This is a genomic window from Duganella phyllosphaerae, assembly GCF_001758785.1.
GTDB lineage: Bacteria > Pseudomonadota > Gammaproteobacteria > Burkholderiales > Burkholderiaceae_D > Rugamonas > Rugamonas phyllosphaerae.
Genome location: NZ_LROM01000092.1, coordinates 1 through 56,615, shown reverse-complemented (window position 1 = coordinate 56,615; position 56,615 = coordinate 1). Strand labels below are relative to the sequence as shown.

52 protein-coding genes (1 of these 52 running past the window's edge) are annotated in these 56,615 nt (G+C 62.5%); 20 read left to right on the top strand and 32 right to left on the bottom strand.

Annotated elements, in window-relative coordinates:
- A protein-coding gene (locus DUPY_RS16085) for a DUF1656 domain-containing protein (protein ID WP_070249409.1) crosses the window boundary here: on the top strand, positions 1-22 show its 3' portion. Its footprint begins 179 nt before the window's first position; 22 of the gene's 201 nt are visible here — the last part of the coding sequence; the start codon falls outside the window, past its left edge; it ends in the stop codon at positions 20-22.
- Positions 23-49: 27 nt separating this feature from the next.
- On the top strand, positions 50-913 hold the full coding sequence (locus DUPY_RS16080) for an efflux RND transporter periplasmic adaptor subunit (RefSeq protein WP_070249408.1): 864 nt from the start codon (positions 50-52) through the stop codon (positions 911-913).
- 32 nt (positions 914-945) lie between these two features.
- On the opposite strand, the gene DUPY_RS16075 is transcribed toward DUPY_RS16080, so the two are convergent.
- Both DUPY_RS16075 and DUPY_RS16070 read right to left on the bottom strand, forming a co-directional pair.
- Positions 946-1,278 (bottom strand): hypothetical protein, encoded by a 333-nt coding sequence (locus DUPY_RS16075; protein WP_070249407.1) that lies wholly within the window; start codon positions 1,276-1,278, stop codon positions 946-948.
- Positions 1,279-1,362: 84 nt separating this feature from the next.
- Positions 1,363-3,333: a TonB-dependent receptor gene (locus DUPY_RS16070; protein ID WP_071651655.1), complete on the bottom strand. Its 1,971-nt coding sequence runs from the start codon at positions 3,331-3,333 to the stop codon at positions 1,363-1,365.
- A gap of 139 nt (positions 3,334-3,472) precedes the next feature.
- Between DUPY_RS16070 and DUPY_RS16065 the strand changes: the two genes are divergently transcribed.
- Complete coding sequence (locus DUPY_RS16065; protein ID WP_070249405.1) at positions 3,473-4,285, top strand: DODA-type extradiol aromatic ring-opening family dioxygenase; 813 nt, start codon at positions 3,473-3,475, stop codon at positions 4,283-4,285.
- Positions 4,286-4,446: 161 nt separating this feature from the next.
- On the opposite strand, the gene ylqF is transcribed toward DUPY_RS16065, so the two are convergent.
- The gene (ylqF, locus tag DUPY_RS16060) at positions 4,447-5,370 is read right to left on the bottom strand and encodes a ribosome biogenesis GTPase YlqF (RefSeq protein WP_070249404.1); all 924 of its coding nucleotides are present in this window, start codon (positions 5,368-5,370) and stop codon (positions 4,447-4,449) included.
- A gap of 155 nt (positions 5,371-5,525) precedes the next feature.
- Between ylqF and DUPY_RS16055 the strand changes: the two genes are divergently transcribed.
- From DUPY_RS16055 to DUPY_RS16045, 3 genes are all read left to right on the top strand, one after another.
- Positions 5,526-7,514, top strand: a complete 1,989-nt coding sequence (locus DUPY_RS16055) for an OPT family oligopeptide transporter (protein ID WP_070249403.1) — start codon at positions 5,526-5,528, stop codon at positions 7,512-7,514.
- 141 nt (positions 7,515-7,655) lie between these two features.
- Positions 7,656-9,665 (top strand): alpha/beta hydrolase family protein, encoded by a 2,010-nt coding sequence (locus DUPY_RS16050; RefSeq protein ID WP_070249402.1) that lies wholly within the window; start codon positions 7,656-7,658, stop codon positions 9,663-9,665.
- Between the two features lie 11 nt (positions 9,666-9,676).
- The gene (locus DUPY_RS16045) at positions 9,677-11,722 is read left to right on the top strand and encodes an alpha/beta hydrolase family protein (protein WP_229255393.1); all 2,046 of its coding nucleotides are present in this window, start codon (positions 9,677-9,679) and stop codon (positions 11,720-11,722) included.
- An 8-nt stretch (positions 11,723-11,730) separates the two neighbouring features.
- On the opposite strand, the gene DUPY_RS16040 is transcribed toward DUPY_RS16045, so the two are convergent.
- Positions 11,731-12,657: a histone deacetylase family protein gene (locus tag DUPY_RS16040; protein WP_070249401.1), complete on the bottom strand. Its 927-nt coding sequence runs from the start codon at positions 12,655-12,657 to the stop codon at positions 11,731-11,733.
- A 99-nt stretch (positions 12,658-12,756) separates the two neighbouring features.
- Between DUPY_RS16040 and DUPY_RS16035 the strand changes: the two genes are divergently transcribed.
- From DUPY_RS16035 to DUPY_RS16015, 5 genes are all read left to right on the top strand, one after another.
- On the top strand, positions 12,757-13,677 hold the full coding sequence (locus DUPY_RS16035; RefSeq protein ID WP_070249400.1) for an AAA family ATPase: 921 nt from the start codon (positions 12,757-12,759) through the stop codon (positions 13,675-13,677).
- Between the two features lie 6 nt (positions 13,678-13,683).
- Positions 13,684-14,715 carry a DUF58 domain-containing protein gene (locus DUPY_RS16030; protein ID WP_070249399.1) on the top strand — a complete coding sequence of 344 codons (1,032 nt, stop codon included), beginning with the start codon at positions 13,684-13,686 and terminating at the stop codon, positions 14,713-14,715.
- Complete coding sequence (locus tag DUPY_RS16025) at positions 14,712-16,721, top strand: transglutaminase TgpA family protein (RefSeq protein ID WP_070249398.1); 2,010 nt, start codon at positions 14,712-14,714, stop codon at positions 16,719-16,721. The genes DUPY_RS16030 and DUPY_RS16025 overlap by 4 nt, the downstream gene beginning before the upstream one ends.
- Entirely contained in the window at positions 16,712-17,887 is a 1,176-nt protein-coding gene (mltB, locus tag DUPY_RS16020) for a lytic murein transglycosylase B (RefSeq protein WP_070249397.1), read from the top strand. The genes DUPY_RS16025 and mltB overlap by 10 nt, the downstream gene beginning before the upstream one ends.
- 435 nt (positions 17,888-18,322) lie before the next feature.
- A complete protein-coding gene (locus DUPY_RS16015) occupies positions 18,323-18,667 on the top strand; it encodes a hypothetical protein (protein ID WP_026637273.1) in 345 nt (114 codons plus the stop codon).
- 59 nt (positions 18,668-18,726) lie between these two features.
- On the opposite strand, the gene cysM is transcribed toward DUPY_RS16015, so the two are convergent.
- Positions 18,727-19,629 carry a cysteine synthase CysM gene (cysM, locus tag DUPY_RS16010; protein WP_070249396.1) on the bottom strand — a complete coding sequence of 301 codons (903 nt, stop codon included), beginning with the start codon at positions 19,627-19,629 and terminating at the stop codon, positions 18,727-18,729.
- A 175-nt stretch (positions 19,630-19,804) separates the two neighbouring features.
- Here cysM and DUPY_RS16005 point away from each other — a divergent pair, with 175 nt between their 5' ends.
- On the top strand, positions 19,805-21,604 hold the full coding sequence (locus DUPY_RS16005; protein WP_084640742.1) for an FAD-dependent oxidoreductase: 1,800 nt from the start codon (positions 19,805-19,807) through the stop codon (positions 21,602-21,604).
- Between the two features lie 43 nt (positions 21,605-21,647).
- Here the strand turns inward: DUPY_RS16005 and DUPY_RS16000 are convergent, their stop codons facing one another.
- The 17 genes from DUPY_RS16000 to gyrA form a co-directional block, all read right to left on the bottom strand.
- On the bottom strand, positions 21,648-22,985 hold the full coding sequence (locus DUPY_RS16000) for a HEAT repeat domain-containing protein (RefSeq protein WP_229255392.1): 1,338 nt from the start codon (positions 22,983-22,985) through the stop codon (positions 21,648-21,650).
- 4 nt (positions 22,986-22,989) lie between these two features.
- Positions 22,990-23,919, bottom strand: coding sequence for a polysaccharide deacetylase family protein (locus DUPY_RS15995; protein WP_070249394.1), 930 nt, complete (start codon positions 23,917-23,919; stop codon positions 22,990-22,992).
- A complete protein-coding gene (locus tag DUPY_RS15990; protein ID WP_070249393.1) occupies positions 23,916-25,319 on the bottom strand; it encodes an MBL fold metallo-hydrolase in 1,404 nt (467 codons plus the stop codon). Before DUPY_RS15990 ends, DUPY_RS15995 begins: the two co-directional genes overlap by 4 nt.
- A gap of 173 nt (positions 25,320-25,492) precedes the next feature.
- On the bottom strand, positions 25,493-25,816 hold the full coding sequence (locus DUPY_RS15985; RefSeq protein WP_070249392.1) for a ComEA family DNA-binding protein: 324 nt from the start codon (positions 25,814-25,816) through the stop codon (positions 25,493-25,495).
- A 140-nt stretch (positions 25,817-25,956) separates the two neighbouring features.
- Positions 25,957-26,901 (bottom strand): D-glycero-beta-D-manno-heptose-7-phosphate kinase, encoded by a 945-nt coding sequence (gene rfaE1, locus DUPY_RS15980; protein WP_070249391.1) that lies wholly within the window; start codon positions 26,899-26,901, stop codon positions 25,957-25,959.
- Between the two features lie 3 nt (positions 26,902-26,904).
- On the bottom strand, positions 26,905-28,080 hold the full coding sequence (gene lapB / locus DUPY_RS15975) for a lipopolysaccharide assembly protein LapB (RefSeq protein WP_070249390.1): 1,176 nt from the start codon (positions 28,078-28,080) through the stop codon (positions 26,905-26,907).
- Positions 28,081-28,110: 30 nt separating this feature from the next.
- A complete protein-coding gene (locus tag DUPY_RS15970) occupies positions 28,111-28,413 on the bottom strand; it encodes a LapA family protein (RefSeq protein ID WP_019921782.1) in 303 nt (100 codons plus the stop codon).
- Between the two features lie 108 nt (positions 28,414-28,521).
- Positions 28,522-28,827 (bottom strand): integration host factor subunit beta, encoded by a 306-nt coding sequence (locus tag DUPY_RS15965; protein WP_008446215.1) that lies wholly within the window; start codon positions 28,825-28,827, stop codon positions 28,522-28,524.
- Between the two features lie 19 nt (positions 28,828-28,846).
- Positions 28,847-30,523: a 30S ribosomal protein S1 gene (rpsA, locus tag DUPY_RS15960; RefSeq protein ID WP_070249389.1), complete on the bottom strand. Its 1,677-nt coding sequence runs from the start codon at positions 30,521-30,523 to the stop codon at positions 28,847-28,849.
- A 120-nt stretch (positions 30,524-30,643) separates the two neighbouring features.
- Positions 30,644-31,318 carry a (d)CMP kinase gene (gene cmk, locus DUPY_RS15955; RefSeq protein ID WP_070249388.1) on the bottom strand — a complete coding sequence of 225 codons (675 nt, stop codon included), beginning with the start codon at positions 31,316-31,318 and terminating at the stop codon, positions 30,644-30,646.
- 7 nt (positions 31,319-31,325) lie between these two features.
- The gene (aroA, locus tag DUPY_RS15950) at positions 31,326-32,639 is read right to left on the bottom strand and encodes a 3-phosphoshikimate 1-carboxyvinyltransferase (protein WP_070249387.1); all 1,314 of its coding nucleotides are present in this window, start codon (positions 32,637-32,639) and stop codon (positions 31,326-31,328) included.
- 179 nt (positions 32,640-32,818) lie between these two features.
- Entirely contained in the window at positions 32,819-33,718 is a 900-nt protein-coding gene (locus tag DUPY_RS15945; protein WP_070249386.1) for a prephenate dehydrogenase, read from the bottom strand.
- Positions 33,719-33,720: 2 nt separating this feature from the next.
- Positions 33,721-34,833 (bottom strand): histidinol-phosphate transaminase, encoded by a 1,113-nt coding sequence (gene hisC / locus DUPY_RS15940; RefSeq protein ID WP_070249385.1) that lies wholly within the window; start codon positions 34,831-34,833, stop codon positions 33,721-33,723.
- Positions 34,834-34,856: 23 nt separating this feature from the next.
- The gene (pheA, locus tag DUPY_RS15935; RefSeq protein ID WP_070249384.1) at positions 34,857-35,930 is read right to left on the bottom strand and encodes a prephenate dehydratase; all 1,074 of its coding nucleotides are present in this window, start codon (positions 35,928-35,930) and stop codon (positions 34,857-34,859) included.
- A gap of 127 nt (positions 35,931-36,057) precedes the next feature.
- Positions 36,058-37,146, bottom strand: coding sequence for a 3-phosphoserine/phosphohydroxythreonine transaminase (gene serC, locus DUPY_RS15930; protein ID WP_070249434.1), 1,089 nt, complete (start codon positions 37,144-37,146; stop codon positions 36,058-36,060).
- 27 nt (positions 37,147-37,173) lie between these two features.
- The gene (locus DUPY_RS15925) at positions 37,174-37,758 is read right to left on the bottom strand and encodes a DUF2059 domain-containing protein (RefSeq protein WP_070249383.1); all 585 of its coding nucleotides are present in this window, start codon (positions 37,756-37,758) and stop codon (positions 37,174-37,176) included.
- 97 nt (positions 37,759-37,855) lie between these two features.
- Complete coding sequence (gene gyrA / locus DUPY_RS15920) at positions 37,856-40,543, bottom strand: DNA gyrase subunit A (RefSeq protein ID WP_070249382.1); 2,688 nt, start codon at positions 40,541-40,543, stop codon at positions 37,856-37,858.
- A 458-nt stretch (positions 40,544-41,001) separates the two neighbouring features.
- On the opposite strand from gyrA, the gene ompA reads away from it, so the two are divergent.
- The 8 genes from ompA (at position 41,002) to DUPY_RS15880 (ending at position 47,982) form a co-directional block, all read left to right on the top strand.
- Positions 41,002-41,712, top strand: coding sequence for an outer membrane protein OmpA (gene ompA, locus DUPY_RS15915; RefSeq protein ID WP_070249381.1), 711 nt, complete (start codon positions 41,002-41,004; stop codon positions 41,710-41,712).
- A gap of 163 nt (positions 41,713-41,875) precedes the next feature.
- Positions 41,876-42,574, top strand: a complete 699-nt coding sequence (gene ubiG, locus DUPY_RS15910) for a bifunctional 2-polyprenyl-6-hydroxyphenol methylase/3-demethylubiquinol 3-O-methyltransferase UbiG (RefSeq protein ID WP_070249380.1) — start codon at positions 41,876-41,878, stop codon at positions 42,572-42,574.
- Between the two features lie 5 nt (positions 42,575-42,579).
- Positions 42,580-43,260, top strand: a complete 681-nt coding sequence (locus tag DUPY_RS15905; protein WP_070249379.1) for an HAD family hydrolase — start codon at positions 42,580-42,582, stop codon at positions 43,258-43,260.
- A 144-nt stretch (positions 43,261-43,404) separates the two neighbouring features.
- Positions 43,405-44,454 (top strand): hypothetical protein, encoded by a 1,050-nt coding sequence (locus tag DUPY_RS15900; RefSeq protein WP_229255391.1) that lies wholly within the window; start codon positions 43,405-43,407, stop codon positions 44,452-44,454.
- Between the two features lie 80 nt (positions 44,455-44,534).
- Positions 44,535-45,653: a hypothetical protein gene (locus DUPY_RS15895; RefSeq protein ID WP_070249378.1), complete on the top strand. Its 1,119-nt coding sequence runs from the start codon at positions 44,535-44,537 to the stop codon at positions 45,651-45,653.
- Positions 45,654-45,883: 230 nt separating this feature from the next.
- Positions 45,884-46,786, top strand: a complete 903-nt coding sequence (locus DUPY_RS15890; RefSeq protein ID WP_070249377.1) for an RNA polymerase sigma-70 factor — start codon at positions 45,884-45,886, stop codon at positions 46,784-46,786.
- Positions 46,787-46,873: 87 nt separating this feature from the next.
- Complete coding sequence (locus DUPY_RS15885; protein WP_070249376.1) at positions 46,874-47,347, top strand: carboxymuconolactone decarboxylase family protein; 474 nt, start codon at positions 46,874-46,876, stop codon at positions 47,345-47,347.
- A 134-nt stretch (positions 47,348-47,481) separates the two neighbouring features.
- Complete coding sequence (locus tag DUPY_RS15880) at positions 47,482-47,982, top strand: PEP-CTERM sorting domain-containing protein (protein ID WP_070249375.1); 501 nt, start codon at positions 47,482-47,484, stop codon at positions 47,980-47,982.
- Between the two features lie 79 nt (positions 47,983-48,061).
- Here DUPY_RS15880 and DUPY_RS15875 read toward each other — a convergent pair whose 3' ends face one another.
- The 10 genes from DUPY_RS15875 to DUPY_RS15835 all read right to left on the bottom strand — a co-directional run bounded on the left by DUPY_RS15875 (position 48,062) and on the right by DUPY_RS15835 (position 56,421).
- The gene (locus tag DUPY_RS15875; RefSeq protein ID WP_070249374.1) at positions 48,062-48,466 is read right to left on the bottom strand and encodes a hypothetical protein; all 405 of its coding nucleotides are present in this window, start codon (positions 48,464-48,466) and stop codon (positions 48,062-48,064) included.
- A complete protein-coding gene (locus DUPY_RS15870) occupies positions 48,453-48,866 on the bottom strand; it encodes a hypothetical protein (RefSeq protein ID WP_229255390.1) in 414 nt (137 codons plus the stop codon). The genes DUPY_RS15875 and DUPY_RS15870 overlap by 14 nt, the downstream gene beginning before the upstream one ends.
- A gap of 80 nt (positions 48,867-48,946) precedes the next feature.
- Entirely contained in the window at positions 48,947-51,256 is a 2,310-nt protein-coding gene (locus tag DUPY_RS15865) for a TonB-dependent siderophore receptor (protein ID WP_070249373.1), read from the bottom strand.
- A 261-nt stretch (positions 51,257-51,517) separates the two neighbouring features.
- Complete coding sequence (locus DUPY_RS15860) at positions 51,518-52,369, bottom strand: AraC family transcriptional regulator (RefSeq protein ID WP_070249431.1); 852 nt, start codon at positions 52,367-52,369, stop codon at positions 51,518-51,520.
- Positions 52,370-53,109: 740 nt separating this feature from the next.
- Positions 53,110-53,622: a hypothetical protein gene (locus DUPY_RS27945; RefSeq protein WP_141749562.1), complete on the bottom strand. Its 513-nt coding sequence runs from the start codon at positions 53,620-53,622 to the stop codon at positions 53,110-53,112.
- A 69-nt stretch (positions 53,623-53,691) separates the two neighbouring features.
- The gene (locus DUPY_RS15855; protein ID WP_070249372.1) at positions 53,692-54,000 is read right to left on the bottom strand and encodes a DUF8220 family protein; all 309 of its coding nucleotides are present in this window, start codon (positions 53,998-54,000) and stop codon (positions 53,692-53,694) included.
- A gap of 52 nt (positions 54,001-54,052) precedes the next feature.
- Positions 54,053-54,544, bottom strand: coding sequence for a hypothetical protein (locus tag DUPY_RS27940; protein ID WP_141749561.1), 492 nt, complete (start codon positions 54,542-54,544; stop codon positions 54,053-54,055).
- 403 nt (positions 54,545-54,947) lie between these two features.
- Positions 54,948-55,208: a hypothetical protein gene (locus DUPY_RS27935; protein ID WP_141749560.1), complete on the bottom strand. Its 261-nt coding sequence runs from the start codon at positions 55,206-55,208 to the stop codon at positions 54,948-54,950.
- Between the two features lie 475 nt (positions 55,209-55,683).
- Entirely contained in the window at positions 55,684-56,040 is a 357-nt protein-coding gene (locus tag DUPY_RS15840) for a hypothetical protein (protein WP_070249369.1), read from the bottom strand.
- A gap of 72 nt (positions 56,041-56,112) precedes the next feature.
- Entirely contained in the window at positions 56,113-56,421 is a 309-nt protein-coding gene (locus tag DUPY_RS15835) for a DUF8220 family protein (protein WP_070249368.1), read from the bottom strand.
- Between the last annotated feature and the right edge of the window lie 194 nt (positions 56,422-56,615).

Genomic DNA, 56,615 nt, shown 5'->3' with positions numbered 1-56,615 from the left:
GCTGATCACCCTTTATCAATAAGTTCAATAACCTCTGCGAGATCAAAACGTGAGCGCATCCAAAATCTTCCGCTTCTTCCTTACCCTGCTGTTGCTGGGCGCCGCCCTGTTCCTGGGCCGCATGGCCTGGGACCGCTACATGGATTCCGCCTGGACCCGCGACGGTCGCGTCAAGGCCGACGTGGTCACCATCAGCGCCGACGTGGCGGGTACCGTCACCGAGGTGCTGGTGCGCGATAACCAGTTCGTCCACAAGGGCGACGTGCTGTTCGTGGTGGACAAGGCGCGCTATGAAAACACGCTGGCGCAGGCCAGCGCCGCGCTGCGCGCGCAGCAGGTGGAAAAAGGCCGTCGCACCAAGGAGGCCAACCGCCGCGCCGCGCTCGACGCGTCGATCATCTCGGCCGAAAACCGCGAGACAGCGCAGTTTGCAGTCGGCACCGCGTCGGCGCAGTACCAGGCAGCACTGGCCGCACGCGACATGGCCGCGCTCAACGTCGAGCGCACCACCGTGCGCGCGCCGGTCACCGGCTACGTGACCAACCTCAATGTGCACGCCGGCGACTTCGCCGCCGTGGGCGCGTCGAAGCTGGCGGTGATCGACAGCGCCTCGTTCTACGTGGTGGGGTATTTTGAAGAGACCAAGCTGCCGCTGTTGAAACTGAACGACGAGGTCGAGATGCACCTGATGAGCGGCGACACCGCGCTGCACGGCCACATCGAAAGCATCGCGCGCGGCATCACCGACCGCGACGCCAACCTGGGCCGCGAACTGCTGGCCGACGTCAACCCCACCTTCAGCTGGGTAAGGCTGGCGCAGCGGGTGCCGGTGCGCATCCATATCGACCAGCAGCCGAAAGACCTGACACTGGTGGCAGGCACCACCTGCACGGTGGTGATCCACCACACGTAGAAAAGCCCGCTGGCGCGGGCTCGGGCAACTGATTACACCTCGGGAGAGGTATGCGTGAGCGCGTAGTGCAGGTGCTGCCACCAGTGCTCGCGCGAGTCGACCATGCGCAGGCACTTCTTGTCGAGCTCGGTGGTAAACACCTTGTCCTGGCACTGCTTGGTCATCAGCGCATGGCGCTGGTTTTCGGCATTGACCAGCGCCACCGACAACCACACCACCAACCCGAGCAGCACGACTGCTGCGGTCCAGGCGATATGGTTGATATAGGAAAACTCGTACAGGTTTTCGACGGCCGGTGACGATTCTTTATAGATATGCATCACCTTGCCTTCGGCAGCCTTGCGTTCCTTGCTGATTTCTTTCATCACTGATCCCATCGTATCGATCTGCACCCGCGCGTCGCGGACTTGCCACGACGCGAGGTTACCACTGTTTGGCTTATCGGCTGCTTAAAAGTCGTAGCGCGCCGAGAGTTTCAGCTGGCGGCCATCGGCGGTGTAAATGCCGCCGTTGCCGAACACGCAGTTGAACGCCTGCGAGGTGTAGCGCTTGTCGGTCAGGTTCTGGCCCGACAGCGCCAGCTCCCATGGTCCGAACTTGCGCGCGTAGCGGGCATCAAGCGTGGTGTACGACGCGATCTTGCTCGAGCAGCTGTTGGCATAATCGTCGCCGTAACGCTGGTCGTCCACCCACTGCACGCCGATGTCGGCGCTCTGGCCGCTGGCCGGCATCCAGCTCAGGCGCGCGGTCACGGTGTTTTCCGGCACCAGCGCGATCTGCTTGCCGCTATTGGCGCCAGCGCGGAACTTGGCGTCGACATACTGGTAATGGGCGCTCACGCTCCAGTCGGAGGCAATGCGCTGCTCGGCATCGAGCTCGAAGCCCTGGCGCTTGGTCGGGTCGAGATTGGCGTTGGCGCCGAACGGCGCCACGGTCGGATCGTAGAAGATTTCGTCAGTCAGGTTGCTGCGGAAAATGCGCGCGGTGGCCTTGCTGCCGGCGCCCATGGCATAGGTGGCGCCCAGTTCCAGGTCCTTCGATTTTTGCGGACGCAGCACCTGGTTGACCACCGGCGTGCCGGCGTTGTCATCGGCGTTGGCCAGGCGATAGCTCTGCCCGGCCTTGCCGAACACGGTCAGGCCGCTCACCGGCATGTAGCTCAGCTGCACTTCCCAGGCGTTCACGCCCTGGGTGGTGTCGTAGCCGGTGGTGGCAAAGCCCTGCGGATCGCGGAAGGTCTTGTCGAACAGCTCGCGGCGCACGCCGGCCGAGATGCGGCCTTCGTGTACCGGGTCGTAACGCAGCTCGTCGCGGATGTAGATGGCTTTCGATTTCTGCTGCGCGTCGGCGGCGGAAAAACTGGCGGTGGTGGTGCGGTCCCACTTGGTGAAGTCGGCGCCGAACACCAGTTCATTGACCATGCCGCCCACCGCGCCAAGCTTGCGCACGCGCGGCGAGAATTGCCATTGCTTGGTGTCGTAGCTGCTGGCCGATGGTCCGAATTGCGAGACGTACAGCGCATCGACGGTCTTCTTGCGGTACGACAGTTCGGCGGCGACGTCGTGGCCAGCCACGCGGTATTCGCCAAACGCCGTCAGGCGGTCGCTGTCGAGCGAGCCGTAGTCGTCGGGCGACGAGGTCTGGCGCGGGTTGGCGTTGTACTGGGCTTCGGTCAGCGCGCCCGGCAGACGCGAGTCCTGGCGCGCGCCTTCGTAGCGCACGCCCACGCGGCCGGCGTCGTTGTGCCATTGCAGGCCGCCGCTCAACTGGGTTTGCTTGAAGTCGTTGTTGTCGCGGTAGTTGTCGGTGCGCTGGTGGCCGGCGCTCACGTCAGCCGAAAAATCGGACCACGACTGCGCCATGCTGGCACGCGCTTCGCCGGCATTGAAGCTGCCGCCTTCAACGAAAACCGTGCCGCTGCCGGCGCGCTGGCTCGGGCGCTTGGTGACGATGTTGATCACGCCACCGGTGGCGCCGTCGCCGTACAACACGCTGGCGCCGCCGCGCGTGATCTCGATGCGCTCGACGCTGTCGATCGGGATGGTCGACAGGATGGCGTTGGCTTGCTCATTCTCGGACAGGCGCACGCCGTCAACCACGATCACCATGTTCTGGGCGCTGTTGGCGCCGAAGCCGCGCAGGTCGAGGCCGAAGTCCGGGCTGCCGGTGAGGCTCTGGCGGCCGTACACGCCGCCGATCTTGCGGATCGCGGCGTTGACATCACCGGCGCCGGCGCGGCGGATCTCGTCGGCCGTGATCACGGTGGCGCCTATCGGCGCGAGCGATGCATCGGCCTCGAAACGGGCGCCGGTGACCACTACCGGCGCCAGCGCCTGGGTGACCTGCGCCAGGGCGGCGGGAGCGATGAAGCAGAGGGAAACGGCGGCTGCCAGCAGGCGCGGACGAAGGGAAATGGACATGGGATCGATAGCCAGTAAAACGGGAAGGCGCATATTATACGCGTGATATTTTTTGAATCGAAACGATCTACTTTTTCGCTATTGCCACTCAGGGTGCGCATCCCTATATTGGTTGATTGGATCACACCGGAGCTTTGCCATGACCACCACCGCGAACACCGCCTTGCCCACCTACTTCCTGTCCCACGGCGGCGGCCCGTGGCCGTTCATGATGGACCAGGTAGGCCACCTGTACCAGCAGCTCGACGCCGCGCTGCGCGACATTCCGCGCCAGATCAAAGGCAAACCGCGCGCGGTGCTGGTGATTACCGCGCACTGGGAGGGACGCGACTTCCTGCTGTCGTCGTCGGCCAGGCCGCCGATGATTTACGACTACGGGGGCTTCCCCGCGCACACGTACCAGGTGCAATACCCTGCCCCCGGTTCGCCCGAACTGGCCGCGCGCGTGCAGGCGCTGTTGCAGGCCGGCGGTCACCCGGCGTCGCTCGACGACGGGCGCGGGTTCGACCACGGCACCTTCAGCGCCATGGTGCCGGTGTTTCCGGATGCGGACGTGCCGATCGTCCAGCTCTCCCTCAAGCACGGACTCGACGCGCGCACCCACATCGAAGCGGGCCGCCTGCTGTGGCCCTTGCGCGACGAAGGTGTGCTGATCGTGGGCAGCGGCCTCAGTTACCACAACCTGCGCGCATTCAACGCCCAGGGCGCGGCAGCGTCGCACGCCTTCGACGGCTGGCTGCGCGCGGCGATGGCGCTGCCTGCTGCAGAGCGCACGCAGGCCTTGCTGGAATGGGACCAGGCGCCGGGGGCGCGCATGGCCCATCCCCGGGAGGAGCATTTGCTGCCGTTGATGGTGGTGCTGGGCGCGGCCGAGCAGGATGTGGCCACCGTGCCGTATCACGAAGATGCGTTCATGGGGGCGCTGGCGGTGAGCAGCTTCAGGTTCGGCTAATAACGGCAGCTCCGTCATCCTCGCGCACGCGGGGATCCATGGAACGGTGGAATCGTGCGCGCGCTTGCTCGGGTCCACAAAGCTCACACGGGTTATGGATCCCCGCGTTCGCGAGGATGACGGCTGCGCGTTCAGTGGCCGGTTTGGTGCGTGCGGGTTGCCTACGTCCCGCGCTTGCCATTGGCCGCATTGCGCGCCTTTTCGGCTGCTGCCGCCGCCTTCTCGGCGTTCCTGATCGCCATCTCCGCCTCGTGCGCCGCCAGGCGCTCGGCGCGCGACGCCGGGGTTTCCAGCGAAATGCGTCCCAAAATGCCGCTGCGGTAGTCACCCAGGAAGGTATGCGACGCTTTTTCGAAATCGAAGTCGCCGCCCTTCTGGCGGAAACCGCGCTTGGCCGCGATGCCTTCCACCACGGCGATGCCGTCGAAAGTCTCGATCTCCTTGAAGCCGTAGCGCGCCACCAGCAAATCCGGGTAGTAGCGCAGCATTTCGTCGGCCAGGTACACCGCCACTTCCTCTTCGATCAGGGCGTTGGAGCCAATCGCGTGGCTGGCAGCGAGCATCAGGCCGTCGGTGGGCAGCGCGATCTTGGGCCACAACATGCCCGGGGTATCGACCAGGATGGTGTTCTTGTCGAGGTAGAGCTTTTGCTGCTGCTTGGTCACGGCCGGCTCGTCGCCCACCTTGGCCACGCGTTTTTTCAGCAGCGCGTTCATCAGCGTCGATTTACCGACGTTGGGGATGCCCATGATCATGATGCGCAGCGGCTTGGTCGGCACGCTGCGATGCGGCGCCAGCCTGCGCGCCAGGTCGAGCACGCGCGCCACGTCGGCCGGCTTCTTGGTCGTCATCGGGTAGGCGGTCACACCGTCCTGGGCGTTGTAGAAGTCGGCCCACTGGGACGTGGCGACCGGGTCGGCCAGGTCGATCTTGTTGAGGATTTTCAGGCACGGCCGCTGGCGGAACTTGCGCAGCTCGTCCACCATGGGGTTGGTGCTGGCCTCGGGCAGGCGCGCATCGACCACCTCGATCACCAGATCGATGTTTTCCATTTGCTCGGCCGCCTTCTTCTTGGCGGCGTTCATATGCCCCGGGTACCATTGTATCGACATGCTCTGACCTTCAAAATCGTTCTGACAATCCGCTATTTTACCTGCTGACCGGTCCGGGATTCGGATATCATGGTCCGTCTGGCTTTTCCATAATCATATAAACAATATTGTCATCCGGAGTTTTGAAGATGAATAGTGCGGCATTATCCAATCCCAGGGAAATCACCATCCGCGGGATTTTCCTCGGCATTCTCATCACGCTGGTATTTACCGCCGCCCAGGTATACCTGGGCCTCAAGGTGGGCCTCACCTTCGCCACGTCGATCCCGGCGGCGGTGATCTCGATGGCGCTGCTGTCGGCGTTCAAGAACGCCACCATCCAGGAAAACAACATCGTCCAGACCATCGCCTCGGCCGCCGGCACGCTGGCGTCGGTAATCTTCGTGCTGCCTGGACTGCTGATGGTCGGCTGGTGGGCGCACGTGCCGTTCTGGCCGACGTTCGGCGCCTGCGCCATCGGCGGCGTGCTGGGCGTGATGTACACGGTGCCGCTGCGGCGCGCGCTGGTGTCGCAATCGACGCTGCCCTACCCCGAAGGCGTGGCTGCCGCCGAAGTGCTCAAGGTCGGCACCGCCACCCGCGAGGGCGCCAAGGAAGGCAAAGCCGGCCTGCAGGCGGTGCTGCTGGGCGCGATCGCCTCGGCCGTCATGGCGCTGGGCGCCGCCGCCAAGCTGATGGCCGCCGAACTGACGTTCTACTTCCGTACGGGCGCTGCCGGCGCCACCGGCATCGGCGCTGCCGGTTCGCTGGCGCTGATTGGCGCCGGCCACCTGATGGGCATCACCGTCGGCGTCGCCATGCTGGCCGGCCTGGTAATCGCCTGGGGCATCCTGGTGCCGTGGCTCACCGCGCTGGCGCCAGCCGCCGCCGGCGTAGGCGCCGAAGCCCACGCGCTGGCGATCTGGAGCAAGGAAGTACGCATGATCGGCGCCGGCGTGATCGGTGTGGCCGCCATCATCACCCTGGCAGGCCTGGCCAAGCCCATCATCGGCGGCCTCAAGTCCGCCATGGACACCGCGCGCCGCGCCAAGCTGGACGGCGCCGTCATCGACCGCACCGAGCAGGACATCCCGATCTTCATGGTCGGCCTGGTGACCCTGCTGGCCATGGTGCCGGCCGGTTGGCTGCTGTTCAGCTTCCTGCAGGGCGGTCCGCTGGCGTCAATGTCGCTGCCGCTGGTGGCGGTGGGCGTCGGCTACATCCTGGTCGCCGGCGTGTTTGCCGCCGCCGTGTGCGGCTACATGGCAGGCCTGATCGGTTCGTCCAACTCGCCGGTATCGGGCATTGCGATTCTGGCCATTCTCGGCGCCGCGCTCATCGTGGGCATGGTCGGTCGCAGCGTCATGGGCCCGCAGGTGGCGCACGCGCTGATCGCCTACGCGCTGTTCGTCACCACCGTGGTGCTGGCCGTGGCCGTGATCGGCAACGACAACCTGCAGGATCTGAAAACCGGCCAACTGGTCAACGCCACGCCGTGGAAGCAGCAAGTGGCGCTGCTGATCGGCGTGTTCGCCGGTTCGTGCGTGGTGCCGCCGGTGCTGGAACTGCTCAACCACGCCAACGGTTTTGTCGGTGCACCGAATCTCGATTCGATCTCCGACCAGCCGCTGGCCGCGCCGCAGGCACTGCTCATTTCCACGCTGGCCAAGGGCGTCATCGGTGGCGACCTGGAATGGGGTCTGCTCGGCTATGGCGCGCTGATCGGCCTGGGCCTGGTGCTGATTAACTTCTTCCTGAAAAAATCGTCGAACGACAAGTACAGCCTGCCGCCGCTGGGCGTGGGCCTGGCGATCTACCTGCCGAGCGCAGTGATCACCCCGGTGGTGCTCGGTGCGGTACTGGGCTACTACTTCGAAAAATCGGTCGGCAACTCGCCGGCCGGCGAGACCGCCAAGCGCCTGGCCGTGCTGATCATGTCCGGCTTCATCGTGGGCGAAAGCCTGTTCAACGTGGCGCTGGCCGGTCTGATCGTGGTCTCGGGCGAAGGCGAACCGCTGGCGATTGCCACGTCGCTGACGGCAGCGCACACCATGCTCGTTTCGCTGGTGGTGGGCGTGGTCGTGGTGACCGGGCTGTACCGCTGGGCGGGCCAGCGTGGCAAGGACGTGACAGCCTGAGGCTGCTCTTCCGCTGTCAAGAATGCCGCCCCGCCGCTGTGCCGGGCGGCATTTTTGTTTTTGCGACACAGCTATTGCATTCAGGATAGACAATGATCGTGTGGTGAACCTATAATTGTTTTTTGGTTAATCGACGATGCCATGCGCCGCCCACTGCTCACTCCCCTGTTTCACGTTGTTGTGGCGTGCGTCGCCATGCTGACCGGTCCGGCCCGGGCCGCCGCACCTTTGCCGCCCGTGGCCGCCTTCTTCGGCACGCCGCACTTCAGCCACGTCAAACTGTCGCCCGATGGCCGCCACGTGGCGATGGCGATCCTGCTGCCCGATGGCTCGCAAGGCATCGCGGTGCGCGGCACCGAGGCCGACGGCAAACTCGGCGCTTTGGCGCGGGTGGACGGCGTGGACGTCGGGATCAGTGCCATCGACTGGGTCAACAACGGCCGCCTCACTTACCTGCTCAAGGACCTGCGCCGCAATGCGGACACCCAGCGCGACGTGTTCGCAGTCGATATCGACGGCAAGAACCTGCGCCACCTGATCAGCGGCGACTGGCGTTTCAAACCGGATGCACCGATCGGCAGCACGATCTCGAGTCGCATGCTGCCGCCCGGGTATGTGTATGTCGACCGTATCAACGACGGCTCGGACGACATCCTGATCGCCAAGGTCAGCTGGAACAATGTGGACATCGCGTCAAATTCGTCGCGCCTGCACCGTCTCAATACCCGTACCCAGCGCATCCGCCCGGCGTTCGAGGGCAGCCAGCCGCCGGCGGTGCGCAGCTGGCTCAACGATTACGATGCGGTACCGCGCGTGGTGACGTCGGAACTCAAGGGGCGCTGTTCCACCTGGTACCGCAAGCCGGACGACACCAGCTGGACCGAGATCGACAGCGCCGCCTGCGCCGAGGGCAAGGCCTTCCAGCCGCAGTTTTTCGATGGCAGCGACTCGCTGTACGTGGAAGCGAACTACAAGGGCTACGACGCGCTGTACCGGTACGATCTGAACACGCTCACGCGCGACGCGCAGCCGGTCGTGGAAACCGTGGGCTTCGATTTCCAGGGCAGCCCGGTGGTGGACATGACCTCGAAGCGGCTGCTCGGGCTGCACCTGACCACAGACGCCAACACGACCGTTTGGTTCAACCCGGTGCTGAAGGCCGAGCAGGCCAAGATCGACGCCCTGCTGAGCGGTTCGATCAACACCATCTCGTGCGCCGCCGACTGCCTGGCCGCGCCGGTGCTGCTGGTCACCCGCGAAAACGACCGCCTGCCGACCGAATACGCGTTGTACGTGCGCGCCACCGGCAAGCTGCTGGGCCTGGGCAGCAGCCATCCCGACATCAAGCCGGCGCAGATGGGCCAGCGCAGCTTCCACCATTACCCGGCGCGCGACGGCCGCAAGATCCCTGTTTATGTGACCACGCCGGCCGATGGCGCCGCCGGGCCGCGCCCGGCCGTCGTGCTGGTGCACGGCGGTCCCACGGTGCGCGGCAGCTCGTGGGAATGGGATGACGAAGCGGCCTTCCTCGCTTCGCGCGGCTACCTTGTGATCCAGCCCGAGTTCCGTGGCAGCACCGGCTTCGGCAGCGACCACACCACGGCCGGTTACCGGCAATGGGGCGGCACCATGCAGGACGACCTGGCCGACGCCGCCCAGTGGGCGGTGAAGCAAGGCTGGGCCGATGCGCGCCGCATCGGCATCATGGGCGCGAGCTACGGCGGCTATGCCACCTTGATGGGCCTGATCAAGGACCCGGCGATTTTCCGTGCCGGCGTGGCCTGGTCCGGCGTGACCGACCTGCAGTTGCTGTTTACCTCGCTGCAATCGGACGCCACCGAGGATGCGCTCGACTACGGCATGCGCGCGACCATCGGCGATCCCGAGCGCGACGCAGCCCTGTTCCGCACCAACTCGCCGCTGCGCCGCGCCGCCGAACTGAAGCAACCGCTGCTGCTGGCCCATGGCATCGACGACCTGCGCGTGCCGATCCAGCACGCCAGCGACTTCTACGGCGCCGTCAAGGCCCACAACAAGCAGGTGCAACTGGTGACCTACGACGACGAACAACACACCTGGCGCAAGCAGCAAACCATCCTCGACTTCTGGCAACGCGTCGACACCTTCCTCGATACCAACCTCAAGCACTGATTTCCACGTTTATGATCATCCAACTGTCAAGCTCCTGCCCACCGCCGCTGCGACGTCATCCCCTTTCATGCGTGTTCGCGCTGGTCGGCGCACTCCTCGCTGGTGCAACGGCGCCAGCGCTGGCGGCGCCGTTGCTGCCGCCGGTCTCCGCTTTTTTTGAAACGCCCTACCTGGGCGAGGTAACGTTGTCGCCGAAAGGCAGCATGGTGGCCATGGCGATCAGGCGCGATGACGGCACGCTGGCCATCGAGGTGCGCGAGACGGCCAACCCAGCCAAGGGTAGCGAGTTGGCGCGGGTGGACAATGTCAATGTCGGCATTGCCGATATCCATTGGATCAACGAAAAGCGTCTTGGCTACACGCTCAAGAACCTGGGCAAGAACAGCAGCACCTTCCTCGACGAATTTGCCATCGATGTCGATGGCAGCGACCGGCGCCACCTGATCAGCGGCAACTGGAATCACGACCAGGAAGCGCCCACCGGCACCATGATCGGCAGCCGCATGCTTACCGCCGGGCACATGTACGTAGGTGCCGTGCATGATGGTTCGGATGACATCCTGATCGTCAAGTTCCTCTGGAATAACACCGAAATCATGTCCGAATCGTCGCGCCTGTACCGGCTCAATACCCGTACCCAGCGACTGACACCGGCATTCGAAGGTTCGCAGCCAGCGGCCATCAAAGACTGGATGACCGACAACGACGGCGTGCCGCGCGTCGTGACGTCCAAGGTGCAAGGGCGTTGCACCACCTATTACCGCAAGCCCGACGATACCACCTGGACCAACATCGACAGCGGCCAGTGCCTGGAATTGGGCACGCTCTTCCAGCCGCGGTTTTTCGACGGCAGCGACAGCCTGTACGTGAACGCCGCGCACAATGGCTATGCCGCGTTGTACCGCTACAACCTGGCCGCGATGAAACTGGATCCCGAACCGGTGGTGGAAACCCCGGGGTTCGACTTCCGCGGCGCCCCGATCATCGACTTCGACAGCAAACGCATGCTGGGCTTGTACCTGACCACCGACGCCAATACCACGGTCTGGTTCAACGCTGCGCTCAAGGCTGACCAGGCCAAAATCGACGCCGCCCTGCCCGGCATCAACCGCATCATTTGCGCGGCGCACTGCCTGGCGTCGCCGATCCTGCTGGTGCGCCGGGAAACCGATCGCCGACCGTCCGAGTACGTGTTGTACACGCGCGCCACCGGCAAGATGGTCGGCCTGGGCAGCGCCCACCCGGGCATCTTGCCGGCGCAGATGGGCGAACGCAGTTTCCATCGTTACAAGGCGCGCGACGGCCGCGAGATACCGGTCTACGTTACGTTGCCAGCCGAAAAAGCGGACGGACCACGGCCGGCCGTGGTGCTGGTGCATGGTGGCCCGGCAGTGCGCGGCGGTTCGTGGGAATGGGACGACGAAGCGGCCTTCCTCGCTTCACGCGGCTACGTGGTGATCCAGCCCGAGTTCCGTGGCGGTGCCGGTTTTGGCAGCGACCATTTGCGGGCCGGGTTCCGGCAATGGGGCGCCGCCATGCAGGACGACCTGGCCGACGCCGCGCAGTGGGCCGTCAAGCAGGGCTGGGCCGACCCCGCGCGGATCGGCATCATGGGCGCGAGCTACGGCGGCTATGCCACGCTGATGGGATTGATCAAGGATCCGCAGTTGTTCCGGGTGGGCGTGGCCTGGGCCGGCGTGACCGACCTGGGACTGATGTTCACCTCATCGAGCTCGGATGCCACCAGGGAAAACCTCGGCTACAGCATGCGCACCATGATCGGCGACCCCGACACCGACGCCGAACTGTTCCGCAAATATTCGCCACTGCAGCGCGCAACCGAACTCAAGCAACCTTTATTACTGGCGCACGGCGCCGACGACCGGCGCGTGCCACTGGAACACGCCACCAGGTTCTACCGCGCGGTCAAGTCGAACAACCCGAAAGCCGAACTGATCATCTACGACGACGAACAGCACGGCTGGCGCAAGCAGCAAACCCTGCTCGATTTCTGGAAGCGCGTTGAAACCTTCCTCGACACCAACCTCAAGCACTAAGCTTCGGGTTAGATTTCGGCGAGCGCCTTCAGGTGGGCGACCACGCTGCGGCCGAGGGCGGAGAGGTTGTAGCCGCCCTCAAGGCAGCTGACGATGCGCCCTTTGGCATACAGCCGGGCGATGTCCATGATCTGTTCGGTCATCCAGGCGTAATCGGCTTCCACCAGGCCCATGCCACCGAGGTCGTCCTCGCGGTGGGCATCGAAGCCGGCTGAGATAAAAATCATCTCGGGCTGGAACGCGTGCAGCGCCGGCAGCCATTGTTCGGTAACGATGCGGCGCACGTCGTCGCCCTTGGACGCCAGCGGCACCGGCACGTTGACGCGGTTGGGCGTGATCGGCAGCGGCTCGTTGTACGGGTAAAACGGGTGCTGAAAAAAACTCACCATCAGTGCGCGCGGCTCGTCGCGGAACGCCTCTTCGGTGCCGTTGCCGTGGTGGACGTCGAAGTCGACGATCGCCACCCGCGCCAGTCCGCGCGCGTCGAGCGCATGCTTGGCGGCGACCGCGACGTTGTTGAACAGGCAGAAACCCATCGGCTCCATCGCACGCGCGTGGTGGCCCGGCGGGCGCACCGAGCAGAAGGCGTTGTCGATTTCGCCGTCGATGACAGCGTCGGTGGCGGCCACCGCCGCGCCGGCCGCACGCTGCGCCGCCAGCCAGCTCCAGGCGTTGAGCGAGGTGTCGCCGTCGAGCGGATAGGTGTCGCCGGGGGCGGGCACGTTGTCGCGGATGATGGCGATCGCATTCTTGCTGTGGTTGCGTTCGAGGTCGGCCACGGCGACCAGCGGCGCCTCGCGGTAGTCGAGCAGGTCGCTGATGTGGGAGCCGATCAGCTGGTCGGAAATCGCCTGCAGGCGCGCGGGCGACTCGGGGTGCCACTCGCCCATGTCGTGGCGTTGGCAGTCTGGATGGCTGTAAATGGCGGTGGTCATGACTCTCTTGTGTCTCCGGCGCAGTTTCTCGCATAGAATCGACTGTATGCAAGATGCCCAGCTGTTCCATGCTTTCTATGCGCTAATCTACCACATATCATGTACACAAAATTGCACGCGGCAGCACGGCAGGTGGGCACCATCATCGTCGGCAAGGACTTGCAGATCCGCCAGGCACTGGCCTGCATGCTGGCAGGTGGCCACCTACTGGTGGAAGACGTGCCGGGCGTGGGCAAAACCACGCTGGCGCACGCGCTGGCCATTTCGCTGGGACTGCGCTTTAACCGCATCCAGTTCACCAGCGACCTGCTGCCGGCCGACGTGAACGGCATCTCGATCTACGACCGCGAACAGAACGGCTTCGTGTTCCACCCCGGCCCCATCTTCACGCAAGTGCTGCTGGCCGACGAAATCAACCGCGCCACGCCGAAAACCCAGTCCGGCCTGCTCGAGGCGATGGAGGAGCGCCAGGTCAGCGCCGACGGCGTCACGCGCGAACTGCCCACGCCGTTCTTCGTGATCGCCACGCAAAATCCCACCCACCAGATCGGCACCTTCCCGCTGCCGGAATCGCAGCTCGACCGCTTTTTGATGTGCCTCTCGCTCGGCTACCCGGACGCCGCCGCCGAACGCGCACTGCTGCTGGGCGACGACCGCCGCGCCCTGCTCAAGACGCTGCCGGCGGCGATGACGTCGAACGAACTCGCCGACGCCCAGCAGTCGCTGCGCGCACTGCACGTGGCGCCCACGCTGGCCGACTACGTGCAGCGCCTGGCCGCCGCCTCGCGCCAGAACGGCATGTTTGCCGAGGGCCTGAGTCCGCGCGCGGCGATTGCGCTGCTGCAGGCGGCGCGCGCCTGGGCCGCGCTCGAAGGCCGCAACCACGTGCTGCCCGAGGACGTGCAGGCGGTGCTGGCGCCCGTGTGCGCGCACCGCCTGCGGCCGGTCAAGGCGGCGCACGGCACGGCGCTGGCCAGCGGCGACCTGGTGCTGCAGTGGCAAAAATCGGTGCCGGTGTAGGCGACGATGGCAGCCCGGTCCCGATGGCAGGCGTGGTACCGCGAACGCCGTGAGCGCTGGCTGATCGAACGTGACCGGCGCGAGGACCCTGCAGGCAGCGGCCTCACGCTCACCCCGCGCCGCGTGTACATCCTGCCCACCCGGCCCGGCCTGTCGTTTACCGTCCTGCTGCTGATCATGCTGATCGGCGCCCTCAACTACAACCTGGGCCTGGGCTTCGCGCTGACCTTCTTTACCGGCGCCTGCGCCGTGGCCGATATGTATCTCACCACCCGCAACCTGGTGGCGCTCAGGCTGACGGCAGGCCGCGCGGCGCCGGTGTTTGCCGGCGAGCAGGCGCAGTTCGAACTACACCTGCACAACCCCACGCGGCGCGACCGCTTTGCGATCATGGTCGGCTTCGAAGACGCTGCCAGCGCGAACAAGGCCGGCGCGCCCACCCATGCCACCGACGTGGCGGCCGGCGCCAGCAGCGCCGTGGTGCTGTCGGCGCCGGCGCCCGCCCGGGGCTGGCTGGCCGCGCCGCGCATTCGCCTGGTCACCAGTTTTCCGCTCGGGCTGTTCCGCGCCTGGTCGTACTGGAAGCCGGTACCGCCCGAGCTGGCGGTGCTGGTGTACCCGGCGCCCGAAACGCCGGGGCCGCCGCTGCCCTCGCACGGCGCCGCCAGCGAGGACGGCCACGGCGCGGTGGGCCTCGACAATTTTGCCGGCATCCGTCCCTACCAGCAGGGCGACCCGTTGCGCCACCTGGCCTGGCGCCAGATCGCGCGCCACGATCCGGCCCTTGGCGGCCAGTTGGTGACCAAGCAGTTCGACGGCGGCGCGGTAGCCGAACTGGCGCTCGATTTTGCCGACCTGCCGGCCCACCTGGGCCTCGAACTGCGGCTCTCGCGCCTGACCCAGTGGGTGCTGCAAGCGGAGCTGCGCGCCCTGCCCTACAGCCTGCGCCTGGGCGCCGCGTCGTACGGCCCGGCGCTGGGCGAAGCCCACCGCGCCGCCTGCCTGCGCGCGCTGGCGCTGTACCGGGGGGCAGCATGAAGTCGCCCCTGTTAGAGCGCCTGCAACGGCTGCCGCGCGAAAAATCGGACACGCTGCTGCTCCTGGTGGCCGCGCTGATGGTGCTGGCGCCCCACTTCGGCCACCTGCCGCCGTGGACCAGCGTGGCCGTCTGCGCAATCCTGCTGTGGCGCGCGGTACTCACCTGGCGCGGCCGGCGCATGCCGTCGTTCCGGGTGCTGCTGCCGGTATCGGTGGCCAGCATGGCCGGCGTGTACGCCAGCTTCGGCACGCTGCTGGGGCGCGACCCCGGCGTGGCCATGCTCACGCTGCTGCTGGCGTTCAAACTGCTCGAGATGCGCGCACGGCGCGACCTGTTCGTGGTCGTCTTCCTGGCGTTCTTCGTGCTGCTGACGAATTTCTTCTACTCGCAAAGCATGCCCACCGCGCTGTTCATGGTGGCCACGCTGATCGTGCTGCTCACCGCCCTGCAAACCTTTCAGTACACGGGCATGGTGCCGCCGCTGGGCGCTCGCCTGCGCACGTCGGCGCGGCTGTTCGCGCTGGCGGCGCCGCTGGCGGTGATGATCTTCATCGTCTTCCCGCGCATCCATGGGCCGCTGTGGGGCATGCCGGGCGACGCCGCCAGCGGCCGCACCGGCCTGTCCGACAGCATGGCGCCCGGCACGCTGTCGTCGCTGGCGCAGTCCGACGAGGTGGCGTTCCGCGTGCGCTTCCCGGGCGCGCAGACGCCGCCGCAGCAGCAGCTTTACTGGCGCAGCATCGTGCTGGGCGACTACGACGGCAGTACCTGGACCCGGGTGCCGCGCCGGCGCGGACCGCAGCGCCAGGAGATTGCCATCGCCCTGCGCGGCGCACCGGTGCGCCAGGAGGTCACCATGGAGCCCAGCGGCCAGCGCTGGCTGGCGGTGCTGGAACTGGGTGGCCCGCAGGTGGAGATGGCGGGCTACGGCGTGCGCGATTCGGACGAGATGGAGTACTTCACCACCACGCCGGTGGACCGCCGTGCGCGCTACAGCGCGACCTCGTATCCAGACTACGCGCTGCAGGCCAACGCCCAGCCGGAGAGCCTGGCGCGCTGGCTGGAACTGCCGGCCGGCTTCAACCCGCGCACACTGGCGCTGGCGCGGCAACTGCGCCAGGCCGCGCCGCATGCCGATGGCGCCGCACTGTCGCAGCAAGTGCTCGACATATTCCGCCGGGAGGCCTTCAGCTACACCCTGCAGCCGCCGCTGGGAGGACGTAACCTGGTCGACGATTTTCTGTTCGCCAGCCGCGCCGGCTTTTGCGAACACTACGCCAGCGCGTACGTGGTACTGATGCGCGCCATGGGCGTGCCGGCGCGCGTGGTTACCGGCTACCAGGGCGGCGAGCGCAACCCGGTCGATGGTTACCTGGCGGTGCGCCAGTCCGACGCCCATGCCTGGGCCGAGATCTGGCTGCCAGGGCGTGGCTGGCGCCGGGTGGATCCCACTGCAGCCGTGGCGCCCGAGCGCGTATCGCGCAACCTGGCGCGGGCGCTGCCGGCGCCGGCCGGCTTTGCGCCGTTGTTTGCGCTGCAAAACGATCCCGATTCCTGGCTGGCAGGCTTCAGATTCCGCTACGCGGCGCTCAATAATGCTTGGAATCAATACATCCTCGATTACAATCCAGAGCGGCAGCGCAGTTTTCTTGCGCAGTTGAGCACCAGCCTGGCGACGTGGCGCGCAGCCCTGGCGGCGATCATGATCGCTGTGCTGGTGGCGCTGTGGCGCTGGCGGCGCCAGCGGCGCGCGGTCGATCCGCTCGAGGCTGTATACGAGGCCTTTTGCCGCCAGCAAGCGCGCCACGGCAACCCGCGCCAGCCCGACGAAGGGCCGGCCGCCTATGCTGCCCGCTTGCGCACGCGGCCGGCAAGTGCGGAACAGCACGCCGCCGCCGACCAGTTTTTGTTACTGTACGGGACGCTCAAATACGCCGCGCCCGACCCCGAATCACGCACAGCGTCGCTGGCGACGCTTACAACACTGTTACCCCTATGCCGATAAAAACCCTGATTGCTCCCTTGCTGGCCTCCGTGCTGCTCACCTGCGCCGCCGGCGCCCATGCCCAAAACCAGCCGGTGGACCGCTACGGCTACAAGCAGCCGCCGCAAAAAAAGGCCGCGCCCAAGAAAAAGGCCGAGCCCAAGCCGGCACCCAAGGCGGCCACCGATTACGTCGGCGAATACGTCAACTTCGGCGAGTGGAAGGAAGTGCGGGCATTCCTCGACGACGTTGCCATCCGCGACAATTTCGACCGCAAGGAGCTCGACACCATGATGAGCCAGGTGCGCTACCTCGACTCGGTGGTGCAACTGGTGAAACCGGCGCCGCCGGGCAAGCCGAAGAACTGGCAGGCGTACCGCGCCCTCAATGTCGATCCGGTACGCACCAGCGCCGGCGTGCGGTTCTGGAACGAGAACGCCGAGGCGCTGGCGCGCGCCGAATCGCTGTACGGCGTGCCGGCCGAGATCATCGTCGCCATCGTTGGCGTGGAAACCGTGTACGGCCGCATCACCGGCCGCTTCCGCGTGCTCGACACCCTGGCCACGCTGGCATTTGCCTATCCCGAGTCGCCATCGCGCGAAGCGCGCATGACGTACTTCAAGGGCGAGCTGGAAGCGGCGCTGCTGTTTGCCCGCGCCGACGGCCTGGACCCGCTGTCGCTGCGCGGCTCGTTTGCCGGCGCCATGGGCATGCCGCAGTTCATGCCCAGCAGCGCAATGAAATACGCGGTCGATTTCGACGGCAGCGGCAAGATCGACCTGCTTGGCTCGAGCACCGACGTGGTCGGCAGCGTGGCGTCGTTCCTGGCCGCGCACGGCTGGCAGCGCGAGGTCACGGGGCCGATCGCCTACCCGGTCAAGGTGTCGCCCAACCGCGCCTGGGAACCGCTGCTGCAACAGGGCTTGACGGCAAAATACAAGCCGCAGGACTTGACGGCGGCCGGTGTCGTCCCCACCGTAGCATTGCCGGAACAAGCGATGTACGGCCTGGTGGATTTGCAGAACGGCGGCGAGGCGACCGAGTACTGGGCGGCCAACCCGAACTTCTTTGCCATCACCCAATACAACCGCAGCTATTTCTACGCGATGTCGGTGGTGGACCTGGGGAAGGCGATCAAGGATGCGCGTGCCACCACAAGTCCTGGCACGGCGGCTGGCAATCCATAAGGATGTAAGTAAGCGTAAATGCTCTTGGGACAAGTTCCTGAGAGCACTATCTTAATTACCATTTAGAAATTATCTTCCGTGCGACAACTAACTTAGCGCGGCAAAAAAATATCCGGCACAACAACTGAATTGCCTTACAATTAAGTTTAGTTGCTAATATGATGTGTGCATGGAAGCTTAGCACACGAAGCGGTGTATAATTCTCACACAATGTTGCATCGTGACAACAAGATAACACCAACAACGCTTTTTTTAATTGCTGCTGAGTATTATATTGCGCGATGTTGTATAATTGTGTATATATTATGAAACTTTTTATCCCGGAATTGCGTCCATGTGTGAGTTTTCCTGCCGAGGGAAGAACATTACGCGGCAAAGCGAGCTCCGAGTGTTGTACTTAGCAGGACAACTTTACCCGAAGGAAAAGACGATATCATGACAAACCAAGTCGGCATAGATATGAACAACGATGCGGATGGCGATGATCTGCTGCAATACAATCCCAACCGCCTGCTCGATACGCTGATCGAGAACCTGCGTCTGAAAAACGATGCAGCACTGTCGCGTGCGTTGGAAGTCGCGCCGCCGGTCATTTCGAAAATTCGTCACCACCGCCTGCCGGTCGGCGCTTCGCTGCTGATCCGCATGCACGAAGTGAGCGATCTGAGCATTCGCGACCTGCGTTACCTGATGGGCGATCGCCGCAACAAGTTCCGCATCAGCGACAAGCAGTTCAAACCGAAAGATCCGGTCGATTCCGGTTCGGGCAGCCAGGGTTAATTTACCCCGGTCGTCACATCATCCCGGCCCCTTACGGGGGCGCGGGATTATCTGCATTGTCAGGCTGGGAACACACCGGTTGACAGGTAACGGTCACCACGGTCGCAGACGATGAACACGATCGTTGCGTTCTCCACCGTTTGCGACAGCCGCAGCGCGATCTCGCAGGCGCCCGCCGCCGAAATCCCACAGAATATGCCCTCTTCCGCCGCCATGCGGCGCGCCATGCGTTCGGCTGCGGCCTGCGACACCGATTCCACCTTGTCTACCCGCGTACGGTCGTAAATCTTCGGCAGATAGGCTTCGGGCCATTTGCGGATGCCCGGTATCGACGAACCTTCTTCGGGCTCGGCGCCGATGATCTGCACGTCCGGGTTCTGCTCCTTCAGGTACCGCGACACGCCCATGATGGTGCCGGTGGTGCCCATGGCGCTGACAAAATGCGTGACCCGGCCGTCGGTGTCGCGCCAGATTTCCGGGCCGGTGCTGTCGTAGTGGGCGCGGGCGTTGTCCTGGTTGCCGAACTGGTCGAGGATGATGCCCTTGCCGTCCTTTTGCAGTTGGTCGGCCATGTCGCGCGCGTATTCCATGCCGCCGGTCTTGGGCGTGAGCATGATCTGGGCGCCGTAGGCGGCCATGCTCTGGCGCCGTTCGATGCTCAGGTTTTCCGGCATCAGCAGCAGCATCTTGTAGCCGCGCAGCGCAGCGGCCATGGCCAGCGCAATGCCGGTATTGCCGCTGGTCGCTTCGATCAGGGTGTCGCCAGGCTTGATGTCGCCGCGTTCCTCGGCGCGCTTGAGCATGGACATGGCGGCGCGGTCCTTGACCGAACCGGCCGGGTTGTTGCCCTCGAGCTTGCCCAAAATGATGTTGTTGCGTGCGGCCGCCTCGGCGCCCGGCAGGCGCGTCAGCTGCACCAGCGGCGTGTTGCCGATCGTATCTTCCAGAGTCTTGTAAGCCATCGTTGTCTTTGTCGGTGAGTGCGTCAGAACAGCCATTTTAATCCGAGTTGGGCTTGCGTGTATGGCAAGCCCCCTCCCGAAAGGACAAGACGCGCCAACTCTTCACACGCGCGCCACGCCTTGCGCTAGACTTTCACCAAACGCCACTCCGGCGCATCCTACTTCTTTCCACACCATGGCCATCTCCCCACTCGACCCCATCGCCGCAGAAACGCACGACGCCCTGGCCACCTCGCCCACTGCGCTTGCGCCGGCCCACGCCGCTCCCACGCTCGACCTCGATAAACGCGGCTACCAGATCTTCCCCACGCTCAGCCCCGGCGACGTCAAGCAGATGCTGCGCTTCGGCCAGCAGCGTACTTACCAGGACGGCGAACCGGTGATCGAGGCGGGCAAGACCTGCTACGGCCTGATGCTCGTGCTCAAGGGCGCGCTGGCCATGTACCGCACCAACGGTCTCGACGAGCCGATGCTGTTTACCACCCACACCGTGGGCCAGTTCGCCGGCGAAGTGGCGCAACTGTCGGGCCGCTCGCCGCTGGCCAATGGCTACGCGGTTGGCGCCACCGACGTGCTGGTGGTGCCGCCGGAGTCGCTGCGCGCACTGCTGGTGGCGCACGCCGATCTGGGCGAGCGCATCGTGCGCGCGCTGATCCTGCGCCGGGTGGGCCTGATCGAACAGAACTCGGGCGGCCCCACCATCATCGGCGCACGCAGCCAGGGCCGGGTCCATGCGCTGCAGAGTTTTTTGTCGGCCAACGGTCATCCTTACAGCGTGATCGATCCAGCCGAAGACCAGCGCGCCGCCGACCTGATCGCCGCGCATGACGCCAGCGGCGACGACCTGCCGCTGGTGGTCTGCCCCGACGGCGCCATCAAGAAGAATCCGACCACGGTGGACATGGGCCGCTGCCTGGGCATGCTGCCCGAACTCGATGACAACAAGGTGTGGGACGTGATCGTGGTGGGCGCCGGCCCGGCCGGCCTGGCCACCGCCGTGTATGCCGCGTCCGAAGGGCTGTCGGTGCTGGCGCTGGAAACGCGCGCCTACGGCGGCCAGGCCGGCGCCAGCGCCCGTATCGAAAACTACCTGGGCTTCCCCACCGGTGTCTCGGGTGGCGCCCTGGCCGGGCGCGCCTACGTGCAGGCGCAGAAGTTCGGCGTGGAGATCGCCATCCCCGCGCCCAGCGGCCGCCTGATCTGCGACACCTGGCCGCTGCAAGTGGAAATGTGCGGCAGCTACCAGCGCCTGAAGGCCCGCACCGTGGTGCTGTCGTGCGGAGCGCGCTACCGCCGCCCCTCGCTGGCCAACCTCAAGCAGTTCGAGGGCAAGGGCGTGTATTACTGGGCCTCGCCCATCGAAGCCAGGCTGTGCCGCTCGGAAGAAATCGTGCTGGTCGGCGGCGGCAACTCGGCCGGCCAGGCCGCCGTGTTCCTGTCGGCCCACGCGTCCAAGGTGCACATGCTGATCCGCCGCGACAGCCTGTCCGCCACCATGTCGAGCTACCTGATCGAACGGATCGAAGCCACGCCGAATATCGAGCTGCACACGTACAGCGAAATCGTCGCACTCGAGGGCAACGACGACGGCCTGAAACAGATCCGCGTGCACAATTCAAAAACCGGGCAGGAGACCGACTACGATGTGGGCCGCGTATTCCTGTTCATCGGCGCCGATCCCAACACGGCGTGGCTCGGCGACTGCGGTGTCGATGTGGACGAACACGGTTTCATCCGCACCGGTTTCGACGTAACCAAGGCCCAGTGCCGCGCCAACTTCGAGAACGGCGTCTATCCGCGCGAGCTGCCCAGCCGCGCGGCGCTGGAAACCAGCGTGCCGGGCGTGTTCGCCATCGGCGACGTGCGCGCCACCTCCACCAAGCGGGTGGCCGCAGCGGTGGGCGAAGGCGCGGCGGTGGTCTCGCAAATCCACCAATTTTTGGCGAACCTGCCGGTGGACAAGCGAGCGGTGTAACCGACCTGGCAGCGGCTTTTCTCGGGACCTGTCGTGAACAGGCTTACGCCCTTGCGTCGAGCTCCCGCTCCACCTCCGCCAAGGCGGCACTCGGCCCGCTTACCAAGGCGCGCAGGCTGCTGCGCGCGGGTTCGGCGCGCAGCCGTGCAGCCTGCTCGCTGCCGAGGTTGTCGTACCAGATCTGCGATTGCGTCAGCCATTTGCCCAACGACGCATCGAGTCGCAGCGCCAGCGCCTGTTCCCGGTCGAGCCGCAGACTGAGCCGGGCAATCCATTCGAGCCACTGCCACGGATGGCTTTCCGCCATGCGCAACAGCAGCCGCAGGTCGCCTACCGCCTCGAGCATGCGCGCGACCTGCTCGAACGGCAGATAGGCGCCGTCACGCTGTACCAGCATGGCGCCAAACTTGCGCACCCGGGGCGCGCTATCTGCCAGCGCGACCGCCGCGATATGATCCTTGTCGGCTGCGGCCAGTTTGAACCACGCAGTCAACGCGGCCAGACGTACTATGGCGCGAGTGTCGGCAGCGCATGAGCGCACCAGTTCCGTATCGCCCAGGGCGCGCAGCGCAGCCAGTTCGGCCAAGCAGATCTGCGCGGTTCTGGCCGTTACCGCCTGGCCAAGCAAGGTGCGGTAATAGGCTCGCACATCGACGCCCAGCGCGCCAAGATACTCGCGTGCCACGTACCTGGCAGACGACTGGGTATCGCCCAGGGCGCGCATCGCAGCTGTCTTCCGCGCTTCCGGCGTCGCATCGTCCTGTGCCAGCAAACCACGCAAGGCCCGGGTACGCACCGTGCCAAAATGCGAACGCAGCGCCAGCGCCTGGCAAGCAGGCTGCTGACCGGCAGGCAAGTCACCGATCAGTTGCACCGCGTCCAGGCACAGCACGATATCGTCACCACGGCCCAGTATCAGCGCGATCAGGGCGTGCGTATCGACGAGCCGGTAGCGCATCAGCAACCCGATGCAGGCGCGCGCGCTGACAATATCGCCATGGCGCGCCTGCTCGGCAATCACATCGGTCCCCAGCAGCGCGATCAGCCTGGCCTCGAACGTTGCGAGCCACTGCGCGCTGTCGCCCCGGCCGCTACCGCCACGCAGCCGCAACATGCCGGGCAAGTTGGCCAGCAATTGCGCCTTAGGCGAGGTCAGCAGCAATTCCGACAGCGCCTGGCGCGCAGCCTCGCGCACTTCGGGCACCCAGTCGTTGAGACGCTCGTTGACGATGGGCAGCAAGTCGGGCTGGCCCAGCTGACCACATCGGCGCACGGCAGCCTCCCGTACATAACCGGAACAATTGGTGGCGTACCGGCTCAGGTCAGGCAGCGTATGTGCGCATGACGCGTCCGCGATCAATGTTTGCAGATAATTTGCCATCGCCTTACCTTGCCGCCGCATCGATGGCATTAATTTCGAAATCACCGTCATCGACCAGCCGCTCCCGCCCCGGGAAGCGGTCGATGCCCTTGCTGCGCATGACCGACAGCACCAGGCTCTGGCCTGGCACCGGGCGATCGGGCACCTGCTGGTAGAACGGATCGGCAAACGCCTGCGCGGGCGTGATGATGGTCCAGCCCATGTCCTTGAACTGCGCGATGGCGTCCTTGAGCCACAGCGCATTGATCAGGTTGTGGTGCAGCAGGATCACTTGCGGGATGTCTCGGCCTTGGTACTGGCGCGACAGGTCGCGGTAGGCGGTGGCGCGCTGGCGCAGGTGGTCCAGGTAGGCTTGCCGGATCACGGTCAGATCTGCTTTGGGATTGGCCTCGAGGACCTCGTTGAGTTTTTCGTCGAGGCGCCAGTCACTGGTGTCGAGCGAAACGTCGCCATTGCGGTAGCCGTGCTGCTTGAGGAAGGCGCGCATGCCGTCGCGCTTCTCCGGCGTGTTGCCCTCGCGCAGATAGGTGTAGCGGAACCATTTTTGATAGCCGGGCAGCGGCGCGATGATGCGGTCGCAATCGAGCACTTCCTGCTGGTACTGCGCCAGCGTTACCTTGGTGCTGTTCAGGTCCGGGTGCGTCATGGTGTGGTTGCCGACCGCGTGGCCGGCGTCGCCCCAGGCCTTCGCCAGCGCCAGCCCGGCCGGCTCGTTGGCGCCGTTGCCGCAGGTGACGAATAACGCGGCCGAGACGTGGTGCGCGGCCAGCGCGCCGAGCAGCGCATCGTTGCGCTGCTGCGGGGTCATCAAAGGCGTTGGTTCCAGGCGCGGGCCGTCGTCGAAGGTGAAGGCGACGGTTTGTGCGGCAGCCGTGCCCAGTGTGCACACAATGGCGGTGGCAGTGGCGGCCACGGCCAGGATCAATCGTTTCATGCAGTCTCCTTGAGGCGTTTGAGTTGGGCGGCCTGGTAGGCGCCGAAGGCGTCGTTGAACAGGCAGCGGATCAGCGGGTCGTCAGCGATGTCGGCGTCCTCGGGCGCACCGTTGATGCGCAAATACATCGAGGTGAGCGACTCGCCCAGCGCCAGGCCGGCGTACAGCTTGGCAGCGGGGATTTCGGTGGTCCAGCCCAATGGCTGGCTGTCGGTGGCTGCTGCAATGCTGCCGTCTTCAATATCAGCGCGCTCGATGCTGTCGCCGTGAATACGATAGCGGAAGCGGCGCCCGGACCCGTCATGATCGAACACCGTCAGCTGCCACCGGCGCGGCTCCATGAAATAACTGTCGTCGGGCAGTTCCATCTCTTCATACTTTTGCAGCAGGCCGCGCTGGCAGAAGTCCAGCACCAGCGCCGCCTGTTCCACGGTCAATGCCGGAAAGCGGCGCGCGATGTCGGCCGTGGCTGGTGGCTTGATGGCCGGGTCGTACTGGAAATCGACGTCCTGGTCGCCTACCGGGATCACCCACGGCAACGGCGCGGCCGGCGTCAAGGCCTGCGGGGTCAGTTCGAACGCCACCGAGGGATCGAGGCGCACCACGTGCGCGGCCGGCAGCCAGGCGCCTGCATCCTGCGCGAACTGGCGGTACGTGATCGGGAACATGGCGTGGTTGTACCACGACCATGGCTCCTGCACGAACTGGCACGAGCTGGGCACCACGTAGCGCGGGTTCAGTGCTTGCAGTTGCCCGGGCCAGTCGTCGGGCAGCGCCACCGCCGGTGTGGCGCGCGCGCCGGCCATCGCGGGCACGGGCGCGCATACCAACTCTGGCGCGGTGTCGCCATCACGCGTGCGCGACGGCGCGATCACGTCCACTTCGCGCATGGTCTGGAATGGCCACAGCACCATGTCCCACGGTGCGTAGGCCTTCAACTGCTCGAGCGTGTGCGGGTCCATCCATGAATCGACCACGTTGAGGATGTTCAGGCCCTCGGCGCGGATGTGGAACATGGAATCGACTTCGTCGTCGAGCGCGCGGCGGGCGATGATCTCGAAGGCGCCCACGTGCACCGGCTGGTCGATCTCCAAAGAATTCACATTGGTGAAACCGAGTTCGCGCAACATGGCGAACAGTTCCTCGAACAGGCAGTAGAGGTAGACCGGCGTGGCGCGCGGCAGCAGGTGCAGGCTGTCGAACGAGCAGTGGTCGTCGTGGAAGTGCGAGATGAAGATGGCGTCTGGCGTGAGCTGGCGTATCTGGTCCGGGTCGAAGCGGACGTCGGGAAAGGCGTGGCAGTTGCGGCTGAAAGGGTTTTCGAAGATGGGGTCGAACAGGATCTGGGTGCCGCCGGATTCGAAGACGTAGCCGGCGTGGAGGATGCGGGAAATTTTCATGATTACCTGGTGAGCCTGAATGCCGTCATCCCCGCGTACGCGGGGATCCATGGAAAGCCGGAGCAGTGGTGTATTGGAACAATGCTGCGGCTCGCATTGTCCATGGATTCCCGCCTGCGCGGGAATGACGTAGCATACTTTCCGGGTTCTAGACGGTGCACACGGTTCGGGTGCTATTTAGCCGCAGCCTTGGGCTTGGCCGGCGTACCTGCCGCCACCGCCGCACCATCCTTGCCCTTGCCATTGACCACCAGCCCCGCTGCCGACAGCTTGAGCGCGTTCTTCTCGCCCACGCCCTTTACCCGCTGCTGGAAATCGCTCCAGTCCTTGAATTCGCCCTTCTTGCGCTCTTCCAGGATGGCCTTGGACTTGGCCGGGCCGATGCCGTTGACGCTGTCCAGCGCGGCCGCGTCGGCCTTGTTGACATCGACCTGGGCGAAAGCGAAGTTCATCGTGGCGACCAGTGCGACGACTGCGAGCATGAGTTTCTTCAACATGACATTCTCCGTTATGAAGTGAGCAGGAGCGACCATCGCACCCTGCATACTCCCTAACGCCAACGCTTGCGCCAAGTTGACCCGCCCGCTTGATCAACGTCAAGCCGGCGCGGCCATATTGAGCGACCTCAGCCGAACACTCAGCCGAACAATTCTTCGCGCGTCACCGTCGCCGTCCCGAGCTTGCCCACCACGATGCCGCCGGCGCGGTTGGCGGTCTGCACCGCCTCGTGCCAGCCGGCGCCCGCGCCCAGCATGCAGGCCATGGTGGCGATCACGGTGTCGCCCGCGCCGGAGACGTCGAACACTTCGCGCGCAGCGGCCGGCATGTGGTACTGCTGGCCGTCCGTGTACAGGGTCATGCCCTCTTCCGAGCGGGTGAGCAGCAAGGCGTCCAGGCGCAGGTCGGCGCGCAGTTGCTGGGCCTTGGCCGTCAGCTGTTCTTCGCTCGACCAGGTGCCGACGATCTGGCGCATTTCCGATTTATTTGGCGTGAGCACGGTGGCGCCCGCATAGCGCGAAAAATCGTCGCCTTTCGGATCGACCATCACCACCTTGCCGGCCGCGCGCGCCGACGCGATCATGTCGGCCACGGCGACCAGGCTGCCCTTGGCGTAGTCCGACAGCACGATCACGTCGTAGTCGTGCAACAGCGTCTTGAATTGTTCGAGCTTGTCGCGCAGCACCGTGTCGGTGGGCGCTTCCTCGAAATCGATGCGCACCATCTGCTGCTGGCGGCCGATCACGCGCAGCTTGACGATGGTCGATATCGCCTCGTCGCGCTGCAGGTAGCTGTGGATGCCGCCGCTCTCCAGCATCTGTTCCACCTCGTTGCCCGCCTCGTCGGCGCCCACCACGCCCAGCAGGGCCGTGTGCGCACCGAGGGCTGCGGCGTTGCGCGCCACGTTGGCGGCGCCGCCCAGGCGCGCTTCGCGGTGGTTGACGCGCACGATCGGTACCGGCGCTTCCGGCGAAATGCGGTTGACGTCGCCGAACCAGTAGCGGTCCAGCATGACGTCGCCCACGATCAGGATGCGCACCGTGTTCAGGTCCGGTGCGGTATAAGTCGTCAGGTCGTTGGCCATCGTTCAGTTCATCACGTTGAGTTCTTCGGTGCGGCGCGGCGGGTAGGTCTCCCAGCGGCTGCAACCGGGGCACTGCCAGTAGAACTGGCGCGCCTTGAAGCCGCAATGGCTGCACTGGTAGCGCGCCAGCTTTTGCGTATAGCCGTGCACCAGGTTCTTCACCATCGACAGCTCGGAGACGATGGCCGCTGGCGCATCGACCATGCGCGCTTCGAGCAGGCGGTCGAGTCCCAGCAGGGTCGGCGTGCGACGCAGCTCGTTGACGACCAGTTCCTTGGCCTCGGCCACGCCGTGCAGTTCCATCACTTCCTTGTACACCACTTCCAGCAGGTCGATCGACGACGCCTGTTCCAGGTACGACTTGAGCAGGTTGACGCCTTCCTGCGGTCGGCCCACCTTGCGGTAGCCGTCCATGATGCGCTGGGCGACCAGCGCCGTGTGCGGCACGCTGATCTGCTCCACGCGGCGCCAGGTCAGCAGCGCGCCTTCGACATCGTCCTTGGCCAGCTGGGCGTCGCCGGTCAGAATGGTGGCGCGCACGTTGTTGCGGTCGGCCGCCAGCGATTTATCGAGCAGCGCCATCGCTTCATCGACATGGAGGTGCACCAGCGCGTCCTGCGCCATCTCGCAGTAAAACTGCGCGATCTCTTTTTGACGCGAGCCGGCGCCCGACTCCTGCAGGCCCATCGCCGATTCGATCGCGCGCGGCCACTCTTTTTCGCGCTGGAAGATCTCCAGCAACTGGCGCCGTGCCTGGGCGCCGTACTGGCCGTTGATCAGGCGATTGAAGGTTTCTTCGGCGCGGTCGAGCAAGCCCGCCTTCAGGTAATCGACCCCGAGTTCGTACTCGGCGTGTTCTTTCTGCTCCTGCGGCAGGTCCGGCCGCGCCAGCAAATTCTGGTGCACGCGAATGGCGCGTTCGGTCTCGCCGCGGCGGCGGAACAGGTTACCGAGCGCGAAGTGCATGTCGGCCGATTCCGGGTCCAGCCGGACGATCTCGATGAAGGCGTCGATCGCCTTGTCCGGCTGGTCGTTGAGCAGCAGGTTCAGGCCCTTGAAGTAACCGCGCGGCAGGGTGCGCGATTCGGCCATCAGCTGACGGATATCGACCCGCGCCGCCAGCCAGCCAAGGCCGAAGAAGACCGGGATACCCAGCAACCAGAAGAGTTCAAATTCCATGCTTTATTCTTTTGAGGATGATGCAGTGGCTTAGGGAGCGAGGACGCTGTCGGGCTGGGGCTGGGCATTGGCCCGCTGCGCCGTCGTTTGCATCGTCGTGATGGTGGATTTGTGTTTATTGGTTTCGCGGCGATAGCGAAACACCGTGGGCGTGAGCGCCAGCACGCCCAGTACGGCGCCGGCCACGAAGCACCCGAGCAGCATCAGCACCAGCGGGCCGCGCAGCTCATAGTGGAGAAACAGGTGCAGATCGACTTCCTGCGTATTTTTCAGGGCGAAGCCAAAAAACAGGACGAATAGAACAAGTCCAACGAGGGTGGATACAAATTTCATCAGCCTGATTCCTGATCGGATTTTCCAAGAGCGCCAGTATGGCATTAGAACCGCTAAAAAAAAAGCGGCATCCGAGGACGCCGCTTTTTCGTTTAAACCGTCACAACCTCAGTCCTCGATGATCGGTTGCCCGACCATCGCGTCGACCCGCTCGCGCAACTGCTTGCCGGGTTTGAAGTGGGGTACCCGTTTTTCAGGCACCATCACCTTGTCACCCGATTTGGGATTACGCCCGATGCGTGGTGGCCGGCTGTTGAGGGCAAAGCTGCCAAAACCACGGATCTCGATGCGTTGACCGGTCGCCAGGGCGTTGGTCATCGCATCAAGAATGGTCTTGACCGCGTACTCCGCATCTTTGGCCACCAGCTGAGAATAACGCTCAGCCAGGCGGTTGATGAGTTCGGACTTAGTCATCGACTGGTTCTAGTGTTACTTAGTTCTTGTTATCGAACTTGGCTTTCAGCAGTGCGCCCAGGCTGGTGGTGCCCGAAGCTGCGCTGCTGTCCGAAGCCATCGACTTCATCGCTTCCTGGGTTTCAGCGTTGTCTTTTGCTTTGATCGACAGCTGGATCGAACGTGCTTTACGGTCGATGTTGATCACCAGAGCTTCGACGGCGTCGCCGACTTTCAGGTGGGTGCCAGCATCTTCAACGCGGTCACGCGAGATTTCCGAAGCGCGCAGGTAGCCTTCGACTTCTTCCGACAGTTGGATCACGGCGCCTTTAGGCTCCACCGATTTCACGGTACCGTTAACCAGCGAACCTTTGTCGTTCATGGCGGCGAAGTTGTTGAACGGGTCACCTTCCAGTTGCTTGACGCCCAGGGAAACGCGCTCGCGCTCAACGTCGATGGCCAGAACGATGGCTTCCAGTTCGTCACCTTTCTTGAACTTGCGTACGGCTTCTTCGCCGGACTCGGTCCACGACAGGTCGGACAGGTGTACCAGGCCGTCGATGTTGCCAGCCAGGCCGATGAACACGCCGAAGTCGGTGATCGACTTGATCGCGCCGCGGACTTTGTCGCCCTTCTTGTGGGTAACGCCGAAGTCATCCCATGGGTTGGCTTTGCACTGCTTCATGCCCAGCGAAATACGACGACGCTCTTCGTCGATTTCCAGAACCATCACTTCTACTTCGTCGCCCAGCTGGACAACTTTGTTTGGAGCGACGTTCTTGTTGGTCCAGTCCATTTCGGAAACGTGTACCAGACCTTCGATACCTTGTTCCACTTCAACGAACGCGCCGTAGTCGGTGAGGTTCGTCACTTTACCGAACAGACGGGTGCCTTGTGGGTAACGACGGGACAGACCGGTCCAAGGATCGTCGCCCAGTTGCTTCACGCCCAGCGAAACACGGTTTTTCTCTTGATCGTATTTCAGAACTTTTGCGGTGATTTCCTGACCAACGGTCAGAACTTCCGATGGGTGACGCACACGACGCCATGCCAGGTCGGTGATGTGCAGCAGGCCGTCGATGCCGCCCAGGTCCACGAACGCGCCGTAGTCGGTGATGTTTTTCACAACGCCGGTCACTACCGTGCCTTCTTTCAGCGTTTCCATCAGTTTCTGACGCTCTTCGCCCATCGAAGCTTCGATGACGGCGCGACGCGACAGAACCACGTTGTTACGCTTGCGGTCCAGTTTGATAACTTTGAATTCGAGGGTTTTGCCTTCGAACGGGGTGGTGTCCTTGACTGGACGGGTGTCAACCAGCGAACCCGGCAGGAATGCGCGGATGCCGTTGGTCAGGACGGTCAGGCCGCCTTTGACTTTACCGTTGACGGTGCCGACGACGATCTCGCCCGACTCCATTGCTTTTTCCAGTGCCAGCCACGAAGCCAGACGCTTGGCTTTGTCGCGCGACAGGATGGTATCGCCGAAACCATTTTCCAGCGATTCGATGGCCACGGAAACGAAGTCGCCTACTTTGACTTCCAGTTCGCCTTGGTCATTCTTGAATTCTTCAACAGGGATGAATGCTTCCGATTTCAGGCCGGCGTTCACGATCACGAAGTTGTGATCCAGACGAACGACTTCAGCCGAGATCACTTCGCCCGAACGCATGTCTTGACGCGACAGGGATTCTTCGAAGAGGGCTGCAAAACTTTCCATATTAGACATTGTAACTTCCAGGTTTGCCAACAAGGCTCGCGATATGCGACTTCAGTTGGGTTAGGGTTGAAACACGTCTAGGCCGCAGAGCGGCCAGACACCTTACCAAAAACATACGACTTAATGCTTATGCCCCAGGGCGGCGTACCACTTCAACACCTGCTCGACCGCTTCGTCAGCAGTCAGATTCGACGTTTCGAGCACATGCGCACCTTCGGCAGGGACCAGCGGCGCGATGGCCCGGTTTGTATCCCGGTCGTCCCGCGCCTGCAAATCCATCAGCAGGTCTTCCATCTTAGCAGAAATTCCCTTGCCGATCAATTGCTTGTAGCGCCGCTCGGCCCTGGCAGCAACACTTGCCGTCAAAAACACCTTGAGCGGGGCGTGCGGGAAGATCACCGAACCCATGTCGCGCCCGTCCGCCACCACGCCCGGCGCCTTGCGAAAGCCCAGTTGCAGCCCGACCAGAGCGTGGCGCACGGCCGGGAACGTGGCGATTTTCGACGCGGTATTGCCGACCACCTCGGCGCGGATGGCGTCGCTCACGTCCTCGTGGCCGAGCAAAATATGCTCGCCCTGGAAGCTGCATTGCAGGTGTTCGGCCAGCTTGGCCAGCGCATGTTCGTCCGCCAGGTCGGTATCGCGCCTCAAGGCAGACAGCGCCGTCAGGCGATACAGCGCGCCCGAATCCAGGTAGTGGAAGCCGAGTTTATCGGCAACGCGATGTGCGACCGTGCCCTTGCCGGATGCGGTAGGGCCGTCGATGGTGATGACTGGAATCTGGGATGTTGGCATGTGTTTACTATTTTGCAATCGCCGCAAACGCAGCGAAGTATTCAGGGAAGGTTTTGCCGACGCACTTGGGGTCGTTGATGCGCACGGCCGTGCCCTTGCGCGCCAGGCCGTCGAGCGACGCCAGCGAGAAGCACATCGCCATGCGGTGGTCGTCGTAGGTATCGATAGTAGCAGGACCGAGGGCGGCGGGCGGCGTCACACGAATGAAATCGGCGCCCTCCTCCACCGTGGCGCCCAGCTTGCGCAGCTCGGTGGCCATGGCGGCGATGCGGTCGGTTTCCTTCACGCGCCAGCTGGCGATGTTGCGCAACGTGCTGGTGCCGTCCGCGTACAGGGCGGCAATCGCGATCGTCATGGCGGCGTCGGGAATGTGGTTGAAGTCGGCGTCGATGGCTTTTAACGGGCCATTGCTGCTCGCTTCGATCCAGTTGTCGCCCATGACGATGGTCGCGCCCATCTGTTCGAGCGCTGCGGCAAAGCGCACGTCGCCCTGGATGCTCTGCCGGCCCACGCCTTCGACGCGCACCGGGCCGCCGCCTATCGCGCCGGCCGCCAGGAAGTACGACGCCGACGACGCGTCGCCCTCGACGTGGATGGTGCCCGGCGACTGGTACACCTGGCCGGGTTCAATCGTGAACGACGACCAGCCGTCCTGCGCCACCTGCACGCCGAAGCGGCGCACCAGGTTCAGGGTGATTTCGATATACGGCTTGGAAATCAGCTCGCCGATGACGTCAATGGTGATCGCGTGCTCGCGCGCCAGCAGCGGTGCGACCATCAGCAAGGCCGTCAGAAACTGGCTCGACACATCGCCGCGCACCGACAGGCGCTGCGCGTGGATCTTGCCCTGCTTGATGTGCAGCGGCGGGTAGCCGGGATTGCCCGTGTAGTCGACATTGGTGCCGGCCGCGTTCAGGGCATCGACCAGGTCGCCGATCGGCCGCTCGTGCATGCGCGGCACGCCGTGCAGCGTGTAGTCGCCGCCGATCACGGCCAGCGCGGCGGTCAGCGGCCGGATCGCCGTGCCGGCATTGCCCATGAAGAGGTCGGCCGATTTATTGGGCAGCACGCCAGCCACGCCTTTGACGTGGTGGATGGTGCCGATGGCGGTTGCTTCTTCGCTCCATTCCACGCCGAGCGAGCGCAGCGCCGCCAGCATGACGGCAGTGTCGTCCGACGCCAGCAGGTCGATGATATCGACGTCGCCCTGCGAGAGCGCGGCCAGCAGCAGGATGCGGTTGGAGATGGACTTGGAGCCGGGCAGGCGCACGGTGCCTTGTACGTGGGTGACCGGTTGCAGGTCGATGTAGTCGTGGTTCATAGGTATTCCTTGTTTAGAGACGCGCCCTCGAATCCGTCATCCTCGCGGACGCGGGGATCCATGGAACACTCGAGCAGTGCCAGCTTCACCATCAGCCAACATCGTTCGAATGCCGTATGGATCCCCGCGTGCGCGAGGATGACGGAGCGGCGGCCGCAGACTATTTGCGGTCTATCTGGTTAATCCGCTTTATCCGCCAACTGCGGCGCTTCCGCCGTTTCAATCGCGGTAATCCATTGATGTCTTGCGCGCTGGGCATTGCCGTACACGTGTTCCAGGCCAGCGCCGTCGCCAGCGGCCAGCCGACCACGTAGCGCCGCCAGCTGCGCCATGTAGGCATCGAGCTCGGTCAACAGTGCGGCCTGGTTGGCCAGGCTGATGTCGCGCCACATTTCCGGCGACGAGCCGGCAATGCGGGTGAAGTCGCGGAAGCCGCTGGCCGCGTACTGGAACAGCAGGTCCGCATGGGGCTTGCGGGCGATATCGTCCACCAGCGCATACGCCAGCAGGTGCGGCAGATGGCTCACCGCCGCGAACACCTTGTCGTGCTCTTCCGGCGACAGGCGATGGATAATCGCCCCGCACGCGCGCCACGCGGCCGCCACTCGCTCGACGTCGGCCGCACTGTTCTCGGCCAGCGCCGTCAACACCACCTTCTTGCCGACATAGAGGTCGTCGATCGCCGCCTCGGGACCATTGGTTTCGCGCCCGGCGATGGGATGACCCGGTACGAACTGCGCTACCTTCCCTGCCAACGCACTACGCGCAGCGGCCACCACGTCCGACTTGGTGCTGCCGGCGTCGGTCACCACGGTGCCCGGTTGCAGGTGCGGGGCGATGGCCGCCAGGATCGCTTCGGTCTGCGCCACCGGCGCGGCCAGCAGCACCAGGTCGGCGCCAGCCAGCGCTTGCTGCACGTCGCCGCCGATCACGTCGATGATGCCCAGTTCGAGCGCGCGCTGCATCGATGCCTGCGAGCGGCCCATGCCCACCACCGTCTCGAACACACCGGCCTTTTTCAGCGAACGGGCAAACGAGCCGCCGATCAGGCCCACGCCAAAAATGACTGCCTTCTTCATCTTCAGCTTTCGGCCAGCGCCTTGGTCAGCGCCGCGATCAGCACCGCATTTTCCTGCGGCAGGCCGATCGAGATGCGCAGCCACTCGGGCAAACCGTAGTTGCCCACCGGGCGCACGATCACGCCCTGCTTGAGCAGCGACAGGTTGACGCGCGCGCCGGCGCCGGTGTCTTCGCCCACCTTGACCAGCACGAAGTTACCGTACGACGGCACGTACTCGAGCCCAAGCTGCTCGAACGCTTCGGTAAACTGGCGGTAGCCGGCGGCGTTGTTGGTCGCGCTCTTGGCCAAGAATTCCTTGTCATTGAGCGCAGCGATGGCGGCAGCCTGCGCCAGCGAGTTGACGTTGAACGGCTGGCGAATCCGGTTCATCAGGTCCGTCAGCGCCGGCTGGGCGATGGCAAAACCGACGCGTAACCCGGCCAGGCCATAGGCCTTGGAGAACGTGCGCGAGACCAGCAGGTTCGGGTATTTTTTCACCCAGTCGGCCGACTCGAACTGGTTTTCAGCAGCCAGGAATTCGTTGTACGCTTCATCGAGCACCACCACCACGCTGGCCGGCACTTTCTGCAGGAACGCCTCGATGTCGGCAGCCGGGATGAAAGTGCCGGTAGGGTTGTTCGGGTTGGCGATGAAGACCAGGCGCGTGTCTTCGGCAATCGCGGCGAGCATGGCGTCGAGGTCATGGCCGTGGGCCTTGGCCGGCACCACGATGTGACGTGCACCCACGCCCTGGGTGGCCAGCGCGTACACGGCAAACGAATACTGCGAATACACGACCGACTGGCCGCGCTCCACGAAGGCGTGGGCGGCTATTTCCAGGATGTCGTTGCTGCCGTTGCCCAGCGTGACCCAGTCGGCCGGCACGTTGTAGCGGGCGGACAACGCGGCTTTCAGGTCGAAGCCGTTGGCGTCCGGGTAGCGGCCCAATTCGGCTGCAGCAGCGCTCATGGCGGCCTTGGCCGATTCCGGCACGCCGAACGGATTTTCGTTGGAAGCCAGCTTGACGATGGCGTCTTCCTGCAAACCGAATTCACGCGCGACTTCAGCGATCGGTTTGCCGGCCTGGTAAGGAGCAATGGCGCGGACGTACTCCGGCCCGAAATTCTTGGTCATGGTGGTCTCTCTTTTTTATAAGTTCAAGTCAGGCTTACCGGGTATGAACCCAGGACTTTAAAGAAGGCAGCATTGCCCTGCAATTCTTCCAGCGCCTTGGCCACGGCGGGGTTTTCGATATGGCCTTCGACGTCCACGTAAAAATAGTATTCCCAGTTGCCGTTGCGGGCCGGGCGCGATTCGAAACGCGTCATCGACACGCCGTTCTGCGCCAGGGAACCGAGCAGGCGGTACACCGAGCCGGCCTTGTGCGGTGCGGCCAGCGCCATCGACGTGCGGTCGATGCCGGACGGGCCGGTGCGCAAGGTGCCGATCACGGCAAAGCGGGTGCGGTTGTGCGGGTCGTCCTGGATATTGGCTTTCACGGTACCCAGGCTGTAGCGTACGCCGGCGCGCTCGCCGGCAATCGCCGCCACCGAGTGGTCGTCGCGCGCCATGCGCGCAGCTTCCGCGTTGGACGAGACGGCGCGGCGCTCGATCTCCGGGTAATTGTTGTTCAGCCAGATCTGGCACTGCGCCAGCGCCTGGGCGTGGGCGCAGATTGCGGTCACGCCGTCCATGGTGCCGCTGCCGGTGAGCAGGCTGTGACGCACGGCGATGGCCACCTCGCCGCTGATGGTCAGCGGCGTATTGAGCAGCAGGTCGAGCGTGCGGCCGATGGCGCCCTCGGTGGAGTTCTCCACCGGCACCACGCCAAAGTCGGCGGTGCCGGCCTCGGTGGCGCGGAACACTTCGTCGATGGAAGCGCACGCCATCACATCGACCGCAGTGCCGAACTGCTGGTACACGGCCTGTTCGCTGTAGGTGCCGGCCGGTCCCAGGAAGGCGACGGTCACGCGTTTTTCCAGCGAACGGCAGGCGGACATGATTTCGCGGAAAATGGTCTGCATCTCGGCGTTGCCCATCGGGCCCGGGTTGCGGTCGGCCACGCCGCGCAGCACCTGCGCTTCGCGCTCGGGACGGAATACCGGGGCGTTGGTTTCGGCCTTGACGTGGCCCACTTCCTGCGCCACCTGGGCGCGGCGGTTGAGCAGGTCGAGGATTTGCGCGTCGATCGCATCGATCTGTTCGCGCAGGGGTTTGAGTTTGTCGTTCATGGCGGTTTCTTTATCAGCTAAACGCAAAGCCGTCATTCCCGCGCAGGCGGGAATCCATAGAACGCGTCTTCAGTGCGCTCAGTATGGATCCCCCCGTTCGCGAGGATGACGTTGGTAAAGGCAACGGTTATCGCCGCCCAGCGAATTCGTTTAAATAGTCTACCAGCGCCTGCACACCTTCTATCGGCATGGCGTTGTAGATCGATGCGCGCATGCCGCCGACGGACTTGTGACCCTTCAGCTGCAGCAGGCCGCGCGCCTTGGCGCCGGCCAGGAATTCGTCGTTCCGGCTTTCGTCCTTCAGGTAGAAGGGAATGTTCATGCGCGAGCGGCTGCCCGCATCCACGCGGGTCTGGTAAAAATCGTCGGCATCGAGCGCCGCGTACAGCAGTTTGGCCTTGGCGATGTTGCGCTCTTCCATGGCCGCCACGCCGCCGTTCTTTTTCAGCCACTGGAACACCAGCCCGGCGATGTAGATGCCGTAGGTGGGCGGCGTGTTGTACATCGAGTCGTTGTCGGCCACCAGCTTGAAATCGAACGCCGACGGACACGTTGGCAGCGCCTTGCCCAGCAGGTCGTCGCGCACGATGACGATGGTCAGTCCCGCCGGGCCGATGTTTTTCTGGGCGCCGGCAAAGATCACGCCGTATTTCGACACGTCGATGCGACGCGACAGGATGTGCGACGACATGTCGGCCACCAGCAGCACGTCCGGCTGCACTGCCGGCACACCGGCATCGACATCGAATTCGACACCGTCGATGGTCTCGTTGGTGCACATATGCAGGTAGGCCGCGCCGGGCGTGAGCTGCCAGGTGGACTGCGGCGGCACCGACGTCATCGACGAAGCGGCGATGTTGACGTTGGCGTACTTGGCGGCTTCCTTGATGGATTTGCCCGACCACGAACCGGTGTGGATGAAATCGATGGTTGCTGGCTGCGGCTTGTGGCCCACCAGGTTCAACGGAACCAGGGCGTTCTGGGACAAGCCCCCGCCCTGCATGAACAAGATCTTGTAATTGTCCGGTATTGCCAGCAGCTCGCGCAGGTCGCGCTCGGCCGCCTTGTAGATCGAAATAAACTCCGGTCCGCGGTGGCTCATCTCCATCACCGACATGCCGCTGCCATGCCAGTCCAGCATCTCGGCGGCGGCTTGCGCCAGCACTTCCTTGGGCAGGACGGCCGGGCCGGCGGAGAAGTTATAGATGTGAGTCACGTTGCGTTCCTTATTAAACAATGAATGCTAGTCCTGCAAAATGGTGAGCAGCCTGGCCATCATTGGCTGCATGCGCTGCGCCATCAGCTGCTGGCTCGAGGCCATGCTTTCGCTGGCCAGCTTGGGCATCACCGCCATCATTTTCTTGCCAACGGGGGTGGCGTAGAACGCTGCCAGTTGGTGTAATTCGTCTACAGTGAAATTGCGGGCATAGATCGGAATCGCCTGCGCCAGCAACTCGTCCACCAGCGCCGGGTCGCCCATCGATTCCATCATCATCTGGTTCAGTTGCGGCATCTTGGCGTCAATCTTGTCGAGCATCTGCTTGCGCTGGGCTTCGCTCAGGCGCTTGTCCTGGCTGGTGGCGGCTTCCATCATCGGCCGCATCGACTGCATGGCCGACTGCGACATCTGGCGCATCATCTCCTGCATCGACTGGCGATAGTTCATCGAGTCGAACAACTCGCGCGCGGCCTTGAGTGCGGCCGGGTCGAGCGCTGCCGGGGCAGCAGCAGCAGCAGCCACCGGAGCAGCAACTGGCGCCTGGGCCGCAGCTGCGCCGGACAGCGCCAGGGTGGTCGATGCGGCCAGGATTGCGACGATTTTCTTCATGTGATCCTCAAATAAAAACGGGGCCAGTCCTCGCCGCATCGCTGCGACAGACCTGGCCCCGCCGGCCCCGGAACGAGTCCAGGAAATAGGCTACGCCTTATTCGGCGGCTGTGTCATCCGGGTTGGCATCAGGATCGGCGGGAGCAGCGGCAGGGACAGCAGCAGCACCGTCCGGACCTGGTTCCAGCTCCACTTCGTCGATGTCGGTTTCCACCACGCGCTGCAGGCCGGACAGCTTGGTGCCGTCTTCGACCGCGATCAGGGTCACGCCTTGCGTGGCGCGGCCCATTTCGCGGATCTCCGCCACGCGGGTGCGAATGAGCACGCCGCCGGTGGTGATCAGCATGATCTCGTCGGTCGGCTCCACCAGGGTGGCGGCGACCACGCGGCCATTACGCTCGGACGTCTGGATCGCGATCATGCCCTTGGTGCCACGGCCATGACGCGTGTACTCGGTAATCGGCGTACGCTTGCCGTAGCCGTTCTCGGTGGCGGTAAGCACCGACTGCTGCTCGTTCTCGGCGACCAGCAGTGCGATCACGCGCTGGCCTTCGTCGAGATTCATGCCGCGCACACCGCGGGCGTTGCGACCCATCGGACGCACGTCGTTTTCGTCGAAGCGCACGGCCTTGCCGGAATCGGAGAACAGCATCACATCGTGTTCGCCATCGGTAAGCGCGGCGCCGATCAGGAAGTCGCCTTCGTCGAGGTCCACGGCAATGATGCCGGCCTTGCGCGGGTTGCTGAAGTCCTTCAGCGGCGTCTTCTTGACCGTACCCAGGCTGGTGGACATGAACACGTAGTGGTCTTCAGGGAAGGTGCGGTTCTCGCCGGACAGCGGCAGGATCACGGTGATCTTCTCGTTGTCGGCCAGCGGGAACATGTTGACGATTGGCTTGCCGCGCGAATTGCGCGAGCCTTGCGGCACTTCCCAGACCTTGAGCCAGTACATGCGGCCACGGTTGGAGAAGCACAGGATGTAATCGTGCGTGTTGGCGATGAACAGCTGGTCGATCCAGTCTTCCTCTTTGGTCGCCATGGCCTGCTTGCCGCGACCGCCGCGTTTTTGCGAACGGTACTCGGAAATCGGCTGCGCCTTCATGTAACCGGTGTGCGACAAGGTCACGACCATGTCCTGCGGCGTGATCAGGTCTTCGGTACCGAGGTCGGTGGCATTGAGTTCGATGTTGGAACGGCGCGGATCCTTGGCGCGGTCGCCGAACTCGTTGAGCACCGAGGTCATTTCGTCGGTAATGATGGTAGTCACGCGCGACGGCTTGGACAGGATGTCGAGCAGGTCGGCGATTTCGGCCATCACGTCCTTGTACTCGTTGACGATCTTGTCCTGCTCCAGGCCGGTGAGGCGCTGCAGGCGCATTTGCAGAATTTCCTGGGCCTGGTCGTCGGACAGGCGGTACATGCCGTCGGCCTGCATGCCGTAGTGCTTGGGCAGGTGCTCGGGACGGAAGGCATCGATGCCGCCGACGGTGTCGCCTTCGCCGGTACGGGCCAGCATTTCACGCACGATCGACGAATCCCACGAACGGTCCATCAGCGAGGCTTTCGCCACCGGCGGCGTAGGCGCGGCCTTGATCAGGGCGATGAAGTCGTCGATATTGGCCAGCGCAACGGCCAGGCCTTCGAGCACGTGGCCGCGTTCGCGCGCCTTGCGCAGTTCGAACACGGTGCGGCGCGTGACCACTTCGCGGCGGTGCGACAGGAAGCACTGCAGCATTTCCTTCAGGTTCAGCAGGCGCGGCTGGCCATCGACCAGCGCCACCATGTTCATGCCGAAGGTGTCTTGCAGTTGGGTTTGCTTGTACAGGTTGTTCAGCACCACTTCAGGTACTTCGCCACGCTTGAGCTCGATCACCACGCGCATGCCCGACTTGTCGGACTCGTCGCGGATGTCGGAAATGCCTTCGAGCTTTTTATCACGTACGTTTTCGGCGATGCGCTCGAGCAGCGACTTCTTGTTGACCTGGTATGGCAGCTCGTCGACGATGATGGCGGTGCGGCCGCCGTCCTTGCCGTATTCCTCGTAGTGGGTCTTGGCGCGCATCACCACGCGGCCACGGCCGGTGCGATAACCATCGCGCACGCCCGAGACGCCATAAATGGTGCCGCCGGTCGGGAAGTCGGGCGCCGGGATCAGTTCGATCAGCTCGTCGATCGAGCACTGCGGGTTTTGCAGCACGTGCATCGCGCCGGCAATCACTTCGTGCAGATTGTGCGGCGGAATATTGGTGGCCATACCCACCGCGATACCGGACGAACCGTTGATCAGCAGGTTGGGAATACGGGTAGGCAGCACCGTCGGCTCTTTTTCCTTGCCGTCGTAGTTGGGCTGGAAGTCGACGGTGTCCTTGTCAATATCGGCCAGCAGTTCGCTGGAGATCTTGTCGAGGCGGCACTCGGTGTAACGCATCGCCGCCGCGCCGTCGCCATCGACCGAGCCGAAGTTGCCCTGGCCATCGACCAGCATGTAGCGCAGCGAGAAGTCCTGCGCCATGCGCACCAGCGTGTCGTAAATCGAGGCGTCGCCGTGCGGGTGGTATTTACCCATGGTTTCGCCGACCACGCGCGCGCACTTGACGTACGGACGGTTCCACACGTTGTTCATTTCATGCATCGCGAACAGAACCCGGCGGTGCACCGGCTTCAAGCCGTCGCGCACGTCAGGCAACGCGCGGCCCACGATCACGCTCATGGCGTAATCGAGGTAGCTCTTGCGCATCTCTTCTTCGAGGGAAATAGGGATTGTTTCTTTTGCGAATTGATCCATTGGCGGGTCGACTGATCTTTGACTGTGGGGTTAACTCTTGAGCATTAAGCAATGTATGCCGCACTTGCTGCATGCTTGCCGACGCTGTTTTACCAGAGAGGCAAGCATTCGATTTTACCATGCCGACCGGGCTGCCAGCACAAATAGACCGCCAGCCCAGCGCCTATGCGGGATGGCGCACGATAGGCGCTTGTAACACGATGTAATATTCGTGACACATTACTCAATTATTATCCAGAATCACGTTGCGCCGAAACAACATATTGGTAGTGGGCAAAATGGTGCATAAGTGCACCTCTTTCGCGCACCACGATCTATTGTGGCAAAATGAATTAGAAGTCAATTGCTTGTTTCGCAATCGGGAGACGGGCGTGACGCCCCTGCGTGGTAAAATCCGGCCCACGTAATGCACGTCGCGCAGTTTTTCTGCGGATATCACCCCCGAAAGGAAAAAAAATATGAAGAAACTTATTTCGTTGTTGGCCATCTCGGCTGCCTTTGCAGGTTCGGCATTCGCGCAAACCGCGCCTACCGCGCCACCTTACGCTCCTGTGACCCAGGACATCAAGGCTGCCACCCCTAAAAGCGCCTACGTGCAAGATGCACGCGGTGTGATCGTGCGTGATCCGTTCGGTCTGTGCTGGCGCACCGGCTACTGGACGCCAGCCGATGCCGTGCCAGGTTGCGACCTGCCACTGTGCGTTGAGCCAGAGAAACTGGAAAATGGCAAATGCGTAGCACCGCCACCACCACCAGCTCCTGCTCCAGCACCAGTACAACCAGCTCCAGCACCAATGCCAGCACCAGTGCCAACCGCACAAAAAGTGAGCTTCGCAGCTGACGCGTTCTTCGACTTCGACAAATCGGTCCTGAAACCAGAAGGCAAGTCGAAACTGGACGAAGTGACCTCGAAACTGGGCGCCATCAACCTGGAAGTCATCATCGCTGTTGGTCATACCGACTCCGTTGGTTCGGACGAGTACAACCAGAAGCTGTCGGTACGCCGCGCTGAAGCCGTTAAAGCCTACATCATCTCCAAAGGCGTTGACGCAACCCGCGTATACACCGAAGGCAAAGGCGAGAAACAGCCAGTAGCCGACAACAAGACTGCCGAAGGCCGTGCGAAGAACCGTCGCGTGGAAATCGAAGTCGTTGGCACCAGCAAGTAATATTCGCTGAGCGTAGTACCCCGGTAAAAAAACCCTGCTTCGGCAGGGTTTTTTTTCGCCCGCACGGCAAAACCTGGGGTCGGACCCTGTACAGGGTCCGACCGCGTCGGATTGCGGGGTTGTCGGCTAGAATAGCGGCAACCCTTTTCATGAAAGCCGCACCATGAACGCCGATCCCTTAGAACTGCAAAAATTTTCCGACCTGGCTCACCGCTGGTGGGACCCCACCTCCGAATTCCGCCCGCTGCACGAACTGAACCCGCTGCGTCTGGAGTGGATCAACGCCCGCGTGCCGCTGGCCGGCAAGAAGGTGATCGACATCGGTTGCGGCGGCGGCATTCTCAGCGAATCGATGGCGCGCAAGGGCGCCGACGTCACCGGCATCGACCTCAGCGAAAAAGCGCTGAAGGTGGCCGACCTGCACAGCCTGGAGTCGGGCGTGCAGGTGCGCTACAAGCTGATCGCCGCCGAAGACATGGCCGCGCAGGAGCCGGGCCAGTACGACGTGGTCACCTGCATGGAAATGCTCGAACACGTACCCGATCCGGGTGCCATCGTGCGCGCCGCCGCCACCCTGGTCAAACCGGGGGGCCACGTGTTCTTTTCCACCATCAACCGCAATCCGAAGTCCTACCTGTTCGCCATCATCGGCGCCGAGTACGTGCTGCGCTTGCTGCCCAAGGGTACCCACGACTACGCCAAGTTCATCACGCCGTCGGAACTGGCGCAGTACGTCCGCAGCGCCGGGCTCGAAACGCGCGCCATGAAAGGGCTGACCTATAACCCGCTCACCAAGATCTATTCGCTCAATGACGACACCAGCGTCAATTACATGATCGCCACCACCCGCCCACTCGACTGACCTCAATGACCACTGCCCTAGCTGCCCTGGCTGCGCCGCGCGCCATCCTGTTCGACCTCGACGGCACACTGGCCGACACTGCGCCCGACCTGGCCGCCGCCGTCAACCTGCTGCGCACCACGCGCGGCCTGGCGCCGTCCGATTACCAGTTGCTGCGCCCTACCGCCTCGGCCGGCGCGCGCGGCATGATCGGCGTGGCCTTTGGCCTGACGCCCGAGGACGACGGCTACCTGGCGTTGCGCGACGGCTTCTTCGACAACTATGCAGCCAACATCGCCGACCGCAGCACGCTGTTCGACGGCGTGCCGGAACTGCTGGCCGGTATCGAAGCGGCCGGCGTGCAATGGGGCGTGGTCACCAACAAGCCCAAGCGTTTTACCGACCCGCTGCTGCCGCTGATCGGCCTCGATCACGCGGCCTGCTCGATCTCCGGCGACACCACGGCGCACGCCAAGCCGCACCCGGCGCCGCTGTTCGAGGCGGCCGCGCGCCTGGGCCTCGACCCGCGCGACTGCTGGTACGTGGGCGACGACCTGCGCGACATCCAGGCCGGCAAGGCCGCCGGCATGCCCACCATTGCCGCCGGCTGGGGCTATTGCGGCCCGCACAAGCCGCTGGACTGGCAGGCCGACCGGGTGCTGAACGACCCGCTCGCGCTGCTGGCGTTGATGCAGGAATCGTTGTAGAAGTTGCGTATTTTTTCAGCAGTGTCGAAAAACTGTTGATTTGCATGGAAAGCAGGGGTAGCCTGCGTCTTGCTGCGTAGAATTACTGATTGGTAATCTAATAACTAGAAAGCAGCGAGACCTTTTAACCTACATTCCAACATCATGACTCTTACCGAGCTGGCTGCCCCAACCCTGCGGCCTCAAGCGGAGCAAATCGCCGATTACACGGCATACCTGCCCGAGCGCCATACCGCCCCGCAAAGCTGGTACGCCAGCGTGGCGGACGCCAGGCTGCACTGGTATGACCTGATCGCCGGCTTCCCCGAGCGTCTCGACATTCACGACCCGATCGGCCGCTACCAGCGCCGCATGCAGTTCGAGCTCGAAGCGATGGCATCGCGCCACCACCTGTTCTTCGCCCTCACTCGGCCGCAGGTGCGCTTCGATCCTGCAGCGGCCATCCAGTGGGGTTTCTTTTCGCTCAAGCTGACCTTGCCGCTGCTGGTGGGCCAGGCAAAAAAGCGCGACAGCATCACCTTCGAGCTCACCGTGCCGTTTGCCGCCACGCTGAAAAAGCCGACCGTCAAACTGACCGCCAATTTCGTCACGCTCAACTGGGGCGGACTGGTGGAGGCCTACTCGGTCCACGATATCCTGCAAGCGCACGCGCCGGACAAGGTGCCGTGCGAGGTGGTGTACGTGGGTCAGACCCATGATCCGGAAGCGCAACTGGCGCGCGCGCAACTGCCGGCGCTGCAAAAGCTGCACGCCAAACACAAGGAAGACTTCGACACCCTGCTGCTGGTGCAGCAGTTCGACGTCAAGGTCAACTGCGCCAGCGGCGACCCGGCCGAACTGCCCCACAACGCCCATCCGCGCGCCGCCGCCGTACTGCAAGGCGAGCGCATGGACTTGCTGGAAGCGGCGCTGATCCGTCATTTCGAAGGCACCGCCGCCGAGACGCGCAGGCCGGCCGAACGCCAGGCGCGGCGCGAGCGGGTCACCGCTGTGCAGCAAGCCAACAACCTGGTGCAATTCACGCTCGACCTGGAGTGGCCGGAAATGGGCGCGTATGACACCATCGGCTCGGCGCTGGCAGCTGCGGCGCCGCGCCACCTGCTCAGTTGCTTTGTCGCCGACGACGACGTGGTGGTGTCGCGCATGACGCCACCGGCGCCTGCCGGCGGCGCAAAAGTGAAGCGCCAAGTGTGACATTTTGGAGATTGCTGGATAGAAATAAGTCACGGTAAGGTCTATACTGGCCAATTGAGCTGACAGACTGGAGCATCCACATGACGAGCGATTTACCCGACCAGGTCGCCGGCGAGGACGATCAAGAGCCTTCGCTGGAAGAACTGGGCCTGGTAACGCCGCCGGAGGATGCACCCGAACCGTTCAACGATCTGCTGACGGCACCCGAGGCTTTCGACGACCTGCTGCCGCTGCTGCCCCAGCGCAGCAGCGCGCCGCAAACCTGGCGCGTGACCGTCTCCGACGCCAAGTACCACTGGTACGACCTGTTTGCCGGTTTTCCCGAACGGCCCGACATTCGCGACCCGGTTGGCCGCCAGCTGCGCCGTATGCAGTTCGATCTCGAGGCGACCATGGAAAAGCGGCTGATCTATTTCGTCATCAACCGCCCCATCGTGCGCTTCGATCCAACGCGCACCGTGAGCTGGGCGTTTTTCTCGCTCAAGCTCACCGTGCCGATCCTGGTCGGCAGCGAAGGCAAGCGCGCCACCGTGCAAATGGACCTGGAAGTGCCGTTTGCCGCCACCCTCAAGAAGCCGGTCGTGAGCATGACCGACCGCTTCATTACGCTCAACTGGGGCGGCCTGGTGGAGGCCTTCTCGATTCACGAAGTGCTGCAGCGTTACGACCATAGCCTGAAAATTCCCAGCAAGGTGCAGTACGTGGGACAAACCAAGGATCCGGCCGGGCGCCTGGTGCGCGCGCGGCTGTCGGCCGTGCAACGCATCCACCACAACAACAGCGAAGACAACGACCTGCTGCTGCTGGTGCAGCGCATGCAGGTGGAAGTGCTGTGCGACGACGGCGACCCGGGCGACCAGCCGGTAAACCAGAACGCGGTGGCGGCCGACATGCTGCTCAAGGACCGGGTGGACGCCATCGAATGCGCGCTGATCCGGTATTTCGAGGGACCGATCATGCAGGGACGCACCAGCCGCGAGGTGGACGTGCGGCGCGAACGGCTGCGCGAGATCGAGGCCAGCAACCACCTCGAGAGCGTACGCATCGATTTGCGCATCGCCGACGACAACCCGTACAACGATTTGTATTCGGTGGCCGCGCCCGCCTCGCGCGCGCATATCTTCGATTGCACTTTCAATGATGGCGCGGTGATGACCACCCCGGTGCCGCAAGCCGTGCCCGGCAAGGCACGCGCCTGACGAACCCGCCGGCGCAAACATGCATACCGGGGCGCCGGCAGCCCGTCGTGCAGCCTCCCGGCAACCCCGTGTATAAGCCTGAGTGGATTTCAGGCTCGCAGCGGCGGAAAGGGTTGGACTGTGGTTGGCTGGATAAGTTCCACAGGCCTGGAATTCAGGGGAGCGGTGGCTTGATATTGACCAAAGATATTTTCGCGGATGCTGTCACAAACCGCGGCGGTTAGCCGTCTATGATCCAAGCCCACTCGTTCGCGACAACCATGACCGACGCCAACACCTTCAACACCCTGCGCCCGCGCCTGTTCGCCATCGCCTACCGCATGCTGGGCATACGCGCCGATGCCGAAGACGTGGTGCAGGACGCCTGGCTGCGCTGGCACGGCAGCGACCAAGCCGCCATCCAGTCACCCGAAGCCTGGCTGGTCACCACCACCACCCGGCTGGCGATCGACTACCTGCGCGGTCGCCAGGCCGAGCGCGCCACCTACATCGGCTGGTGGCTGCCCGAACCCATTGTCGAGCTCGATGAACGCACGCCCGAGACCAGCGCCGAGATGGCCAGCGACGTCTCGATGGCCTTTCTGTGGGTGCTCGAGCGCCTGTCGCCCGAAGAGCGCGCCGCCTTCCTGATGCGCCAGGTGTTCGACCACGACTACGCCGACATCGCCGCCATGCTGGGCAAGACCGAAGCGGCGTGCCGGCAGATGGTGCACCGCGCCCAGGACCGCGTGCGCCAGCAACAGCCGCGCTTTGACGTTCCGAAACACACTCATCATGCCCTGCTCGGCCGCTTCATGGCGGCTGCCAAGGCCGGCGACCGCGACGCCATGAAAGCCATGATGGCCGACGACGTGCAACTGGTGTCCGACGGCGGCGGCAAGATTCGTTCCTTCATGCGCATCCTGCACGGCGCCGGCCGGGTGGCGGGCGTGTTCTGGTCGGTCGAGCACCAGCACCCGCTGCGGGTGGACTACCGCCAGGCGCGCGTGAATGGCGAGCCGGGCTTGCTGCGCTACGTGGCAGGCCAGCTGGAATCGGCGCAATCGTTCGTGATCGAGGACGGCAAGATCGCGGCGGTGCTGGTGGTGCGCAACCCCGACAAGCTTGCCAGCGTGCCCCACGCCATTTTTTAGAAGGCTGTCACAAGCGCGGTGGCTGCCGCGTCTAAGGAGCATGAGGCGCGCAATGGTGCGCCCTCCACTGCTTCGAAAGGGAACATCATGACCCAAGCCGCCCGCATCAACGATTTTTACCACGCCGCCCCCGCCAGCCTGCAGGCGATGATCGCGCTATCCACCAGCGTCAAGAAAAGTTCGCTGGGCATCCGCCTGGTGGAACTGGTCAACCTGCGCATCTCGCAAATCAACGGCTGCGGCGTGTGCATCGACATGCACTGGCGCGACCTGATCAAACAAGGCATGGACCCGCGCCACGTGAATGCGATTGGCGGCTGGCGCGAAGCCCCGCCATCATTCTTCAGCGCCAGCGAACGCGCCGCCCTCAACTGGGCCGAAGCCGCCAACGCCCTGCCCCACCAGCAGCCAGGCGATGACGACTTCGCACAGCTTAAAGCCCACTTCGACGACAACCAGATCATCGAACTGAGCTATGGCATCGCCGTGATACGCGGTTGGAACGTGATCAACGCCAGCTTGCATAACCAGATTCCCGAAGTACCGGCGCCGGGATTTTGACGGGCGTAATGACAACATATCTATAAAACTATTTATACTTATTTTAAAGACAATGCTAATATTACAATACCGCAGTGCATCATTTGCGGCACGCCAAGTACTTCCACCATAGTCTTTCAATGAGAGGTAGTCCGATGAATGTGAAACGTCTCCTGAGCCAGGTCGCCATTTCCGCAGCACTGCTGTGGACCGGGGCGGCAAACGCAGCGCTGTATCAATTCACTGTCACGGGGGACTACAGTGCCCAGTGGACCCTCGACTCGAATGTGACGCCGGACGTGTCGCAAGACGGCGTGGGTTTCCTGGTGTATGACGTGGAAGGATTCCCTGACGCGTTCTTCTCGATTGCCGATATCACCTTCTTCTCGGCGGCATCGGGCGGAGGACTGGTGATCGAAGACTTCTACCTGGGTAACCCGTTGCTGGTCACCGACGGTCCGCAACTGTATTCCGGGTCGGAAGACAGCCCCGTGTTCAAGCTGGGCACGTTCGCCCTGACCGAATACGAAGGCACGGGCGCTTACACGCTCAACGTCACCAACCTGAGCGCGGTGCCAGAGCCGCAGACGTACGCGGCCATGCTGGCGGGGCTGGGGTTGATGGGGATGGTGTTGCGCCGTCGGCGTCGGGGTTGATGGTTTAATCGGAGGGTGGTATTTGAAGCCGCGCTCTTTGGAGCGCGGCTTTTTTTCGTCCAAAAACATCGGCAGTGAGCTATCCGTGCGATGACATGCCATCCTTGGCGAGCAGTTCTCCGGCCATCTCCATTGCCTGCTCGCGTGTAGCCGCAAGCAGTAGAGGGTAGCCCCAGAACTTGGCAAAAACTATCGCAAACGCCTTGAAACCAAGACGTTTTGCCGCGTTGGGTTCAATCATGATCGCTGCCAGAACCAGCTTTCGCAATTGAACCTTGTGCTTTTTCATCCAGAGCGCGCTGCGTTTCTTTTCTTCCGGCGAGTGCTCGTGGTCTTCAGCAGGTACGGTATCGGTCAGGAGCACGAAGGGCTCTCCCCGCTGCAAATTGGCCTCGAACTCGTCGAAGTCCTTTTGGTGATCATGTCCTGGTTCTTGGGTAAAATTCATCCAGACCAAGGGGAAGTTGGAACTATTGATGGACATGGTTGTTGCCTTTGCTTTTGATGCGGCGCCAGGTGGCCGCAATGGAGAACACGCCGGGTAACGTGATGAAGAATACTGCCGAGAAGGCAATGTGCCAGCCGTCGCGCAAGCCGTCGGCGATCCCCCCGAGGGTATTGAGAACAACCATCAAACTGCCGAGGATTAGCACACCCCACTGAGCACTACGGGTTCCTATCAGTGCCAGCAGCACGGTGACGATCCAGCAACCGTAGAACGCGGAAAACATCCACAATATGTCGGGCTCGAACGTAATCGCCGGTGTCGCGCCATGCGCCCTCACAAAGTCGTTTACATAGAAGAACAATTGAAAGGTTACAAACAGCACGGCGCCGGCCGTTGTCGTCAACCAGAACAAGGCGACCTTGTTTGCGTTGGGCATGGCCAGGTCTTGGGCGGGGCTGATGGGGGACTGAAGGGGCATAGGAACTTTCTCGATAATCAATAGATGTTGGGGGCAAATCAATACCGGTAGTTCAGCGTCACCATCACGTTGCGTGGTGCGCCATAAGTGACGGTGTCGAAATCGCCCTTCTGGAGCGCGTACTTCTTGTCGAACAAATTGTTGAGGTTGACGGCCAGGCTGGTCTTCTGCGTGAACGCGTATTGCGCCATCAGTGATCCCAGCGCATAGGAATTTTGTTCCCCACCCAAGGAACTGGTGCCAGTGTTGGGCGCCTGGTAAAAGCGGCTTTGCCATTTGACGCCGCCACCGAGCGACAACTTGCTCCACCCGCCGAGCAACCGCCAGGTGGTGAAAAGCTGGGCCGTGGTGCGCGGTAGCTGCGAATTCAAGCGGACCCCAGCGCCGTCTTGCGCGGTGAAGTGGGCAATACCGGCGTAGATGTTCCAGTCACGCGCCAGCTCGCCCTGCAAGTCCAGTTCGATCCCGCGCGACTTCGTCCCATCGGCGCCTTGATAGGCCTGGGCGCCGGCTGGCGTAAAGGTTCCGGCAACCATCTGTGCCGCGTTGTCCAGTTGGGTCCTGAACCAGGCCACCGAGGCATTCAGGCGCCCGTCCAGGTACGCGCCTTTGACGCCGATTTCTCCGGTTTTTCCGTTTGACGGCGTGAGCACGTTGCCCTTGCTGTCCCGATAGTCGGTTTGCGGATTGAAGATGCCCGTGTAGCTGGCGTAGGCCGAAGAGGTCTTGTCGATGTCGTAGACCAACCCGGCATACGGTGTGAATTTCCCGTTCTTCTTGTAGTGCAAAGACGTGCCGCCGGCGGCGTCGTCGATTTCGACATTGCTGAAGCGGCCGCCGACGATGAGTTTCAGAGGGGCGGCCAGCGAAAACCGGGCTGCGCTGTATACACCGCTCTGCTTGATTCGGGTGCGGGTCGGTACCCAAGCCATGGCATCGAAGTCGGGGCGGGGATAGGCCGGGCTCAGGTCATAGACATTGACCGGGGTAAAGCCAAGAGAGAACGGCGCGGCATCCTGGCTGGCCGTGCGGCGCGAACTCGTCGCCCCCACCACCAGGTCGTGTCGGCGCCCCAGCAGTTCGATCGGGCCGCTCGCCATCACGTCGACGCTGTTTTGACGGCTGCGACCGTCGAACGCCAGTGCTACCGGATAGGCCCCGTTGGGAAAAGTGCCCAATCCCGTGGTGCGATCGGGGCGGCCGATCAGGCCTAGCAGTTCGGCACCGTATTGCGTGCGGTACTGGTTGGCGATGCCCCGCAGGTTCCAGCCGTTGTCGAAGCGGTGCTCGATCCCGGCAAATGCCGTCTTGAGGGTGTTGTCCCAATGGCTCCAGTCCTGCGCGTAGTTCGCGGAGCGGGCATACTGCGCCTGCGTGCCGTCGCTGAACCATAAAGGCATACCGCCCCAGGTGGACCCCTTCGGCGTGATGTCCTGGTAATCATAGCCCAGGCTCACCGTCGTGTCCGGTGTCAGATCCCCCTCGACGATGCCGTAGAACGCCTTCCTCTTCGGCTTGTAGCCGTCGATGTACGAGTGTCCGTCCTGGTACGTTCCCACCATGCGTGCGCGGATGCTGCCGTCCTCGCTCAACGGCGTCGAGATGTCGCCCATGCCCCGGTAGGTGTCCCAGCTCCCCTCGCCAAGCGAGACGGCTGCCGAGAATTCACGGGTAGGCCGTTTGCGCACCAGGTTGATGGCGGCCGAGGGATTGCCGGTGCCGGTGAGCAATCCGGACCCGCCGCGCACGACCTCGACACGATCGTAGAACGCCGTATCGATAGAACCGATGCCGCTTCCATTGATGATGTTGCCGACCTCGGTGGGTATGCCGTCGTACTGTACGTTGTTGATCAAGAAACCGCGCGAATAGAAACTCGTCCGGTCGCTGTCGGATTGGTACGACGAGACGCCCGTGGTGTTCTCCAACACGCCCTGCACGAAATTCAGTTGCTGGTCGTCCATGCGCTGGTGCGTGATCACCGTCACCGACTGTGGTGTTTCCCGCAGCGACAGCGGCAGGTGCGTCGCCGCCGCCGTCTGGCCCGTGGTGTAGGAGCCGGTACCTTCGGTGGTCGCCGGCTCCATACGGCCCATTACCGTGATGGCAGGCAAGGCGACCTCCTCTTGAGATGTCTCCGCTGCCCTGGTTTGTATCTGCGCTGACTCGGCGGCGAATGCGCCCTGCCCGGCAAGGAGAACCGCTGCCGCAACTGCCGAGCCCAGCACGGTGCGGGGCGGGCTCCAGGTGGCGCCCTTGGACGCCCCGTCCAGATGAGGATGGAAGGCGGCCTCTGCGCGCGCATCGATTGACCAACGGAACTTCCCAGCAGCCGTGATGATAGACATAAATAAGACTCATTTTCATTTAGATGTCTTATTTAACGATGCGGAGAAGCTGAGGAAATAGTGAAATCAGGACAGATTGTTATTCATTCAGGCCAACCGCGCTCAGTTCAAGCAATCTGGCCGTATTGAGTAATGCTTTGGCCTGATGTTACAACGCGGCCGGTTGCCAACGTGGACCGGCTGCGCCAGACCGGCGTGCCTGATAGGACAGAGGGCGGGAGACCGCTGTCGGCGGTCTCGGGGCAAGACCGCCTGCCACAGTCAGATTGAGATGCCGTCGGGGAGCAGGATGCCGGGCACGGGAGCAAGCTCCGCGCCGCTCGTGCGATCCGAGAGGTAGCGTGCCGGGGGCTTGCCCACCGCCTTGCGGAACATGGTGACGAACCCACTGGCGTTTTCATACCCCAGTTCCAACGCCACCGTTTGGACGCTGTCACCCTTGGTCAAACGTTGAAGCGCAAGAATCACATGCAGTTGCCGACGCCAGCGCCCGAAGCTCATGCCGATTTCGTGCAACAGCAGACGGCTCATGCTTCGCTCGCTCATGCCGATGCGGGTCGCCCAATCGGCCTTCGAGGTTTTGTCCGTTGGGTCGGCCAGCATCATTTCTGCGAGGCGGCGCAATCGGGGGTCGCGCGGCATGGGCAGATGCAGGTCTTCCACCGGCGCCGCCACCAATTCATCGAGCAAAGTCGCAAGCAGCCGCTCCTCCCGCCCTCCCAGCGTGTATAACTCGGGAACACCGGCCGCCTTCAGCAGCAACTCGCGCAGCAATGGCGATACCGAAATAGTGCAACAGTTTTTGGGAAGGTCCGGTGCGGCGTCAGGCTCGACAAACAGGCAATAGCATTCCGTTTCACCCGCCCCGCGTGACGAGTGGACCACCTCTCCAGGTATCCATATCGCGCACTGCGGCGGCACGATCCAGACGCCGTCTTCGATTTCGCAGGTGAGGATGCCGCGCGCGGAGTAAATCAGTTGCGCCTTGCGGTGCCGATGCCTCGCATGTTCCCAGTCCTTTGCTACCGATGTTGCGCTCAAGGCCACAACGGGGCGCGAGACGCTGTCGATGTGCCCAGATACAGAGAGATCGGTGACAGCAATGCTCGACATGATGTGCAGAACCTCGGATGAAAGATAAGGCATTGGCCTGTTTGAAAAATATTATGACCAAATTTCTTGATGCCGTCCAGCCATGTACCAGGCAGGAGGTAGTGGTTAGGGAGCACTGTCGATCGAACGGCGGAGTTGCCGGTAGCGGCATGTTGCTACTCGAGCGGCTAGGCAGATCGGCGATAAGGAGGGGGATGATTGCGCGACGGTATGGCAGCCGGCAGTTGGGCCGCAAGTCATCGGTCGAGCGCGAGCGGAGTTGCTCTCCAAAAGAAAAGGCCCGCTTGTTGGCGGGCCTTTTCTTTTACCGAGTCTTCAAGTACCTGAAAACGATGATGTCATTATGTTGTCATTCCGATGCCCTAACTGCCCAGAAAACCCCATTCACTGACCACCTAATTTTCATAACTCCTTGAATTAAAGTGTTTTTTGGTGGAGACGGCGTCAATTGAACTCATCTTACAGATTCCTTTAGAATCAATAAGTTAAGCCAATTTTCCGGGTGCGTATTTTTCAAGTTACCCTGAAAAGTACCCCGGCGATGCGGAAGTGATTGTTAGCATTCAAAACGCCACCGTTTAGCATTGCATGCACACCACGGTTTAGCATTCAGAGTCCACCGGCGATTTGCACACAGAATTAATACTGGACTCTGGCTTTATTTTTTTAAGGTGCTGAATTTCTGTTGCGACCGGCCGCTTCCGCCCCAAAGCGGACATCCCCAACAAAAGGCAGTGATCTTATGAAACCCATGTCAACCTTTCTTCGATGACTAGCCATTTGCCGCCGCGCTTTTCTAGCTGGTATACGTGGCCCGATCCATTTTCCGCGCCACGAATATATCTGCCTGTAATAACCATACTTGTATCGGTTTTCCAAGTCACGCCTTCTACCCACAGCGCTAACCCAGGGCTATTCGAACCCTTCACAACAACACCGTACCCTCCGTTGTAATCACAGTCGGACCCCTTTCGTACTTTATGACGCCCATCGTTAAGACGTTGGATCAATTCCTGCGGCGGGTCCGATCTGGTTTCTGCGGCAGTATCAATAAATTCAACACAGAAGGTATCGACACCATCTGCAAGTGCAAACTCACTACTTGTCAGCTGATAACGAACAACCGCTTCCCTGGCAGCGAGCAAGTCCTCGGGCGTACCAGCTTTTCCAGCAATCAGCAAAAGCGGTGGAAGTGCAAGTAAAAGCGCAAGTGTAATTACAAAGTAGCTGCGCAGCGTTAAAGTCGAAAACATACGCCCCTGTCTGGAAAAGTGAGCTAGCGTCCGCTCCTGGCCGGTCTGCGCCGTTCATTGAGCATCATCTCATCGCAGCTTGGAGCCATCCGGATTGACGGCTTCTTCATCGCGACGAGTAGGGTAATAGACTTTCTTGTGCTCGTTTTCGTAGAAGATAATTCCGTGAATTCCCACCGCTTGACTCTTGGGTACTCGACGTTGCCATATGGCTGTGAAGATAGCGTCCAGAACCTCAGCAGACTGCTGCTCGTATACTTCATCTATAAATGCCACGTCCGTACCTGCGGAGAAAATGAGAGCGAACTCTTCATCGGTTGCAGCGAAGATATCGTAAACCGAATTGTCCGCACCATCAAAAATCTGAATATTTTTCATTTTCGTCTTAACTCATCGCTATCTTTGACCGGCTGCTTTTGGCCGTTAACGGCTAGTCCTCAAGCAGCCAGTTTTTTGGACGCACGAAGCCAATAAGGTCCGCCGACATCTGTTCAAAAAAGTGGCGGAACACCTCTGCATTTTCGACCTGCTGGCGCTTTTCCACGTAGCTGAAAGGCGGCACGGAAACCAAGTGGTAGTCAGCAGTTTCTGCCCGTGCCATAGTCAAAAATGTTCCGTCTGCATCGCTTGCGATGCACCATTTCAATTGAGTGCACGCACCGAGAAGCAGTCCGAACGCAAAACCTAAGCCCGATATCGCCACGTCATCTGTCGCGCGGCCAAATTCTTTGTCCTGACGCCACCGAGTTCTCAGAAAATCCACATAGATTGGAGTAACTGGAAAAGCGTTGGCTACGTCAACGTGAGGGGTATATCGAGCATTCAGCGCGAGTAAACTCGGCAGGTTCTCGGTCCGCAAACGGTCGAACTCTCCTGCATCGAGCTGGCGGTCAATCGTGAATCTGTACGCATCTGAATTCATCGGTAAGTAACTCAGTTCAATTAATAAAGACGTCTGCTCTTGGCCGAACGCGGCCCTCGCCTCTGCTACCGTAGTCTGATGAAGCCGACTGGAGTGCCCAGTATGACTGCGCCCGAGCCGGGCCCGGTAGTATCGTTTACATACTCCGAGCTTGAACCAGTAGCATAGTCTCTTCCCAGTCTAGCTCGGACTGCTGAGATGTAGATGGTAGGACTATCGAAGCCGCCATCCGCGCTCTCGACCAAAATCTCATCTTGGTCCTCATACTTGGAAAGGAGCTTGAGTAGCTCGATTTTCTTCAAGATGCTCTCTCAAATTTTAACGGCAGCTTTTGGCCGAAAGCGGAAGCTTTTGGTCGCTTGTTGCCATTGTTGACGCTTACCACCCCATTACGGGTATTTGGCTAAATATCACTGTCGAAGCCAAAAGCACGCGCAAGCTTATGCCTATTGAAGTAAAAATAAAATAGAAAGATTGCGATTGTCGGTAATGCAATAAAAAGCAGCGCATCCTCGCGCCTTATTTCAAATTTCCATTTAGCAATTGCGGCAAGAACCGTCCCCCAAAAAAAGGATGCACTCAGCGAACTCGATATAAGCACTACCCATTTTCTGATCCGCTCGAAGTATCGTCGCCTTGGTGACTGAGGTTCGAATTTTTCCAATTTAACTCCGATGCTCTAGGCAACCAATTGTTAATTTCAACGTCTGCTCCTGGCCGTTCTCGGCCGGTCGCGCCAGCATAGCATGCTGTCGTTGCGATAAATCATGGTCTGCCCCGACACGCCGTTGTTTCCCTTAAGCCGACCTTCCACGCATGTTCTCAAACTCACGAACATAGTGCTCGGTAGGAAGAGCAGTCCCTGCTTCTTTAATCTCCCCAGTCAACTTGCTCACCATAAGTGGGGCATTTCCACCTAACGCATATATGTAGTTACCAGTGGCTACGAAATCCGCCGAGTTATAGAAAAAAGCGAAAGTCGCTGATGTCTCCAATGAAGAAGGCAGCAAGACTAGCTTCTCCCCCCATTGTTGTGCTAACTGAAGCAAATACTGCTGGGCAAGCCCACGACACTCTACATCGCTAAGCATTTGGTCTCCTCGGTAACGACTGCTCCTGGCCGGAATGAGCCGCTCAATTTATGCTCTGTCGTACTCCGCCAGAGCCGCGTTAATTTGGGGCCGAGTGAAGCGTTCTTCCGGTGATGGCGAGCGTATCTCATCGGGGTAGAACTCACCTGCATCGAAAGCCAAAAATACCGCGAATAGTAAGTCCGGAATCTCCACATGTTGTGAAGCGAATCCGAATAATACGTTTACCAGGTTATCACCGGCCTCAAAGTCTACACGGCCAGCAGCATACTGCCTAGCTAGCTCAAGAGCACACCCATCTAGTCGTTCACCCATCGGCAGCTTTGATGCTGCGCAATAAAGAGCGATATCATCGAGTGTGAGCATTCTTTTTGCCGCCTCTTGAACTAATTCCTGAAATTCCATATTTTCCAAAGTCAAAGGCAGATAGATAAGCGGCAGCTCTTGGCCGGTTTGTGCCGTACATTGAGCATCATCTCATCGCAACTTGGAGCCATCCGGATTGACGGCTTCCTCATCGCGACGAGTAGGGTAATAGACTTTCTTGTGCTCGTTTTCGTAAAAGAGAATTCCCTGAATTCCCGCCACTTGACTCTTGGGTACTCGACGTTGCCATATGGCTGTGAAGATAGCGTCCAGAACCTCAGCAGACTGCTGCTCGTATATTTCATCTATAAACGCCACGTCCGTACCCGGGGAGAAAATGAGAGCGAACTCTTCATCGGTTGCAGCGAAGATGTCGTAAACCGAATTGTCCGCACCATCAAAAATCTGAATATTTTTCATTTTCGTCTTAACTCATCGCTATCTTTGACCGGCTGCTTTTGGCCGGTTGTAGCCGTAGGGCGAACGGCTGCTTGTGGCCGGTACCGGCCCATGGCGTTCAGGATAGCAGCTTGCCCTCCTGCAAAGCTCACAAATTGTTACCCTGGGCCGGAGCCGCCCCAAAGCGGAAGTTCGCTTTATCACCCTATGTGCGA

Excerpts from the sequence above, each read along its gene's own strand:
- DUPY_RS16040 (WP_070249401.1), bottom strand. The coding sequence starts at position 12,657 with ATGACCACCGCCATTTACAGCCATCCAGACTGCCAACGCCACGACATG.
- ubiG (WP_070249380.1), top strand. The coding sequence starts at position 41,876 with ATGAACGCCGATCCCTTAGAACTGCAAAAATTTTCCGACCTGGCTCAC.
- DUPY_RS15875 (WP_070249374.1), bottom strand. The coding sequence starts at position 48,466 with ATGTCCATCAATAGTTCCAACTTCCCCTTGGTCTGGATGAATTTTACC.
- DUPY_RS16050 (WP_070249402.1), top strand. The coding sequence starts at position 7,656 with ATGCGCCGCCCACTGCTCACTCCCCTGTTTCACGTTGTTGTGGCGTGC.
- DUPY_RS16015 (WP_026637273.1), top strand. The coding sequence starts at position 18,323 with ATGACAAACCAAGTCGGCATAGATATGAACAACGATGCGGATGGCGAT.
- DUPY_RS16070 (WP_071651655.1), bottom strand. The coding sequence starts at position 3,333 with ATGTCCATTTCCCTTCGTCCGCGCCTGCTGGCAGCCGCCGTTTCCCTC.
- DUPY_RS16075 (WP_070249407.1), bottom strand. The coding sequence starts at position 1,278 with ATGAAAGAAATCAGCAAGGAACGCAAGGCTGCCGAAGGCAAGGTGATG.
- DUPY_RS15945 (WP_070249386.1), bottom strand. The coding sequence starts at position 33,718 with ATGAAGAAGGCAGTCATTTTTGGCGTGGGCCTGATCGGCGGCTCGTTT.
- rfaE1 (WP_070249391.1), bottom strand. The coding sequence starts at position 26,901 with ATGGCCAACGACCTGACGACTTATACCGCACCGGACCTGAACACGGTG.
- DUPY_RS16045 (WP_229255393.1), top strand. The coding sequence starts at position 9,677 with ATGATCATCCAACTGTCAAGCTCCTGCCCACCGCCGCTGCGACGTCAT.
- lapB (WP_070249390.1), bottom strand. The coding sequence starts at position 28,080 with ATGGAATTTGAACTCTTCTGGTTGCTGGGTATCCCGGTCTTCTTCGGC.
- DUPY_RS15880 (WP_070249375.1), top strand. The coding sequence starts at position 47,482 with ATGAATGTGAAACGTCTCCTGAGCCAGGTCGCCATTTCCGCAGCACTG.
- DUPY_RS15855 (WP_070249372.1), bottom strand. The coding sequence starts at position 54,000 with ATGAAAAATATTCAGATTTTTGATGGTGCGGACAATTCGGTTTACGAT.
- ylqF (WP_070249404.1), bottom strand. The coding sequence starts at position 5,370 with ATGAACGCCGCCAAGAAGAAGGCGGCCGAGCAAATGGAAAACATCGAT.
- DUPY_RS15965 (WP_008446215.1), bottom strand. The coding sequence starts at position 28,827 with ATGACTAAGTCCGAACTCATCAACCGCCTGGCTGAGCGTTATTCTCAG.
- ompA (WP_070249381.1), top strand. The coding sequence starts at position 41,002 with ATGAAGAAACTTATTTCGTTGTTGGCCATCTCGGCTGCCTTTGCAGGT.
- DUPY_RS15900 (WP_229255391.1), top strand. The coding sequence starts at position 43,405 with ATGACTCTTACCGAGCTGGCTGCCCCAACCCTGCGGCCTCAAGCGGAG.
- DUPY_RS16005 (WP_084640742.1), top strand. The coding sequence starts at position 19,805 with ATGGCCATCTCCCCACTCGACCCCATCGCCGCAGAAACGCACGACGCC.
- mltB (WP_070249397.1), top strand. The coding sequence starts at position 16,712 with ATGCCGATAAAAACCCTGATTGCTCCCTTGCTGGCCTCCGTGCTGCTC.
- hisC (WP_070249385.1), bottom strand. The coding sequence starts at position 34,833 with ATGACCAAGAATTTCGGGCCGGAGTACGTCCGCGCCATTGCTCCTTAC.
- DUPY_RS15885 (WP_070249376.1), top strand. The coding sequence starts at position 46,874 with ATGACCCAAGCCGCCCGCATCAACGATTTTTACCACGCCGCCCCCGCC.
- DUPY_RS15870 (WP_229255390.1), bottom strand. The coding sequence starts at position 48,866 with ATGCCCAACGCAAACAAGGTCGCCTTGTTCTGGTTGACGACAACGGCC.
- aroA (WP_070249387.1), bottom strand. The coding sequence starts at position 32,639 with ATGAACCACGACTACATCGACCTGCAACCGGTCACCCACGTACAAGGC.
- rpsA (WP_070249389.1), bottom strand. The coding sequence starts at position 30,523 with ATGGAAAGTTTTGCAGCCCTCTTCGAAGAATCCCTGTCGCGTCAAGAC.
- DUPY_RS15990 (WP_070249393.1), bottom strand. The coding sequence starts at position 25,319 with ATGAAAATTTCCCGCATCCTCCACGCCGGCTACGTCTTCGAATCCGGC.
- cmk (WP_070249388.1), bottom strand. The coding sequence starts at position 31,318 with ATGCCAACATCCCAGATTCCAGTCATCACCATCGACGGCCCTACCGCA.
- DUPY_RS15905 (WP_070249379.1), top strand. The coding sequence starts at position 42,580 with ATGACCACTGCCCTAGCTGCCCTGGCTGCGCCGCGCGCCATCCTGTTC.
- DUPY_RS15890 (WP_070249377.1), top strand. The coding sequence starts at position 45,884 with ATGATCCAAGCCCACTCGTTCGCGACAACCATGACCGACGCCAACACC.
- DUPY_RS15985 (WP_070249392.1), bottom strand. The coding sequence starts at position 25,816 with ATGTTGAAGAAACTCATGCTCGCAGTCGTCGCACTGGTCGCCACGATG.
- DUPY_RS15835 (WP_070249368.1), bottom strand. The coding sequence starts at position 56,421 with ATGAAAAATATTCAGATTTTTGATGGTGCGGACAATTCGGTTTACGAC.
- DUPY_RS16000 (WP_229255392.1), bottom strand. The coding sequence starts at position 22,985 with ATGGCAAATTATCTGCAAACATTGATCGCGGACGCGTCATGCGCACAT.
- DUPY_RS15895 (WP_070249378.1), top strand. The coding sequence starts at position 44,535 with ATGACGAGCGATTTACCCGACCAGGTCGCCGGCGAGGACGATCAAGAG.
- DUPY_RS15925 (WP_070249383.1), bottom strand. The coding sequence starts at position 37,758 with ATGAAGAAAATCGTCGCAATCCTGGCCGCATCGACCACCCTGGCGCTG.
- DUPY_RS15970 (WP_019921782.1), bottom strand. The coding sequence starts at position 28,413 with ATGAAATTTGTATCCACCCTCGTTGGACTTGTTCTATTCGTCCTGTTT.
- DUPY_RS16055 (WP_070249403.1), top strand. The coding sequence starts at position 5,526 with ATGAATAGTGCGGCATTATCCAATCCCAGGGAAATCACCATCCGCGGG.
- DUPY_RS15840 (WP_070249369.1), bottom strand. The coding sequence starts at position 56,040 with ATGGAATTTCAGGAATTAGTTCAAGAGGCGGCAAAAAGAATGCTCACA.
- DUPY_RS16030 (WP_070249399.1), top strand. The coding sequence starts at position 13,684 with ATGGCAGCCCGGTCCCGATGGCAGGCGTGGTACCGCGAACGCCGTGAG.
- pheA (WP_070249384.1), bottom strand. The coding sequence starts at position 35,930 with ATGAACGACAAACTCAAACCCCTGCGCGAACAGATCGATGCGATCGAC.
- gyrA (WP_070249382.1), bottom strand. The coding sequence starts at position 40,543 with ATGGATCAATTCGCAAAAGAAACAATCCCTATTTCCCTCGAAGAAGAG.
- DUPY_RS27940 (WP_141749561.1), bottom strand. The coding sequence starts at position 54,544 with ATGAATTCAGATGCGTACAGATTCACGATTGACCGCCAGCTCGATGCA.
- DUPY_RS27945 (WP_141749562.1), bottom strand. The coding sequence starts at position 53,622 with ATGTTTTCGACTTTAACGCTGCGCAGCTACTTTGTAATTACACTTGCG.
- DUPY_RS16025 (WP_070249398.1), top strand. The coding sequence starts at position 14,712 with ATGAAGTCGCCCCTGTTAGAGCGCCTGCAACGGCTGCCGCGCGAAAAA.
- cysM (WP_070249396.1), bottom strand. The coding sequence starts at position 19,629 with ATGGCTTACAAGACTCTGGAAGATACGATCGGCAACACGCCGCTGGTG.
- DUPY_RS16035 (WP_070249400.1), top strand. The coding sequence starts at position 12,757 with ATGTACACAAAATTGCACGCGGCAGCACGGCAGGTGGGCACCATCATC.
- DUPY_RS16065 (WP_070249405.1), top strand. The coding sequence starts at position 3,473 with ATGACCACCACCGCGAACACCGCCTTGCCCACCTACTTCCTGTCCCAC.
- DUPY_RS15860 (WP_070249431.1), bottom strand. The coding sequence starts at position 52,369 with ATGTCGAGCATTGCTGTCACCGATCTCTCTGTATCTGGGCACATCGAC.
- DUPY_RS15995 (WP_070249394.1), bottom strand. The coding sequence starts at position 23,919 with ATGAAACGATTGATCCTGGCCGTGGCCGCCACTGCCACCGCCATTGTG.
- DUPY_RS15865 (WP_070249373.1), bottom strand. The coding sequence starts at position 51,256 with ATGTCTATCATCACGGCTGCTGGGAAGTTCCGTTGGTCAATCGATGCG.